The organism is Parasutterella secunda (assembly GCF_016901835.1).
Taxonomy (GTDB): domain Bacteria; phylum Pseudomonadota; class Gammaproteobacteria; order Burkholderiales; family Burkholderiaceae_F; genus Aphodousia; species Aphodousia faecavium.
The window spans coordinates 1-55,913 of sequence record NZ_JACJKX010000007.1; the positions used below are offsets into that span (position 1 = coordinate 1).

General features: G+C 46.3%; 63 protein-coding genes (1 of these 63 running past the window's edge). 19 read left to right on the forward strand and 44 right to left on the reverse strand.

The window, feature by feature from the left end; all coding sequences use genetic code 11:
• The 9 genes from H5985_RS04755 to H5985_RS04795 all read right to left on the reverse strand — a co-directional run.
• Positions 1-1,024, reverse strand: a 1,024-nt coding sequence (locus H5985_RS04755) for a phage tail-collar fiber domain-containing protein (RefSeq protein WP_205050167.1), incomplete at its 3' end; no start/stop codon positions are given.
• Between the two features lie 10 nt (positions 1,025-1,034).
• On the reverse strand, positions 1,035-1,682 hold the full coding sequence (locus H5985_RS04760) for a phage tail protein I (protein ID WP_205050168.1): 648 nt from the start codon (positions 1,680-1,682) through the stop codon (positions 1,035-1,037).
• Positions 1,683-1,690: 8 nt separating this feature from the next.
• A complete protein-coding gene (locus H5985_RS04765) occupies positions 1,691-2,827 on the reverse strand; it encodes a baseplate assembly protein (protein ID WP_205050169.1) in 1,137 nt (378 codons plus the stop codon).
• A 2-nt stretch (positions 2,828-2,829) separates the two neighbouring features.
• Positions 2,830-3,147: a GPW/gp25 family protein gene (locus H5985_RS04770; RefSeq protein ID WP_205050170.1), complete on the reverse strand. Its 318-nt coding sequence runs from the start codon at positions 3,145-3,147 to the stop codon at positions 2,830-2,832.
• Complete coding sequence (locus H5985_RS04775; RefSeq protein WP_205050171.1) at positions 3,144-3,539, reverse strand: phage tail protein; 396 nt, start codon at positions 3,537-3,539, stop codon at positions 3,144-3,146. Before H5985_RS04775 ends, H5985_RS04770 begins: the two co-directional genes overlap by 4 nt.
• Before the next feature lie 9 nt (positions 3,540-3,548).
• Positions 3,549-4,253, reverse strand: a complete 705-nt coding sequence (locus H5985_RS04780) for a phage baseplate assembly protein V (RefSeq protein WP_205050172.1) — start codon at positions 4,251-4,253, stop codon at positions 3,549-3,551.
• 2 nt (positions 4,254-4,255) lie between these two features.
• On the reverse strand, positions 4,256-5,350 hold the full coding sequence (locus H5985_RS04785; RefSeq protein WP_205050173.1) for a phage late control D family protein: 1,095 nt from the start codon (positions 5,348-5,350) through the stop codon (positions 4,256-4,258).
• A complete protein-coding gene (locus tag H5985_RS04790) occupies positions 5,337-5,555 on the reverse strand; it encodes a tail protein X (protein WP_205050174.1) in 219 nt (72 codons plus the stop codon). Before H5985_RS04790 ends, H5985_RS04785 begins: the two co-directional genes overlap by 14 nt.
• Before the next feature lie 11 nt (positions 5,556-5,566).
• Positions 5,567-7,939 (reverse strand): phage tail tape measure protein, encoded by a 2,373-nt coding sequence (locus H5985_RS04795; protein ID WP_205050175.1) that lies wholly within the window; start codon positions 7,937-7,939, stop codon positions 5,567-5,569.
• 45 nt (positions 7,940-7,984) lie between these two features.
• Between H5985_RS04795 and H5985_RS04800 the strand changes: the two genes are divergently transcribed.
• Positions 7,985-8,269, forward strand: coding sequence for a hypothetical protein (locus H5985_RS04800; protein WP_205050176.1), 285 nt, complete (start codon positions 7,985-7,987; stop codon positions 8,267-8,269).
• A gap of 143 nt (positions 8,270-8,412) precedes the next feature.
• Here H5985_RS04800 and H5985_RS04805 read toward each other — a convergent pair whose 3' ends face one another.
• The 12 genes from H5985_RS04805 to H5985_RS04860 all read right to left on the reverse strand — a co-directional run bounded on the left by H5985_RS04805 (position 8,413) and on the right by H5985_RS04860 (position 20,491).
• Positions 8,413-8,784, reverse strand: coding sequence for a hypothetical protein (locus H5985_RS04805; RefSeq protein WP_205050177.1), 372 nt, complete (start codon positions 8,782-8,784; stop codon positions 8,413-8,415).
• Positions 8,785-8,828: 44 nt separating this feature from the next.
• Positions 8,829-9,353 (reverse strand): phage major tail tube protein, encoded by a 525-nt coding sequence (locus H5985_RS04810; RefSeq protein WP_205050178.1) that lies wholly within the window; start codon positions 9,351-9,353, stop codon positions 8,829-8,831.
• 12 nt (positions 9,354-9,365) lie between these two features.
• Positions 9,366-10,847 carry a phage tail sheath family protein gene (locus H5985_RS04815; RefSeq protein ID WP_205050179.1) on the reverse strand — a complete coding sequence of 494 codons (1,482 nt, stop codon included), beginning with the start codon at positions 10,845-10,847 and terminating at the stop codon, positions 9,366-9,368.
• 265 nt (positions 10,848-11,112) lie between these two features.
• A complete protein-coding gene (locus H5985_RS04820; protein WP_205050180.1) occupies positions 11,113-11,562 on the reverse strand; it encodes a hypothetical protein in 450 nt (149 codons plus the stop codon).
• A gap of 39 nt (positions 11,563-11,601) precedes the next feature.
• The gene (locus H5985_RS04825; protein WP_205050181.1) at positions 11,602-12,192 is read right to left on the reverse strand and encodes a hypothetical protein; all 591 of its coding nucleotides are present in this window, start codon (positions 12,190-12,192) and stop codon (positions 11,602-11,604) included.
• Positions 12,189-12,503, reverse strand: coding sequence for a hypothetical protein (locus H5985_RS04830; RefSeq protein ID WP_205050182.1), 315 nt, complete (start codon positions 12,501-12,503; stop codon positions 12,189-12,191). Before H5985_RS04830 ends, H5985_RS04825 begins: the two co-directional genes overlap by 4 nt.
• 35 nt (positions 12,504-12,538) lie before the next feature.
• Positions 12,539-14,467, reverse strand: a complete 1,929-nt coding sequence (locus H5985_RS04835) for a phage major capsid protein (protein WP_205050183.1) — start codon at positions 14,465-14,467, stop codon at positions 12,539-12,541.
• Positions 14,468-14,490: 23 nt separating this feature from the next.
• Positions 14,491-15,996, reverse strand: a complete 1,506-nt coding sequence (locus H5985_RS04840; protein WP_205050184.1) for a phage portal protein — start codon at positions 15,994-15,996, stop codon at positions 14,491-14,493.
• Entirely contained in the window at positions 15,993-16,517 is a 525-nt protein-coding gene (locus H5985_RS04845; protein ID WP_205050185.1) for a hypothetical protein, read from the reverse strand. Before H5985_RS04845 ends, H5985_RS04840 begins: the two co-directional genes overlap by 4 nt.
• The gene (locus tag H5985_RS04850; protein WP_239481614.1) at positions 16,511-18,502 is read right to left on the reverse strand and encodes a phage terminase large subunit family protein; all 1,992 of its coding nucleotides are present in this window, start codon (positions 18,500-18,502) and stop codon (positions 16,511-16,513) included. The genes H5985_RS04845 and H5985_RS04850 overlap by 7 nt, the downstream gene beginning before the upstream one ends.
• Positions 18,423-18,947 carry a MarR family transcriptional regulator gene (locus tag H5985_RS04855; RefSeq protein WP_205050186.1) on the reverse strand — a complete coding sequence of 175 codons (525 nt, stop codon included), beginning with the start codon at positions 18,945-18,947 and terminating at the stop codon, positions 18,423-18,425. Before H5985_RS04855 ends, H5985_RS04850 begins: the two co-directional genes overlap by 80 nt.
• Positions 18,948-19,171: 224 nt before the next feature.
• Positions 19,172-20,491, reverse strand: a complete 1,320-nt coding sequence (locus H5985_RS04860; RefSeq protein ID WP_205050187.1) for a hypothetical protein — start codon at positions 20,489-20,491, stop codon at positions 19,172-19,174.
• 316 nt (positions 20,492-20,807) lie between these two features.
• Here H5985_RS04860 and H5985_RS04865 point away from each other — a divergent pair, with 316 nt between their 5' ends.
• Positions 20,808-21,446, forward strand: a complete 639-nt coding sequence (locus H5985_RS04865) for a hypothetical protein (protein ID WP_205050188.1) — start codon at positions 20,808-20,810, stop codon at positions 21,444-21,446.
• Positions 21,447-21,703: 257 nt separating this feature from the next.
• On the opposite strand, the gene H5985_RS04870 is transcribed toward H5985_RS04865, so the two are convergent.
• The 7 genes from H5985_RS04870 to H5985_RS04900 all read right to left on the reverse strand — a co-directional run bounded on the left by H5985_RS04870 (position 21,704) and on the right by H5985_RS04900 (position 27,728).
• Positions 21,704-22,240 (reverse strand): hypothetical protein, encoded by a 537-nt coding sequence (locus H5985_RS04870; protein WP_205050189.1) that lies wholly within the window; start codon positions 22,238-22,240, stop codon positions 21,704-21,706.
• Positions 22,224-23,108: a hypothetical protein gene (locus H5985_RS04875; RefSeq protein ID WP_205050190.1), complete on the reverse strand. Its 885-nt coding sequence runs from the start codon at positions 23,106-23,108 to the stop codon at positions 22,224-22,226. The genes H5985_RS04870 and H5985_RS04875 overlap by 17 nt, the downstream gene beginning before the upstream one ends.
• A gap of 50 nt (positions 23,109-23,158) precedes the next feature.
• Entirely contained in the window at positions 23,159-23,527 is a 369-nt protein-coding gene (locus H5985_RS04880; protein ID WP_205050191.1) for a hypothetical protein, read from the reverse strand.
• Complete coding sequence (locus H5985_RS04885; RefSeq protein WP_205050192.1) at positions 23,527-23,847, reverse strand: hypothetical protein; 321 nt, start codon at positions 23,845-23,847, stop codon at positions 23,527-23,529. Before H5985_RS04885 ends, H5985_RS04880 begins: the two co-directional genes overlap by 1 nt.
• A 369-nt stretch (positions 23,848-24,216) precedes the next feature.
• On the reverse strand, positions 24,217-26,724 hold the full coding sequence (locus H5985_RS04890) for a DUF5906 domain-containing protein (RefSeq protein ID WP_205050193.1): 2,508 nt from the start codon (positions 26,722-26,724) through the stop codon (positions 24,217-24,219).
• Between the two features lie 271 nt (positions 26,725-26,995).
• A complete protein-coding gene (locus H5985_RS04895) occupies positions 26,996-27,457 on the reverse strand; it encodes a YmfL family putative regulatory protein (protein ID WP_205050194.1) in 462 nt (153 codons plus the stop codon).
• Between the two features lie 13 nt (positions 27,458-27,470).
• On the reverse strand, positions 27,471-27,728 hold the full coding sequence (locus H5985_RS04900; RefSeq protein WP_205050195.1) for a YdaS family helix-turn-helix protein: 258 nt from the start codon (positions 27,726-27,728) through the stop codon (positions 27,471-27,473).
• Between the two features lie 70 nt (positions 27,729-27,798).
• On the opposite strand from H5985_RS04900, the gene H5985_RS04905 reads away from it, so the two are divergent.
• The 5 genes from H5985_RS04905 (at position 27,799) to H5985_RS04925 (ending at position 29,783) form a co-directional block, all read left to right on the forward strand.
• On the forward strand, positions 27,799-28,152 hold the full coding sequence (locus H5985_RS04905) for a helix-turn-helix domain-containing protein (RefSeq protein ID WP_205050196.1): 354 nt from the start codon (positions 27,799-27,801) through the stop codon (positions 28,150-28,152).
• 101 nt (positions 28,153-28,253) lie between these two features.
• Positions 28,254-28,580 carry a hypothetical protein gene (locus H5985_RS04910; protein WP_205050197.1) on the forward strand — a complete coding sequence of 109 codons (327 nt, stop codon included), beginning with the start codon at positions 28,254-28,256 and terminating at the stop codon, positions 28,578-28,580.
• 90 nt (positions 28,581-28,670) lie between these two features.
• On the forward strand, positions 28,671-28,949 hold the full coding sequence (locus tag H5985_RS04915; protein ID WP_205050198.1) for a hypothetical protein: 279 nt from the start codon (positions 28,671-28,673) through the stop codon (positions 28,947-28,949).
• A gap of 95 nt (positions 28,950-29,044) precedes the next feature.
• Positions 29,045-29,449, forward strand: a complete 405-nt coding sequence (locus H5985_RS04920) for a hypothetical protein (RefSeq protein ID WP_205050199.1) — start codon at positions 29,045-29,047, stop codon at positions 29,447-29,449.
• On the forward strand, positions 29,442-29,783 hold the full coding sequence (locus H5985_RS04925) for a hypothetical protein (protein WP_205050200.1): 342 nt from the start codon (positions 29,442-29,444) through the stop codon (positions 29,781-29,783). Before H5985_RS04920 ends, H5985_RS04925 begins: the two co-directional genes overlap by 8 nt.
• A gap of 42 nt (positions 29,784-29,825) precedes the next feature.
• On the opposite strand, the gene H5985_RS04930 is transcribed toward H5985_RS04925, so the two are convergent.
• The gene (locus H5985_RS04930) at positions 29,826-30,290 is read right to left on the reverse strand and encodes a hypothetical protein (RefSeq protein WP_205050201.1); all 465 of its coding nucleotides are present in this window, start codon (positions 30,288-30,290) and stop codon (positions 29,826-29,828) included.
• A 75-nt stretch (positions 30,291-30,365) separates the two neighbouring features.
• Here H5985_RS04930 and H5985_RS04935 point away from each other — a divergent pair, with 75 nt between their 5' ends.
• From H5985_RS04935 to H5985_RS04940, 3 genes are read left to right on the forward strand one after another with little or no spacing between them, the layout of a single operon-like run.
• Positions 30,366-30,692, forward strand: a complete 327-nt coding sequence (locus H5985_RS04935; RefSeq protein ID WP_205050202.1) for a nucleoside triphosphate pyrophosphohydrolase family protein — start codon at positions 30,366-30,368, stop codon at positions 30,690-30,692.
• A complete protein-coding gene (locus H5985_RS09540; protein ID WP_275096327.1) occupies positions 30,689-30,817 on the forward strand; it encodes a hypothetical protein in 129 nt (42 codons plus the stop codon). Before H5985_RS04935 ends, H5985_RS09540 begins: the two co-directional genes overlap by 4 nt.
• Positions 30,818-30,825: 8 nt before the next feature.
• Complete coding sequence (locus tag H5985_RS04940) at positions 30,826-31,062, forward strand: hypothetical protein (RefSeq protein WP_205050203.1); 237 nt, start codon at positions 30,826-30,828, stop codon at positions 31,060-31,062.
• Positions 31,063-31,580: 518 nt separating this feature from the next.
• Here H5985_RS04940 and H5985_RS09645 read toward each other — a convergent pair.
• From H5985_RS09645 to H5985_RS04960, 4 genes are all read right to left on the reverse strand, one after another.
• A complete protein-coding gene (locus H5985_RS09645) occupies positions 31,581-31,772 on the reverse strand; it encodes a type II toxin-antitoxin system HicA family toxin (RefSeq protein ID WP_205050204.1) in 192 nt (63 codons plus the stop codon).
• The gene (locus H5985_RS04950; RefSeq protein ID WP_205050205.1) at positions 31,769-32,059 is read right to left on the reverse strand and encodes a DUF1902 domain-containing protein; all 291 of its coding nucleotides are present in this window, start codon (positions 32,057-32,059) and stop codon (positions 31,769-31,771) included. Before H5985_RS04950 ends, H5985_RS09645 begins: the two co-directional genes overlap by 4 nt.
• A 525-nt stretch (positions 32,060-32,584) precedes the next feature.
• Complete coding sequence (locus H5985_RS04955) at positions 32,585-32,944, reverse strand: hypothetical protein (RefSeq protein ID WP_205050206.1); 360 nt, start codon at positions 32,942-32,944, stop codon at positions 32,585-32,587.
• Positions 32,945-33,029: 85 nt separating this feature from the next.
• On the reverse strand, positions 33,030-33,995 hold the full coding sequence (locus H5985_RS04960; RefSeq protein WP_205050207.1) for a DMT family transporter: 966 nt from the start codon (positions 33,993-33,995) through the stop codon (positions 33,030-33,032).
• Between the two features lie 162 nt (positions 33,996-34,157).
• On the opposite strand from H5985_RS04960, the gene H5985_RS04965 reads away from it, so the two are divergent.
• The 8 genes from H5985_RS04965 to H5985_RS05000 all read left to right on the forward strand — a co-directional run bounded on the left by H5985_RS04965 (position 34,158) and on the right by H5985_RS05000 (position 43,247).
• The gene (locus tag H5985_RS04965; RefSeq protein ID WP_205050208.1) at positions 34,158-35,057 is read left to right on the forward strand and encodes a DMT family transporter; all 900 of its coding nucleotides are present in this window, start codon (positions 34,158-34,160) and stop codon (positions 35,055-35,057) included.
• A gap of 28 nt (positions 35,058-35,085) precedes the next feature.
• On the forward strand, positions 35,086-35,436 hold the full coding sequence (locus H5985_RS04970) for a hypothetical protein (RefSeq protein WP_205050209.1): 351 nt from the start codon (positions 35,086-35,088) through the stop codon (positions 35,434-35,436).
• A 147-nt stretch (positions 35,437-35,583) separates the two neighbouring features.
• Complete coding sequence (locus tag H5985_RS04975; RefSeq protein ID WP_205050210.1) at positions 35,584-36,786, forward strand: amino acid aminotransferase; 1,203 nt, start codon at positions 35,584-35,586, stop codon at positions 36,784-36,786.
• Positions 36,787-36,798: 12 nt separating this feature from the next.
• On the forward strand, positions 36,799-37,305 hold the full coding sequence (locus H5985_RS04980; RefSeq protein WP_205050211.1) for an ATP-binding protein: 507 nt from the start codon (positions 36,799-36,801) through the stop codon (positions 37,303-37,305).
• 141 nt (positions 37,306-37,446) lie between these two features.
• A complete protein-coding gene (gene prmB / locus H5985_RS04985; RefSeq protein ID WP_205050212.1) occupies positions 37,447-38,349 on the forward strand; it encodes a 50S ribosomal protein L3 N(5)-glutamine methyltransferase in 903 nt (300 codons plus the stop codon).
• A complete protein-coding gene (locus H5985_RS04990) occupies positions 38,349-40,247 on the forward strand; it encodes an ABC-F family ATP-binding cassette domain-containing protein (RefSeq protein ID WP_205050213.1) in 1,899 nt (632 codons plus the stop codon). Before prmB ends, H5985_RS04990 begins: the two co-directional genes overlap by 1 nt.
• Before the next feature lie 7 nt (positions 40,248-40,254).
• Positions 40,255-41,103: an LTA synthase family protein gene (locus H5985_RS04995; RefSeq protein ID WP_205050214.1), complete on the forward strand. Its 849-nt coding sequence runs from the start codon at positions 40,255-40,257 to the stop codon at positions 41,101-41,103.
• A 104-nt stretch (positions 41,104-41,207) separates the two neighbouring features.
• Positions 41,208-43,247, forward strand: coding sequence for an LTA synthase family protein (locus tag H5985_RS05000; RefSeq protein WP_205050215.1), 2,040 nt, complete (start codon positions 41,208-41,210; stop codon positions 43,245-43,247).
• A 128-nt stretch (positions 43,248-43,375) separates the two neighbouring features.
• Here the strand turns inward: H5985_RS05000 and H5985_RS05005 are convergent, their stop codons facing one another.
• Complete coding sequence (locus tag H5985_RS05005; protein ID WP_205050216.1) at positions 43,376-43,669, reverse strand: addiction module antidote protein; 294 nt, start codon at positions 43,667-43,669, stop codon at positions 43,376-43,378.
• Positions 43,670-43,812: 143 nt separating this feature from the next.
• Here H5985_RS05005 and H5985_RS05010 point away from each other — a divergent pair, with 143 nt between their 5' ends.
• Positions 43,813-44,019, forward strand: a complete 207-nt coding sequence (locus tag H5985_RS05010; protein ID WP_205050217.1) for an HIT family protein — start codon at positions 43,813-43,815, stop codon at positions 44,017-44,019.
• 65 nt (positions 44,020-44,084) lie between these two features.
• On the opposite strand, the gene H5985_RS09435 is transcribed toward H5985_RS05010, so the two are convergent.
• The 10 genes from H5985_RS09435 to lpxB all read right to left on the reverse strand — a co-directional run.
• A complete protein-coding gene (locus H5985_RS09435) occupies positions 44,085-44,486 on the reverse strand; it encodes a group II intron maturase-specific domain-containing protein (RefSeq protein ID WP_338124955.1) in 402 nt (133 codons plus the stop codon).
• Entirely contained in the window at positions 44,459-45,370 is a 912-nt protein-coding gene (gene ltrA, locus H5985_RS05015) for a group II intron reverse transcriptase/maturase (RefSeq protein WP_239481616.1), read from the reverse strand. The genes H5985_RS09435 and ltrA (H5985_RS05015) overlap by 28 nt, the downstream gene beginning before the upstream one ends.
• Positions 45,371-45,578: 208 nt before the next feature.
• Positions 45,579-46,874 carry a group II intron reverse transcriptase/maturase gene (gene ltrA, locus H5985_RS05020; RefSeq protein WP_205050218.1) on the reverse strand — a complete coding sequence of 432 codons (1,296 nt, stop codon included), beginning with the start codon at positions 46,872-46,874 and terminating at the stop codon, positions 45,579-45,581.
• Between the two features lie 932 nt (positions 46,875-47,806).
• Positions 47,807-52,279 carry an autotransporter family protein gene (locus H5985_RS05025; RefSeq protein ID WP_205050219.1) on the reverse strand — a complete coding sequence of 1,491 codons (4,473 nt, stop codon included), beginning with the start codon at positions 52,277-52,279 and terminating at the stop codon, positions 47,807-47,809.
• Between the two features lie 110 nt (positions 52,280-52,389).
• Positions 52,390-52,608, reverse strand: coding sequence for a hypothetical protein (locus tag H5985_RS05030; RefSeq protein ID WP_205050220.1), 219 nt, complete (start codon positions 52,606-52,608; stop codon positions 52,390-52,392).
• A 3-nt stretch (positions 52,609-52,611) separates the two neighbouring features.
• Complete coding sequence (locus tag H5985_RS05035; RefSeq protein ID WP_205050221.1) at positions 52,612-53,106, reverse strand: hypothetical protein; 495 nt, start codon at positions 53,104-53,106, stop codon at positions 52,612-52,614.
• A gap of 19 nt (positions 53,107-53,125) precedes the next feature.
• The gene (locus tag H5985_RS05040) at positions 53,126-53,554 is read right to left on the reverse strand and encodes a DUF1178 family protein (RefSeq protein WP_205050222.1); all 429 of its coding nucleotides are present in this window, start codon (positions 53,552-53,554) and stop codon (positions 53,126-53,128) included.
• A gap of 28 nt (positions 53,555-53,582) precedes the next feature.
• Positions 53,583-54,392 carry a TrmH family RNA methyltransferase gene (locus H5985_RS05045; protein WP_205050223.1) on the reverse strand — a complete coding sequence of 270 codons (810 nt, stop codon included), beginning with the start codon at positions 54,390-54,392 and terminating at the stop codon, positions 53,583-53,585.
• On the reverse strand, positions 54,367-54,990 hold the full coding sequence (rnhB, locus tag H5985_RS05050; protein WP_205050224.1) for a ribonuclease HII: 624 nt from the start codon (positions 54,988-54,990) through the stop codon (positions 54,367-54,369). Before rnhB ends, H5985_RS05045 begins: the two co-directional genes overlap by 26 nt.
• Before the next feature lie 2 nt (positions 54,991-54,992).
• Positions 54,993-55,913, reverse strand: partial view of a lipid-A-disaccharide synthase gene (lpxB, locus tag H5985_RS05055; protein ID WP_205050225.1) — the 3' portion only. It continues 219 nt past the right edge of the window; 921 of the gene's 1,140 nt are visible here — the last part of the coding sequence; its start codon lies off the right edge, out of view — the gene reads right to left on this strand; its stop codon occupies positions 54,993-54,995.

Below are 55,913 nucleotides of genomic sequence, written 5' to 3' on the forward strand. Positions count from 1 at the left end.
TAATGTTTGGTAACTGCGCCTCCAACGCCTTACAAACATCTGCAACGGTAGTTGTACCCTGAAAAACTCTACCATTCATGTCTGGAAGAACTGCATAAGTGCTGGAGTCACCTTTAGTTAAATCAAATCCCCAAAGTAGTTCAACAAGTTCCGGTGCATCATCATGGTCAATTCGACTCCCATCCATCACCAGCCAACCCTCGGGGGCTTCTTTTCTTAAGAAACACTGACATGATCCACGAGGACATAAAATTTGACTTAAGTCATCAAGTCTTTGCTTTAAAACCGATGCTGAGACAATCTTATTACTGGTGCCAGCCTCCAAATCTTCCTTACTCGCCAGGGCGCTAGACTTGATTTTCGCATATCCCACCGCACCATCGGCCAACTTCGGCTCAGTTACCGCACCATCGGCCAACTTCGGCTCAGTTACCGCACCATCGGCCAACTTCGCAGTCGTTATACTTTTGTCATTAAGTTTGGCTGCAGCCTCTTTCAATGCTTCGTTCAATCCTGCAGGAGTCACTGATTTAGAGGCCTCTGTTCCAGTTTTTGTTTCTGCAGCTGTAGCTAATTTGACAACACCGGCCGTATCAGTTGTTGCCGGAGGATTGGCAAAGGTTGTTCCACCACTAACCGTGATATCCGTTTCTCCAGCGTCAGCCACGACAATGTCAATAGCAAGCAAGGCTTGAGAGCCTGCAGCTTTCGAAATAATCGGTGTATCTTGCGAGTAGACAGCAAAAAGAACGTTGTCTGATGTAAAGACACCAAATTCATAAACGTCGTAATCATCTTCACTAACATCAGAAACGGTAATGTGAATGACATTATCGCCAATGGCTCCACCGGCAATAGTATTCAGTGTCTTAAAAGAACTCTGTAACTGTGTCTGATCGGCAGTTGGTGTGTATTTACCGCTGCCAAATTGAACGCTAGACAAAGTAATAGGCAAAGTTCCGCTTTGTTGCGCATTGACGAGTGCAGCCAAACCGGCATTAGTTACCAGCATTTTTGAAGCCATTTTGGACTCCTTAGTTGTAGATTTGATTAAAAGTGACAGGGCGAGCTACTGAAGCAAAGATCAATCCAGCGATTGTTGGTTGTCTTTCACTTCGTATACGGGCAAATACCGCCGGTCGGTTGACACTACCGAGCTGAACTCCCCCTTTTTGAGCGATAGATAAAGTAAACGTGTAATGACTACGGACGGGTTTGGCATCATCAAGTAATGCAAAACAGTCTTCTTGCATCTCAGATGTCAAAGTTCCTTCAATGTCTGAAAGGGCTACTGTGATTTTGAATGTATGGGCTTCTGCTGGTGGAGATTCTTCCCACCACTCTTTGATAACAACTGCAGCACCAAGACTTTCAAGTGCGAGCCTTACAGCTGATAACGTACCCATTCGAGCTTTTTGAGCAATGATCTGCTTTGCAACACTTCTCTTTAAATCAACAGGCCACGTATCGCGCCAAATTGTGAAATTACGTGATGCTGCCAGATGATCAAGCTGTTCACCAGTCAATTGATCAATTCGAGCGTATATGGATGGAAGATCTATTCCACCAGCAATCAGTTTAAGTTGTTTATCAATTGACTTTGCTGCAGCAGAGACCGAAGGATCTTTTGAGATGCTGTCCGGCATCAAGTCAGAAAGTGCCACATCAGCAAGTGTTTTCATGACACCTCCTATTCATCTTTGTATCCCTTGAAATTGACCTTAACCTCGGTACATTGCGCTACTTGATCGGCAGACAATGCCTGGAATGCCGTTGGCGACAATGTTGTACGGTCAATGCGCGATGCACCGGCATCAATTACGCGAGCAATTAATTCATCTTGTGAAATGTCTCTACCAATCTTTGATTGCTGCCACAGCCGATACGATTCAACGGCTTCTTCAACAGCAGCTTGAATGCTTGCGATTCTTACAGAATCCGACTGATTAACCCAGTAATCAACCTGAATTTTGTAATTGACCGCTGTTGGAGCTTGAGTAACAACATGATCGGTTAAAGGTCGGATAGTTTCATCCGATAGATGAGCAAACAGTCCTTCCAAAAAGCTTTCATTCGGTAATTGCCCACCACTCAGCAATGGGTAGACATAAACCTCTCCAGGATCCGGAGAAGCAATTGCTACGTCAATAATCGAAGCGGAATATGATTCAGCATAGTAGATGTAGGATTTTTCAGGCCCTGCTACCGAAAAACTATCCGGTCGCAATCGAATCCGCTCTGCATATGCTGCGTCGTCTTCAATGTCAGCTCCTCCTATACTTGTGACGGTATTTGCGGCAGACTCAAGGTAGGGCTGTGGACTGACAATAGTTGCGATCTGACCGACAACAAAGCCATTTCCTATTGTTCCGCTTTCTGTGCAAGAAGCGGTAACATTACCCGTTCTTTCTCCAACCGGGATGATCAATTCATGATCAGTTTCGAAAGTAATCGAACCTGCGGAAACTTGGAATCCTTTTGGAATTGAGTACGCATTGCCGAGAGCCTGACTCAACGTAAACTGAATCGTTGTGATTGCTTTTGAAGCCGGTAATCTTGTGACCGCAATGGACTGACCTAGTGCATCCAAGTATTCACCTTTTGCATAAGTTAAAAGGTTTTGCTGTGCTGCAAAATTAATCCCCTGGCGCAACTGAATGACTTCGGCTGCGATGCTTAAAAGAAAAAGCCTGACCGGATCGCCTGCCGCCAGAGTTCTTCCGCTGACTTTCTCATATTCTGTAATCAAATCCGATTCGACTTTTTCAGAATCTGCTTCAATAAAGTCGACTGGCGGCATATTCCAACGAGGAATGACTTCTGCCATTTTTATTCTCCGATACTAACAGTAACAATTGGATTCAAAATCCCTTCCATTGCATTTGTAGTGTTCGAAGGAAACTCAATCTTCACTACTTTTGCTCTTGGCTCATATCGCTCTAATGTGTCAATGATTTCAGTTCGCATAAGTGCTTGAGAAACGGGTAAAGGTTTATCAATGTGCTCCCATGTAAGCCCAAAATCTCGATCGAGAGGAACCGAGCCCAATCGTGTCTTTAAGATCGTTCTGACGTTTTGGAGAATTTCTGCAACTTCATTGACCGGAGAAAACGAAACGTTTGGATCTAAAGTTACTTGGTAATTCATTGATTGCACTCCGTTAATGAGATGGTTGCGACAGCAACGCTGCAAACACCCGCACCCGTGTGGAATTTGCGCTCTTCACCGATAGACTCAATGACGTATTTGCCCATGTATTCCGGTCCAATCAGTAACCGTTTAGAGCTTCCTTCTTTCATCATTTCCCGCAATGCCATTAACCCGATATTGGGAGGGAATCCCAATGACGAGTCAAAGCGAATTTGAAACGAAACACGCGAAAGGTTTTCTCCGATAAATTCAAGAACAGGTTTTTTCCCGATAACTTCGTGCACAGCGTATCGAACACTCTGTTCAGTCTGAAGATTGGAAAAAGTCATCACTTTCTCGTGAGAACAGACAAAAGGCAGGGTTCCAATCATCCCCAAAAATCCGGCCATTTCTTACTCCTAAATATTGCTGCCTGAAATGTGTCCGGTTGCAGTAATGTTGCCGGTCACTGACAAATCACCTTCAATATTCATGTTTCCTTTAAATCTCAAATTTTGAGAAGTTAATTCAGCACTTGAACCGTTAAAAGTCATTGTTGTGCCGGAGATGGTTAAAGTGATTGTTGGTGCAGACAATGCAATTTTTGTATTGGATGAAACATCAACACCTTGAGTCCCTGAAACTGAGACACTTTCACTTCCGGAAACATTGATTTTTTTAGAAGCAGCCGAAATCTCATCCGGAGTTTGAGCGTTAATTTTTTCCCTATCTGCGTGAACAGTAGTGCCCTCAATAGCGATATCCAAATGATGTTGAGCACGGTCATAGCTCACACGAGTACCATCTTTGAAAACAACAGTTCTTTTATCTCCATTGTTTTCAGGAGGTCTTACATCACCGGCATAGATACTGCCCAGAACAAAACCATCTTCAACACCTTCTTTGAAGAACACACAAACAACATCTTCTCCGATATCAGGTAACCAATAATCACGGTTTGCGATAGTGTTGCGTTGCATGACTGGAAGCCAATAACTCGTCATCCCGTCTTCATCGTCAAAAGTCACACGAACTTTGGCATTTGCAAAGTCAATCGATGTGACTTCGCCCAGGCGAATAAAAGAACCGGAGTTGTCTCCGGTTCCTTGATTGAAAATTCTCATGATCAGTAATCGTTATTGACGCGTCTTAGTCTCAGATCGGTTGTGTAACCACTGGTTCCGTATGAGTGATTAGCTTCTTCGATAATGAAATTACCGTCAAACGCACCGATCCCCTTACATTCAATGACAGTTCCAGCTGAAAGCAATGGATCCCCGACAACAGTCATAGAACCGGTCATTCTGTGACTGTTCAGAGACCTTAACTTAGCTTTTGCTAAGCGCATGGCCTCACTTTGAGACGTTGCTCTGCGTTTCATGTAGTATTCCTGATCACTATCCGAAGCATTCGGATCCGTGTAGGTGTAACTCATGACGGCAGGATTGGTCTTTTTCGTTGCCGGATCTTTCAGATCCCAAGAAAAACTTGCTGCGGTATCTTTTGTCTTTCTGTTGGTATCGCGCCATTTAATCGTTACAGACTTATAAGATTCGCTTTGAGCGGTCTCAAAGTCATACCGCAAAATGTTCGATTCTCCTAAAACAAAAGTGGCGACAGGATCTTTACTTTCATACGCCTCTTGATCAAAAATCACCATTTGATTATCGGTAACTTTCAAAGACAAGCCGGAGTCTTCACATAAGCGGTTTATGAAACTCAAATCAGCCTCTTTGTTTTGGTCAATCCGATCAAATGTAGGATTTAACGAAGAGTCAAAAACAAGACTCATACCAGCATCAGTACAAATGCCCGAGGCGATACTTTTAAGATCTTTACTTTCCCACGCCCTGGTACGTTTCAAACGGCGGATTGGTTTCGACAAAGGAATTGACACCGCCCGAATTTCAACGATTTTTGGAGCTCCGGAAAAGCGAACCGTGTCCACATAAAAAGATCCACAGTAAAGCTCACATCCAGGGAAAGTGGCGGTGCCGCTTGACAAGTAGGCGCGGATGACTTCACCGCCATCAGGTTTCCAAGTGCTGGCCCACTTTCCGGTTTTATCCTGAAGGGTGAGGGTTATCTCATCAGCTTGTCCAGTCTCTTTATCACTATATGACCAGGACAGAAGATCTTTGGATAGATCCTCTGTCACATCAGTTTTATTTGAGCTAAACAGAAGTCTGAGCCTGGTCACTTTGGGTTCATTGAGATCCATCACGACCTCGCTTCCATGGTGGCAGAGATGATTCAGTATTGATGTTCTCTGCCACTTCCGGAGTTTGAAGTGTTATCCCTGCCGGAAAAATCACGGTTTTTCGATAATCAGAATTTGCTTCAATGAGTTCATTGATCAGCATCTCTGAACCGTAGTGACGTTTAGCGATGATGTCCCACGTATCACCTTGTTGCGTTGTGTACATACAGCCTCCGATTAATACGCAAGCCGTCTTTCATCAGCCAAAAGACGTTCAAGTTCTCGTTTCAGGTCTTCACTACCTGCACGTAACCCTCTGCGAACATCTTCATAGGCATTTCCGGAAGATCCTCCGTCAATATTGATGACCGGAGCAAAGTTGACAGAAACGCTTGTTGAATTGGATGAAGTGGGTTGTCTGAGCATTGAAGACAGACGAGATAACGGCAAAATGGCTTCCGGCTCACTTCCCTCACCCACCATAGCAAGAGAGGCACCTGTTGCGATGCCTCCGTTTGCTAATTGCGGAACTGGAGAAAGATTAGGACCTCCACCGCCAAGCCATTGCGGCAGTTTAATTTTGTTAATCAGTTCAATTAGCTTATTGATCCACCCGATAACTGTGTTGATTGGACCTTTTGCCATATCAGCAATGTACTGCCAAGCAGCTGCCATCTTTTCCTTAACCACATCCCAATTTTTGTAGAGCCAAGCTCCGGCAGCCACTAACGCGGCGACACCTGTGATTGCGAGGCCTACTGGATTGGTAAAGGCAAATTTGAGAGCTATGCCCAATGCCTTAGCGGCCTTTGTGAAGATATTCATAGTGACTGTAGCACCAGCGCAAACCACTTTCCATGAAGTCATCATGACTTGTGCAAGTTTCCCACTCTGAACCAAAAGAACATACATTCTTTGCATCTTCAGACCTGCAGACCACAAACTTATAAAAGGAAAAATAGTCGCCAAAATAGCAATACGCATTGCGTGATAACCGGCAACCAAACCTAAAACTGCTCCTCCGACTTTTGCAGCCATCACAACCGTTTCTTTATTAGCACGAATCCATTCTCCTGCGGCTTTTGCATACTCAACAAAGTCAATCGCACCTTCTTTAATCGTATCAAGGAAAATCTCTCCAATTGCTCCTGAGACAAAAGTCACCGCATTACCCGCCAACTGCAACGCATTCGAAGTCGTCTTCGAGCGGGCAATAAACTCATTGAGCATAGATCCGGCGTAGTTACTTTCAGCTGCCACTAAAGCGAAATTTTTTTGCAATCCCTCAAGGTTTGCCAACATAGGCCCCATAGAACGAGCGCCTTCATCGCCAAACATTGCCGTAAGGTACTCCATTTGCAACTCTTTAGGTACTCTATCTCGGATAGTTTTAAGTACCTCAATGATTGTTGACGGAGCATCTTTTTGAATATCTTTTTGCAATTGTTTAGGATCAAAACCAATTTTTCCAAATGCAGTAGCTGCCAGAGCTGTCATGGAGCTGCCTCGCGTCAAGGCTCGCATCATGGACTGAATGCCTGTTGCAGCAACTTCGGCCTGAACACCAGAGGCCACTAAAGAAGCACCTAATGCCGCGGTTTGACCTTCAGTTAGGCCCGCTACCTTACCTAAAGCACCATACCGCATGAGCACTTCACCAATTTGAGATCCTGTTGCTGCATTAGCATTACTTAATGCATTCACTGCATCAGCCAATGACACCGTTTGAGATTGCGTCAAAGCCATACCGGAGCGCCACTTTGACATCATTTCACCGGCTTTATCCCCAGTCATATCAAAAGCCACACCCATTCGAGCGGCATCCACAGCAAAATCGCGCAATTCGTTTTCAGCAACTCCAGCCTGCGCCGCAGCTGCAGCAATTTGAGCTAATCCCTCACGAGTAATCGGAATTTCAAGACTGATTTGCTCAAGTTGGTTTTTTAACTGTTGCAACCCACCTGGTTCCTTAAAATCAATGACTTTATTGATGTCAGCCATTGCATCTTCCATACGCATGGCTGAATAAATGGGTGCTGACATTGCATTAATAACCTGACCAGCTAATGCTTGTAATGTAACAACAGAGGTAGCAAGAGAAGTGTTTACCCCCATTTTCACTTTATGACTGTTTTCGATTTTTTCATCAAGTTGTTCTAATTTTTGTTGAGCGGTCTTTGCTTTGGTAATGGACTGCGTTAAAGAGTCATACTTCTCAGATAACGTACTAAGACTACTGCCTTGTAAATTCAATTCGGCTGTGAGTTCCTTCATACTTGATACGCTTTGGTCCATACGAAATTTAACTTGACCCAGACTTTTCTCCGTTTTAGCATAAATAGATAACAGCTCTTTGGACGGATTTTTTGTCTTGGAAAGCGCAATTTGCAATTGTTCAAGCGTAGTTTTCTGCTTGAAATATTCTGTTGATAGTTCCTTTGTTTTAGTTCTTAAAGTTATTAATTCATTGACTTTTGAAGCTTGAGTTTGAAATTCGACAATTTTTCTTTGCAATTCTTTAACTTTTTGACTCCCGTTCTCGAATGACGAAGTGAACTGCTTAGAAACCTCGCCTGCCAACTGGAATAAGATTTCATATTTATTCGGCATTTCAAGCACCTAAACGTGTTAACATAGAGTTATGAGAGGTCTAAAATGAAGCACTATAAGTTCAAAGATCCCCGCCGTGGATATGACTACAAAATTAAAAGTGGACCCATGGCGTACAAAAAAGAAAAAAAGAAAGCCATCGAACTACCTTTATATATTCCAACCAAATATGTCGAAACATATTATGGTGGATTGTTTGGCGGATATTATGCGAAGGTCCCCCTCGGCGATCCCCGTCCACTTTGGATGCAAATAATTGAACTTATTGGATACCTACTCGGAACTATTTTTTGTCTGGGATGTGCTGTCTTTGTGTGGTGCCTTTTTTGATCATAGCTACTAACGCTTTTTGTTTTCCTTATTGAGCTCGCAAATTAAGTCAAGCCAATCAATTAGGTCTACAATTGGTTTATCTAACCATTGATCCACATCACCTCCTGCGCCGTTTTTCACCAATGCCAGTGCACACATCATCAATGTTCGTATGACTCGATCAATTTCTGATCGGCCCGTTCTTTGGCCAACTTCATTTCCTTGACTTCTGCTTTCGAGAAGCCCGAGCTTAAGAAAAAATTGATGGCCATCTGCGTAATAGCAATAAAATCCGTAGCTGGAATATAGTCAAAAACTTCTGGACGGACTCTTGCAGCTCGTGCTGCAATGAACGCAGCAAAGTCCGTATCCATCGCAAGAATCGGCGTGATTCGGCCACCGGGAGCATCAAATAACTTTTTGGCTTCCTTGACATCACGACCAGTCAGACGGTCAAAATCGAAAACAAAGTTATCGTAAGTCTTACCTTCGAATGTGACAGACTGCTTTAACGGATAAACAATTTCACTCATAGAAAACCTTAGAAAGGAAAAGGCCGCCGAGGCGGCCTGTTAAATTAACTCAAGCCCAAAGCCTGCTTAACATCGTCCAAAAGATCTTGACCGTTGACTTTGCAGACATAGTTGAACTTATCGACTTCAAGAACTTCTTGACCATCAATGTAGATCTTGATGTACGTCACTTCGAATTCTTCTTCCGAGTCAGTTGAAGCGCCGAGCTCAAAAGTGCCTAACGCCAAACGTTTCGGAGCACACTTAATCGTGCAGCGAACTGGAACGATTGTGTTGGTGTTACTGGCGGGATCGTAGACCTCCATCGCACCCCGAAGATCAATTTGATGGTAGGTGTGGACGAATTTCTTAACGGCGTCCTGTCCAATTGTTCTGTAGTGCAATGTCATTGCCATACTTTGCAATTGGCCCTTGACCGGCAAGTCAGACTCTCCGAGCATTCCGCCACCCTTAACGGTATCGGTCAGGAAGCTCAACTCAGGAAGATCGACAGTGACTGCACCGATTTGAGAGTCATCTTCGTCATAAGCTCTAAAGTCGTTCAGTCTTTCGGGAATTTTATTAACCATTTTCTATTCTCCTTATGCGAACAAAGCTTCAAGAGCAGACGGGTCATACTCAAGATCAAAGATGATTTCGCGGTTCGGACTGGGCGGAGTCAAATGAACTTTGAATTTCGCGATACCATCCATCAAATCGAGCGTCGTATTGTCTTCCTTGCGGAATTCAATGTACCCACCTAAAAGAGAACCACTGGCAACCAAGCCATTAAGCCAAATATTTCCGGAGTCCACAACAGTATCAATTTGACGTCTGTTCAAAGGTGCGTCAACGCGTTGCCAGAACGTTTGAATCAAGGTGTTGGAAACCCAACCGTACATTCTGCGAATCGGGATGATGTTGTCTTTCACGTCAGTGTTGCCGGGATAGCAGGCTGTTTGACTGCCCCAGAACTTCCACCCCCCGGTGAAGTTGATCGCTGTGGTGACACCTTGACTATTGAGATAAGCGCCATCATCAGGACCAATTGTGACCTCCGTGCCGTCTGCAAGAACTGTCGCAGTCATCTGCAAGTTCTTGTTAGAGGGGCTCACGTACGGGATATCTCCGTTATTGGCATCTGTGTCAGCCATCAAGACAGCCGCTTGCGTGGACAAGTGGTAAACCGTCCCGTCCATCGAAATCAAAGGCCAACAGACAATCTGATTCGGATCCACAATATTGTTTGTGTTCTTCCATTCGGCAACATTTGTGTAAGACTTCACCGATTCAGTCGGTACGTCAACTACACACACTGCCTTGAAAAGTGTATTAATGGAAGTACACTTCGCTGCCATAACTGCGGCCACGGAAGCTGAGTCAGAATATCCCGGTGCCAAAAGAATTCCGGGCGTCAAGCGGAAACGCGGGAAGCACTCATGAACGAGTTCAAAACCGCTCTTTTTGCCGCTCGTATCCACGCCACCGATAATTTCATCGTCAGTGACCTTACTGGGATCAAGCTTTTCTGCTGTGAAGGTTAGAGCTTCAGCTGTTGCACACTTAAATCCGTCATCATCACTCAAAGACGTAATGACAAGGTTGCCGTCACTATCAAACGATGCAACGAAATCCGTATCAGCGGTATAAGTAGTGCCGGAGGATTGCGCAAGTGTAATAGTGGACAAGATAATGCCGGTTTCTGCAATCGTTGCGGAGCCTGTCTTAGCATCCAAAGTCACGGTAGTAGTATCTGCCGTCTTTTTGTGCTTTGAAGGATCCAACACATTTACTGCAATGACCGGCTTGACAGAAAAGAGTGAGAACGCTGCTTGAGCGAATTCACTCAAACTGTATTCAAATTTATTCAGGCCGCTTGCCGAGTCAGTCTTGGCCGGAACATATCCGAAAGCTTCAACGAACTCATCGTAGCTATTGCACATAACCGGTTTATTGACATTGTTCGGATCCGTCATATTGACTGGAGCAACCCCTACAATAAAAGAAACGCCGGCAGAAACTTCCACAGGCGTTACTAACGATGTGGGGGTCTCCTGAGTGGTTACCCCATGGTTATAGGCCATTTTTTACTCCTGTTTGTTTTTCAAGGTTTTCAATTGAGTTAAGTGGTAATTGAGGATGTGACCTTTTTTCGAGAGATTTTTTCGAGCTTCTTGAAGTTCCGAGATCGGGACCATCAGGCCTGTGATATTCGGATACTTCTTGATGAGTTCAGAAACCGGGAACGGAAATTTCTCTTTTTCAAACACCGAATATGAATTGAGCCCTCGAATTGAGGGCCCGATGTAAATCACTTTCGGTTGAGTAGTCTCAACCACAGTTTTCTTTTTAGAAGTCATAAATTTCTCCATTGTTAGGCAGTTCAGGTTTTGGACTTCGGATAATCCATTCGGTTTTCATATCGACTTGCCAAAACGGCCAGGCCGGTGAGTCGTATCCTTCCCATTTAATCGGGAATTCAAGCTGATACTTTTTTTCAAGTTGAAGGTCTGGTAATGTGCACAAGGCTTCACGGATTCGGGTCATCACATTCAACGCATATTCGTGTCCGATGGCTTCTTTTGAGTAAGTCCCAATAATGATTGCCACGGTTACAACAGTTGATTCTCTATCCGTCTCCGCACTTTCCGGTCTCACTAAGACAAACGGATAAAGGTCTTCATCGGATACTTTCTCCTTTGTTGTTTTCGGAGGAAGATAACCGTTGATGATCTGAAGTGGTTTCCCTTGCCCATCAATTTCGCAAGGTAAAAGAAAGTCTTTGAGCTTTTTGGCCAAAAAAGACCGAATAGCCTTTGTCAAAAGATTTTCAACCATTTAACCCCTCTTTTTCTTGATGAACTCGTTGATTGCGTAACCTGCTTCATGGTCAATGCGTTCAGCGAAGGTCTCTTGCATGACATTTCTGACATTGCGAGAAATTTCATCATTTGAAGCAATAAGCGGAATCGCAGGGCCGTAAGCCTCTTTGACCGGTAATGATTTTGTCCCAAGGCGTTGCAAGATCTTTCCTTTGAAGACAAAACTACTGCCCAGTCTCTTTGTCCCACCATTTCGCTTAACTTGCACTCTTACAGGTTTTCTTGCGTTACCTGTCGTGTCGGTTTTAGGGCGAGTCTTGTACTGAACAAGAGGGAGCATGGTCCCTTTTCCGATGACAAGCGCTTCTAAACTTCCAACTGAGGCTCTTTCGATGGTGAAATGTCGCCTAATAGTAGAAGCTTTTAGAGTGTACTCATTCCGGATGGTGGCTACTGCTGCAGCCCGACCTGCTGTTGCAGCACGATTCATTGCACGTGAAACGGCTTTTTCGTACCCCTTAGGGATTCCTCTTAAAGCCTGAGCTACACGATTAAGCTGCAGCGTGCTTTGTCCATCGGAGATGATGACTTCAAAAGGTTTACTCATTGCTTATTTGCATCAGCAACAATAACCAAGACTCCCATTTCTTCGTTGACAGATTGAACAATGTGGTTCGATCCGTCAACTTGGATAAGATCTCCTTCTTCAGGAGTCAAAATGTCGCCTGTTCTCACGTAAATCTTTAGTTGATTCACAAAAACGCCTACATACGAATCTTCGCTGTGGGCCTCATTGATGACTTTGTCCAGTATGCAGCGAACCTTATCACCGTTGATTACATGTTCTTCTGCGAATTCCTCAGAATTCAGAAACACATCCTCAACATCACTTTGAACTAAATCTTTAAACCAACTCATAATAAATCAGGGGACCGAAGTCCCCCTGGTTAAGCTTATTGGCCACCACCTGAAGCTTCTTGAACTGCGTCGGTCAAAATATCGCCGAAGTAGCTGAAGCTTTCTTCATGACGAACAGCAACATCAATGGACTGCATGGCTCGAATTTCTACACCGCCACGACTAAAGGCCGTGTCACTGTACGGATTAGCCAAAATTTCCAAAACACCCCATTCGCCGATGAGAATATCGGACCAATTACCAAAGAAGAGTTCAGAACACTTAGCAGAAGCCGTACCCTTAGTAAGGTTAGAACGACATTGATTGCTGCGAGCCATCGGGTAACCGTTGACTTCACCCGGAATACCATTCTTGAAACCACCGGCAATAGCTTTCCAGACGTAATTGCCATTGCTGTCTTTGAGTTTCTTCAAAGCACCGATCGTCTTAGCATTAGCTAAATACGCCATGCTTCGAACATCAGCATTAGCGTCAGCCACTGCCGTTTCCATATCGATCAAGTGATCGAAGGTAATGGCACCGCCATTTGTACCGCCAACAACCTTGTAAATATTGCTTAAGTTTGCAATACCCTTCGGTTGACCGTCTGCACCGGTACCGGACAAAGCTGATAAGTCAACAGCCAAACCTAAAGAGGTCAACAAGTCCATTCGAACAAAATTTTCTGCGGAAATCGAAGACTGAAGCAAAAGATTTCGCGTAATGTAAGAACGGGCTCCGACAGTTTTTGGCGACATGGCCACCAAATCAAACGTACCGTTAGACTTAGTCACTTCGCCGTCTTCCTTGACCCAATAGGTCGTAGAAGCACCATTTTGACGCGGAATTTCGATGTTACCGCGCAAACCGGTCAAAAGCGTGGCACCCAATTGAAGAACCATGGACTTGGCGCGAAGCATTTCAATGAAAGAACCGGATAAGAGATCCGTTTCTACCAAATTGCCGCCATTAGCAGCCGTTCCGACACTATAGTCACGAGAACCTTGAATAAAGGGAATATCCGTCGGCATGAAAAGACCGGTCGTTTCCTTATTCAAACGGCGAGCAATCGTGCGGGAAATTTCACGTTCAAAACCTGCTCGGCTCCAATCACCGGTAATGGATGCGTTAATGGCACGAAGCAAGCTGTAATTTTGTTTTTCCTTCTCGGTCAAACCCAGTTCTTCACTCATGCCACGACCGGAGTCACCGGCAGGATCCATGCGTCGTGTTTTGAGTTGTTCCATCACCATGGCTCGAGCCTCATCAACTGTTTTACCTTCAGAAATCATTTGATTGCGAAGATTTTCATCCACATTGAAACTACGGCACATGCCATCAATTTCATTGATGCGCTGACGTTCTAAGCTGCGAACTTGTTCTTCATCCACAACTTTAACTTCCGGTTGTTTCGGTTCGTCATTCGTCTTAGTGACGGGTTCTTGATTTACACCTTCCGGCATCTTTTTCTCCTTAGGATTCACATTTAAAGATCTATAAACACCGACAGATGGATCCGCCGGTACTGTAACCAGTGACACTTCATGAATTTCCCAATCCGTCACTGTGCGTTCGTTTTCGCCGGACTCCTCGTATTTATAAACACGATAACCGCACGAAACATTGACTAAAACACGATCGCGAACGAGCTGAAGAGCCTTCTCGCCTTCTTCGGTCTTTGCAAAACGAACGGTCACATAGGTGCGATGTTCATCCTGCTCGATCTTGTCGACAATCCCTAACAGTCGATCCCAATCGTGATTAAATAAAAGCGACAGTGATTGCTGCCGCTTACCCAGTCGTAACGCTCCCTTTCGGTGACTCAGTATCTCGTAATAACCTCGAAAGATCTCTACTCGACTATCCGAGACCACCGGAAAGCGAATACTTCTGTTTTCTTCATCAACTTGACCCTCACCTACTGTCAATGACCGAAAGAGAGTCTGATCCGAAGGACCTTCAGCATTCGGAATGAATTCCGGCATAACCCCTCCTATAAAAAAACCGGTCATTGACCGGTATCGTTTAAATTAGTTTCGTCAACCTTAGTTCCTGGTGACGACTGTTTAATGGTTGGATCAAACTGCAACCCCAATGCCGCAGCACCCTCTCTGTCTCGTTTGATGGCTTTATCCACATCCTCCCGATCTTGACCATTGCCGATAGCGGCAATAACGTCTGATCGAGACATAAATCCGTTGGCCACCGCCAAAGCATAGGCTTGAACTTCTTTTTGAGGATCAACCCAAGACCATCCGCGAGGCTTAAATCGAACGGCTTGATATCGTTTTTTGTTGCTGAAGTAGTCCGGAATATCTAAAACACCGGATAACACCGCTGCATCCAACCATCTTCTGTAAATCGGCGTTAAATAGTTTCGAATAAGCCAACCTTGCAGCACCCGCCAAAGATTTCTGTCATCAAGTAGCGCTAATCGACTGGAAGAGTAGTTGCTTTGACTGTAGTCTCGGCTTAAGGACTCATACGAAACCCCAACACCTGCAGCGACCTCTCTAAGCATGTACCGCATGAAAGGATCCAAATTAGAATTAGGTCGACTGGGAGCAAAACCGGTAAAAGTTTCACCACCATACAAGCGGCGAATCTCTCCTGGTTCTGAAGCGATAGTCTGCTCTCGTTTCCGAGGATCCTCCTGCATTTCATCCGGAGTCATGTCTTGTCGTTCAATGAACCCTAAAACATTGGCTGAAGCTCTCGCTGCAACCAACTCGGACTCTGTATACCCTCCCATATCACGCATTCGGCGCAAAACTGAGTGCATCCATGGCGTGCCTCGCGTTTGAGGCCAACGTTCAATCAGGTACAGGTGTTCAATTTCATCAGCCGGAATCCTTCTTAGTCCCGCTCCGGTAACAGATTGACCGACAAAGCTCATATCACCCGGATGAGCCCGACGCATCCAGTAAGCAACCGGTCGATTCCACTCATCCACTTCGACACCGAGACGAACGGTATGGTTTCGGCTTTGATAGATTGAAACCCCTTGATCAAAAATCAGATCCGGTTCAATGATTTCCAATGCAAGTGGGATTTTCCCACCGCCGAAAGCCATCGGTACCTTACGAATGAACGCCTCTCCATCCTGAAAAACCGCACCGATAACCAAACGGAGAAGGTCCGATAAACAAAGCTGACCAGCAGTGTGACAGGTCTCTTTTTCACTCCATTCTTTCCAGGCCTCTTCAATTTGATTATTCAAACGATCGTCTGACACTCCGTCATTGTTAAGGATCTGACATTGAATCCCAATCCCGGTACCAACAACGTTATCCTGAATAATTCGCCTTAAATTGGCTGCGTGCGGATTATCCCGAATCATTTGACGACTTCGGTTTCTCAAGGTGGTCAAACTACTGTAAAGCTCAGAATCTTGAGAAGTACCCGCTGCCATCCAATCACTCGTTAAACGACCTCCTTGCGCAGCAGCGTATTCACGGCGAATGATTGTTTTCTGAGGCGTTGGCTGCTTTCTTTTAGCTTTTGACTTTCTCATACAAACTTCACCACCTTCTTATAAGGATCTACTCCGTATTTATGGCAACGTTCAAAGTAAACTTGCTTTCGCCAGTAATTCACAAGATCAAATAACTCTTGAGCGTTATTAAACGTCAAAGATCGCGTGCCAATCGTATAGCTCTTAACCTTTGAACGCCCGTTTGTGTAATCAGCTAAAGCCTTTTCAGCTTGCTCTAAGCATTTTTCAGCCTCTGTGCGACAATCAAACTCATCGTCATCAAGAGCGGGAAGAACTGTAAATCGGTCAACGATTTCGCATTTCTGGAAGTCAGTTGCCGTTACTCTGAGCATCAAAACGACTATTCCCGGAAGAAGATCCTTTGATGTTTCGGGATCGAGATTAACTGTTAGCTTTGAGCCCTCTCTTTTGCTTTTCAGAGTCTGAACTTTGCTACCACCGGATCTCAAAAGAGCTTCAAATTTTGCGCCGTCAGGTAAGTTCTTTGGAATACTCAAAAACCAACACTTACTGTCACCGGCATAGATTGCTTCTACCATGTATCTTTCCTTCGTCTAAAGGCATCAAAGAAATTGTCTCTTTGTTTAGGTGGATCCTTCGGTTTTTCTTCAACTACCGGTTTAACTTCAACAGGTTCTTTTTCTGGTTCTGTCAACAGGTCAATCTGCAATTGCTTTTCCCGTTCAAGATCCCAACGTTGAGGAGTCCAAAGATTAAGTTTCAGAGACCTCGCTGCATGCAACGCATAAACTTCACAGTCCAAAGCTTCGTTACGAACCCCAGACTTCTTTTGCCAGACTCGCTTTTGTCGATTTGCGGAAGGAACTTTAACTTCACTGGTAATTTGTTCCCAATAATCCGATCGGACTCCTTTGTACCAGTGAACGCGTCCAGGTCCTCGCCCTGTCAGCTTGATGCGTCCGCCGTTGGCCTCTACACCCAAAATCAGATCTTTTGCTCGACTTGTGCCCACAATGAAGGGCCTTAAACCATATTTGTAAGCCTTTTGTTTGCCATCTAAATCAACAGAAATTTTTGGTGTCGTAAAGATTTCCTTTTCTCCGCTGATCTCAGAAGATCCTTTAATGGCCATGTAGCCTCTTACAAGACGTTTACGAACGAAGGTATAAACCGCATCACTTGTTTGACCATCTGAAGAGTCAATAGACGCTGCTCTAATACGAACTGAGGCACCATTTGAAACTTTGAATGTTCGGTTCAATAGCTTATCCAGATCTAACCAAGCTCCCTTCTCCGGAACAATCGTCTGCCCCTGGATCTCACCCCACCAGACCAGCCATGATTCTTCTCCCGGTCCCCATGCCCGGATAATGACGGCCAAACGATCATGCTGAACGTCAACACCCGCAGTTAATACACAGCCAACCTCAGGTACTGTAAACGCTTCGTAATCTTCAGCACGTTCTTTGAGAACATCCGGCTCCGGTAAACCGCTCTTATAGGCATAGGGCAAACCAAGCTGCGAGTTATAAAAACTGCGCATTTTGGTGTCATCACCTTGATCCATCAAGTGTTTAGCCGAAAGATATTTCTCCAGGATATTCCGGAAGCGAGATCCGGGAAACGGGCTGTAAAGCTCATTGATGTAAAAGCCTGCAGTACCGGTAAAGGTAGCTGTTGCTTTCCAAACCCCTTTTCTTACCGCCCTATTCTTTTTGGTGTCATCCCAAACAGATCCGCAATGCGGACAAACGTAAACGGCCGAGTCAAGATTTACATGACCATACACTTCATGGTTTATATTCTTGTCTTCTTGCCAATGAACGTCTTCCCACTTCAGCACAACTTCCTGACCGCAATCCGGGCATGGAACGAAGAATTGTCTTTTATCGGACTCCTTATAGGCTGTTTCGACAGCAGAAAAACCCTCAACAGTGGGTGTCCCACCATAAAGGACCTTTGGTCTTGCAAAGGTTTTCGTTCTCTCAATAAGCAGCGTAATCGTGTCACCCTGCTCTTTGATGTTATCGTTACAGTCATCCGGCTCTTCAACGCAAACTACAGGTGCCGGAGTTGACTTCACGCTTGAAGGCGAATTTGAACCTACAAGTTTTAAAAAACCGCCGGGATAGCCTTTGTAATTCCAGCGGTTGTTTTTATCTCTCCTGGATCCAATCGGGATCTTTTCCCTCAAATGAGGGGAGGCCTCAATCATGGGCACAAGTTTTTCATCATTGAACTCTTTCGCAGCACCTTCTTTTGCAAACATAACAATGATCGGACAAGGATCTATGTCAATTCTTTTGCCAATGTAGTTGAGCAAAACACCGTCAGTCCATGCCACTTGGGCGCTTTTTTGTGCCACCACACGTGTAATTTTTGGATCATCCAGTGCCTGATGAATACCTTTCACCCAAGGTGTCAACGATGCGTTATATCGCCCGGGTAGAGCCGTGGATTTAGCACTCATTCCCCGAAAAGCTTCAGCCCATGCCGTTGTCCCCATTTTCACCGGCGGCTTCATTATTTCCGCCAAGCGCCGGAAGACTTCCTGCACGCCCATTGAGGTATCGAGATAAGTGGTTGAGGACATCGGTTGTGTGTTCATTCAAAATAGACACGTCAACATCGATTCCGTAAAGCGTGTCCAATTCAGTTTTTAGCTTGTCGTCTCGGGAAAGCAGCTCCTGGCGCATTCCCTGAAAAACGATAGAAAGTTCGGTCATCAAAGTTTCAACGTTGACAAGTTCTTTCTTCTTTTCTGCGAGCTGATACTGTTTGAGTTCGCGATCGACTCGCTCGGTCATGACTCGTTCTTTGTTCAAATCGTACTGACCGTCAATGCTTGCATGTCCGGCAGCGACTTCGCGCAAGCGTTTTATATACGCAAGCCGAATTTGATCGAGAGACAAGAGCTGCCACTCGACAATTCCCATTTTGTCTAACGTTTTTGAAACGGCTTGCTGAGTGATTCCAAGATGTTCAGCAATTTGAAGTTGAGTGGGCATGAATCACCTCGAAATACAACCCCCTTAGGATCCTGATATGTAATGGATTTTTGGGGTTCTGCGCACCCGCATCGTTTTTGTCCAGGAAGGACCCGTGCAGGTGCCGGAATAAAAAACGGGGCATTAAGCCCCAAAAACGCAAGGTGTATGAAAAAGACTTCAAACGACCCTAACGTAGCGAAATTGTTTGTCAATAAAAAACCCGCCGAAGCGGGTCATAGTTATCAATCTTTCTTTGCTGCAGACTCTGCTACATCCTTTGCTGTTTCTACTATTTCCTCAGATTGTTTTAATTTGTCCTTGGCCATACCAATAACTTCTTTACCAAAATCAGGTACACGCTTAAGTGCGTCTCGGAATTCTGCTGATTGAATTAGTTCATGAATTGGGCTCCCCGAAACACGTCCATCAACAAAACGCAAAGGGGCCTCATCATATCGGTCAATAGTTGAAGCCAAAATCCTTTTCTGAAGTTCTGGATCTTGTTGCTCTGCTTCCCTTCTAAAACCTTCATATGAAGCTGAAACAGCGGCTTTAAAACCGTAATCCTCTCCTAATCTGAAATAATAACCAACTTGTTTCGTAGCTAACCACGCTAACCAAATTGGAGCACCAATCAGTGTTATGGAAATTAAAAGATTTACCGAAATCACATAAGGATCACTAAAAAGTCCATCTTTCATTAATTCATACAACTGATCTGCTCTCCAGTACGAGGCTCCGACTGCCACGCTTAGAGATAAAATTAAAATTCCAGTCCAAATCCAACCTATAGTTTGAAGCTCGGTTTTTCTTTTTCCAAATGAACCGGCTAATCCAGTTGTCATTGATGCTGCGAGAGCCGAATCACACTTTCTCAAAATTTCTTCGATCTGTCCCTCGGTTTCCTTAATATATTCTCTATGATTTTCTGACTCTCGAAATATTTCGGAAATCACTTTTTCTTTTTCCGTAGAACTTTCGTGCAGTGTAGTTATGTCTGTATTAGCCTTCTTAAGTGACGAAAGCGTTTCAGGTAATTCTTGAGCTGCAGAGTCAGCTTCTAAAATTCGTTTAACAGATTTATCAAGATCACCTACTTCATTTTCCATGCCATTAAGGCGAAGTTTTAACGCTTCTATTCGGTTTGATTCGGCTTTTGAATCCTTTTGAAGTCGTTTACTCGGAATCCCAATTCGCGATTCATCAAGTAACCAATGAATCTTGTTAAGTGTTATATAAAATGATGTTACAGTAGAATTCCAATAGTTAGTGTCATATAAAAAGCGAACAGATTTTTTTGCCCAGTGATTCAAAGCTTCGGCATATTTTTTAATCTCTTTTTCAAACTCTTCGGTTTCTTCAAATTCGTACTCTCTTATGTAATTAGATAAGGAATCCAGATCAGTAATAAGATCACGCCAATAAAATAAAGGCGCATGCTGGCTCAATACAGAAATTGATCTAACCTCAGATTTAAAAATGTTTTCTATCTGCTTGGATGTTTCAGTAATTGCTTCCTGTAAAACATCTAAGGATCTTACTTCAATTTCATTTGTTTCCATAAACAAACTCCAACACTGGTTGGAGCTTAACGGTTAATAACGATTCCTATACATAAACCTGCAAAGAATCCAAAAAGTGTCCAACCAAGAACTAAAAAATAAATTCCGAGGGGATTCATTTTACAAACCTTTTTGTTATGAAAAAAGCCCTCCGGCATGGCATTCGGAGGGCTAAGAACTTGAGGTACTTCGCATGGCCTCGGGCCTCTCGACCCAACCTCTCACGAAGCACAGCTACAGATCATTTCATTGGTTCCCTAATCCTGATACAGTACGAATGAGCAGAAAAACGTACCAAAAATAAGGAACCAGTGAAATGAACCCGTTTTATGATGCTATTAGAAAGATCAACTCTCCCGAATTTCAGGAAGCGCTAAAAACAGCGCGTTTGGCACAAAGAGCTATCGGACAAATTGATCCAAGGGCACTAAGCACGGCATACAACTTATATCGCAATCAAAAACATAACCTCTCACTAATACAGGAAATCCATAAAGCTGGCGGTTTCAATAATCTTTCGCAAGTTTTTGCTGAGTTGAATCAATATCGACAAATAAGGGAACAAATCTCAAAAAACTTTGATATTGATGATTTCGATAAACTATCTTTAGCTATCAATGATGCAACGCATTCCCCGACCTTTGCCACAATTATTGAAAAACCGGAAACTGTAGAAGTAGAAGATATTATTCAGGATTCCCATTTTGAAAAATTCTTCAGTTTAGCTAAACACTATGGGATTGAACCTAAAGACATGGTGAATTGGCTAATTGAAATTCTTGCGATTATGGTTCCATTGATCTTTAGCCTTCTTAATAACAGCAGCAACACCAACGTCACCATCAATAATCAAATAACTATTTGCCCTTCTTCAAATAGTCAACCTCAGCTAGAGCCTGATGCAACTTTCGAAGAAGCTCAAAGTAATCCTGCTCTAAAGTCCGAAGATGTCTAATCAATTCGGAAAACCTTTGAGTTCTGTCATAGAGTCTAAACAAGATACAGGTCAATGCAATCAAAATCAGGATATTTATAACTGTAACAACCGTGTTCGGACTCATTGATTGACCCCTAAAAAAGCCCTCCGGATCACTCTGGAGGGCTGAGATTGTGTTTGAGGTACTTCGCATGGCCTCAGGCCTCTCGACCCAACTTCTCACGAAGTGTAGTCATAATAGCTCACTTTTGTAACAGTCTACTAATTCACTTTTGTTATTTCCATCCTACATCTTCATCTGCTTCAAGCGAACTCAACTCTGATTTTCTTGCTCTTTCGACATCGTGTAGGGTTGATCTCTGAATGTAAGGTGCTTCATACTTCATCAACTTCACCATCAAATAGAACATCTGAGACAGTTTCGCAAGACTGAATACACAAAAGGCAAAGATTAATGCAGACAAAGCCAAGTCTGACTGTTCCCAAAGATTGTTCAATTTCTCACTTAAAACAACATAGACAATCAATACAACCTCCAAACTAAGACAAGAGCCTGCACAAATTAAAAGGTCTTTACAGAAATCCGACAAAAGAGTTTGCCCCGGACGATTATGCTTAGGCATCTCATGGAGAAATCGAACAACACTACTTCCGAAGAGGAAAGCCAAGGAGGAGACATAAAAACCGAAAAATACAGAGAACATCACCCCTATTAACGAAACGGCATCAGGATTAAGACCAATTTCGAAGTAATACGCCAGTACACCAATAAGCAGTGAAGCACTGACAATTAGCTTATTGTCGCCCAGCATCGTCTAGCTCCAATATGCGTTTGATTAGCTCATTTTTGACAACATTAGGATCAAACAAGCCACGATCGGCACTCTTTTCAACCAAAACTGAAATCCGCTCGTTGAATTGAGTAGGGTTAAAGACCTTTTCAATCGCTTGATCTCCAACACCAGAGCAAATCAAATTGTCCAAGCTGTTTTGAAAATATGCTTCTTCCAGAGACTTCAACCCCTTCAAGAAACCTCTCTTTTTAGGTGAGTCAAAAACAAGTTTGAGCTGGAAGGACTTGAGATCGGCCATCTCATCGACCGCAGAAATCTTAAAAAAGTCAGAGTTAAAAAGAGTAGGTTTAGCAGTAAAGCTTATCTGACCGACCTTTTGGATGATAGACTCAAACTCTTCAGGACTTTTGTATACATTACTCAACTCCCAAGTTATACCATTAGTCTTGGTAGTTTCATTGAAAAGCTCAATGATCGCCCTGCGCTTTTGAAAATCTGATATGTAAAACTCTCTTTTTTTCATATCGTAGAGGCAAAAGACTTGGTTTCGCAACTCAGTCTCATTGGCTGTTCGCGGGTTTTGTTCTTCGAGTACCTCTCCTTCTGGACTTTCGACTGCGATTGTCTCAGCCAAAGGAAAGGTCAGTCCTGCCTTAATAAACCAGAACCAAAACCGATCGCCTGCCTGCGCTTCAATGCTGCAGATCAAATCTTTTCGACCAACTTTATGCAGGTGACCACCGATCTTACTGTTCAATAGTAACAAGTCATCAATATCAGGATCCTTCGGGATTCCGTCTTTATAAATTGAGAGCACATTACGATAAAATCGGAGCATTTGGAAGTTTTCCAGAAAGTTACACTCTCTGTAATTATAAATTCCCATAATTACTATCCTCTACCAACTATGTAACACCACCAACTAACATGGCCCTACTACAGAACATCATCAAAATCGGTACCAATATTCAAATATGCAGCAAGGTACCGATCGGTCAACTCAAGTTTTCTATAAAGTGACACTCTCGACATTTTGAGAAGCTTGGCATTAACTTCCATCGTTCGCCCTTCAGGATCTAAATAAACCACTTTGATAACCGCCTTCAAATCTGATGGAAGTTGAGCCACCGCTCTATCAGTTTCCAAAGCTTCTTCTGTCCCGGCAGCAATCGGAGCCATAGTTACCGGCACACCATCTACTCTTACACTCATTCTTGGACTTTTAACCGTACCGGCTTGAGCAACGGTGAAGTACCACGTTTGCCAACGCTTTAAACGCTCCTCTATTTCTTTGATACGAGCCATCAATCGTTCTCCGCAATGCCGGTAATGGTCTGAATCAAACCTACAGCCCTCTGCATGTCAAAAAGATGAACCTCCGGAGCGGAAACCGTCACTTCCATTCGCAGCGTTTCGTGACATTTGGCTAAGAGCGCATCAACATGCTCAAACGCTTTTTCACACTTAGCCATCTCCTCACAGTCACCATCAAAACGAGCTTCGTTGTAGTGATCGGCCAAAGTGCGACGGTAAATCATCAGTTTTTCATACCAGTAAGCCCTTTGAGACTGATCATTGAGCGTTTCACTCTGAGAATCCATGAAAACGTAACGAATTTCAGCCATAAAAGTCTCCGCTTCAAAGACTGTGCATACCCTGTGCAGGGTTTGTGCAGGGGTTGTGCAGGGTTTTAAAATAAACTTTCTTCCGTTTTTTCAACAAGTTATTTAATACTGTGCAGGGTGTGCAGGCTTTAAGCGAAATTGTCCGCGCATATACACGCGCGTGGACGCACCCGCGCCAGCGCGCACACGCAAGAGACTTTTCCTTTTTAGGGTGCACAGCCTGCACAATGTCATTTTTTCTATTAAAAAACAACAAATTACAAAATTTCACACCCTGCACAAACCCTGCACACGTGTCTGCACACCCTGCACAAATTCTCAGTTGTGCAATGCTCAGAAAAAGGCAAAAAATCGTCAAAATCCCAAACATCAATACTCTCCAATACGGATATTTTTAGTGTTTTTAATGACTTTTAACTGAAATTCACGCACGTAGCATGCAATTTGATCATTTTCAGAATAATTCTTGAATTTATCTCTCGGACACTCCGGAAGGTAAATTGTCAACTGCCTAGAATCGAGCATGTCACCGTATGAGTTCTCTACACTCAACTCATCAATTCGTTGTCCGGGAGCGAAAATTTTCACGCGCTTGCGAGCCGAAGGCATGAAATGACCCAAAGCAATACCAAAGTTTGTCATGTTGGGTAAGAAGCGCTCACCGTTTTGTTTCGCCCACATCTGAAAGGCTTGATACAAGTGGATGATGGCCACCGGCCCCACCGGATACTCCGTATCCCCATTTAACCAGTCCTCAATGAAACGGCGATCTGCGCTCACACCCATTCGGATCAGCTCTTGATGTCCCTGTGTTTCCAATGGTTTTGTTGAAGGTGCAAAATCCTGCAACGGATAGTCCAAAAGATACTGGTAGAAAGCCTCCACGCCACCGCTATTCGCCTCAGCCGCGAGTGCGTCAAAATACGCCTGGGGGTGACTCTGATTGACGATCACACACATATGGCGTCGATCCATCATGTCAAGCAGTAAAGGTTGATCTTCGTTTGATAGAAAAACAAAGTTGGTTAAATTCGGCTCTTTCCACCCGGCAATGTTTTTCTCATTGAGTTGGTGATAAAGACCGGTAATCATGGTCTTTAACTGATTCTTTAAGATGCGGCGGTCAGCACTGGCTACCACTTCATCACCGACACAGTAGAGCTTATGAGACAACCACGCATTAAACGATGACTGCAGCATGGCTTGATTAATCGTGTCGCTGTAAAGCGGTCCATAGATACGCTGCATGATCTGTTCAAAGAACTGGTTCTTGCCCGTTCCTTGTCTGGATCCGTAAAAGAGCAAACACGTGTGCATCTTGGCACCCGGGTGCTGCAGAGGATAAGCCAGCCACTTGGTGACCCAGTCAAAAACCGTGTCATCACGACCACACAGGTTATAGAGGTGCTCCACGATCAGGTGACAGGACTTGCTCGCATCCGGTTTGATGGGCCACCCCTTAAACATATTGATGCAACCCTCTGGCACATTGCCGGAGGGAATAAACACCAGATCCTCATCCGTGGCCGACTTACGCTTAGGCGACTCCAACCATAAGTCAATGGCGTTCTTGCCCCACCAAGGTCGGAGCTTGTCTAATTTGACGAACTTGCACTTCTCATAATCCCAAACGTCATCACGACCATACATGAGCACGTAACGATCGCAGAGATAATCAATCGAAGCGCGACCGGCTTTCTTTGCCTTACCATCACCGATTGGATTCAGTTTGGAAGCATCCAGTTGCTTAGTGCAAACCTCTGTTCCCTCTTCCACTTCCAAATCATTGAAATCGGTACCCTTACTACCTTTAGTCGAAAAGACCGGAAAAACCACACAGCAGTGATGTTTTTTAGCGGCAGCCAGGGCTTTTGTTTTGCCGGCATTGGCAAAATTGAGTTTGTGCTCAATCTGTCTGCCATCCAATGTGTATTTCACATATCCCGTGACGCTCTGAGAGCCGTCAATTCGAGCATAACCTACATCTACTTCAATATCGCCGTATTGTTCGGTGTGAAAATACTGTTTTTTGCCCTTGGAAGTCGCAGAAATTTCAGGCTTTACCCCGAACTTTTCAAAGAACGCTCTGGCACGAATCAAAACATGGCGATCATCATCACCGGCAATGACGATTTTCGCATCCGGCATCTTTGCCCGGATCCCTGCGATCACCGGCTCAAGATTACCGGCATTAAATGCAACGATGACCGGAAGCTTAGTGGCATGGTGCACACTGCAGCCTGTGGCGTACCCTTCAACAACGTAGACTGTCTGTTGCGGATCCTGGCTTAAGCTGCCAATTTTGAAATACGCCCCGACAATGTCAGAACCGGTAAGGAAAATCTTATTGACACCATCCTCATTTTTCTCCGGGAGGATGGTTTGCATACCTACCATCTTTCCCCGATACATAGGAATAATCATGTTCCCATGTATAAATCGGGCGCCATAGGGTTTAATCTTTTTATCAACACAGTATTTGAACGTAACCGGCACTTCATCATGAGCACGGGCCCACATCCATTCAGCGGTTTGTGCGGCTTTCTGTGCGCGCTCGCAAGCATCCTTTTGATTTCTGATTTGAGCTTGCTTTGCGAATTCTTTAGCTTCTTTTCGCTCTTCAGGTGTCCAGTTGTGAGTGGATGCTTTGATGATGTACTTTTCGTCACGTATGCCAAAGGCTCCGGAATAGTAGACTTTCCCGGACTTCGTGAAATTTTCATAAATGATGTACCAAGCGGATTTTTTATTCTTTTTCTGATCCGCCGGTTGAAACCGCTGAAACTTAGCCGTCCCCGCCTTCAGCTCATAGCCCGCCGGCACAAAGATGCCAACGGCAGCCATTTGGTCAACAATGTCCCTTAAATCCGATGCCATGCACCACCCCAAACTCTCTTAATGCCTAAACTGTAACAAAGACGTTAGACAGTCCGAAAATTCATTTTTTCTTGTTTTTAGAAAACGAAAATTGCCTTTTGTTGCTGGTTGCCAATACAAATAGCCTTGGCAAACCAATGCTGAAACAGCTTTGTAAAAGCTTGGCTTCGAAATCCCTAACGCCCGGCGAATCTCAAGCGCCCGCGCGCTGCCATGACTATCCAAAAAATCCACTATGGGCTTGTGCCACACTGAAGGACGGCCTACAGGTCTACTTTTTTGCATCGTCATCCTCCCGGACTTCGTAAATTGCAAAAGAGATCGCAAGGATCTTTTCAAGTTGCTTATGAATTCGGTACGCCTGGCGCTTGAGCTGTGCTTTTTCAGCACCGTCGATCTGACCGTCTCGAACAGAGAGCTCATACTCTTTGGACAGCTCTCCGAGCTCTTGCGTCAGTCGATTGAATTCAGTCAGAAGTTCAGAGCGGTCACGGATCCCTGCAGGAATGACCTCCAGGAACACACCCCCGGACTGGCGGGCGACCTCATTGGCAAAGTGCTTGGTACCGGAGAACTCCTGCATCAAAAGCGCGTCCTCAACCGAAACAGATTGCCCCTTCTTTTCGTAAATCCGGTTTTTCAAAGCGTCAAAGCTGTAACCCAAGGCTGAAGCCATCGCCACCAAGCCACCGGGGAACGCTCTACACATCGCAATGTACGTAGCTCTCATCATGTTGTCTCCCACCCTAAGCCTGGTTCTGGTGTGGTTTACCAGCGTCCGTTTCACCGCTACGCTTGAAGTTAAGCAATTGGGCACGAGTGACCGCGCCCTTAGTCGCTTCTTCAATGCGACTGGCGTAGTCGGTCTCGCCGGTCCAGTCTGTGCGTGGTAAAGAACCCTTTTCTACCCATCGGTAGATGGATTGATGCCTTACACCACAGGCTTGAGCCAGTTTGCACAGACCGACAATTTCAATTGCTTTTGAGATTAAGTTTTCTTTCATAATCTCGTAATGTAGCCGAAAACTACATTATAAGCAAGTTCTAAAATGTATGAAGGTGCATACTTATGCCATGAGTAACAATCTCGAAGATTTCTCAATTCGACTTAACGAGATTTTGGACGACATTGGCGTACCACGAAGAGGTCGTTTAGTTACTCTTGCAAGGCGTTTTAACATCACTCATCCGAGTGCGAAAAAGTGGATGGATGGACAAGGCTATCCTGACACAGATCGCCTGATAGAGCTGGCAAAATGGGGCAATACAAGCCTCGATTGGCTACTCACTGGTAGAGGTCAGAAACGTCCTCAAGACCTCAATGCATCGCAAGAGTTTCAAGATACTGTAGAACTTCTCAGGAAAGCCAATCCACAGCAATTAAAAATGATTAAAGCTGTGGTAGAAACTCTCGTTAAACAGTCTTAAATCGCTACATTCTTTTGATTTATATCAATAATGTAGCTAAAAGTTACTCAGTGTTTTGTTGCTTAAAGTAACATTCTTTCCATCAACAGATGGAGAGAAAAATGTCTGTCAATTCTTACAACCCCAATTCCCCTGCCACGGTCAATGCTCTGACCCAAGCACAACTCTTAAACGCTCGTATTGATACTTTGATTGAAAAGCTGCAGAAGTCCAAAGATGAGTTGGATTCATTCATCAAACTGGCTTCCACCGGCGCGATCATCAGCACTTTGTCCGCTCCGAAAACGGAAACCATTGAAGAAGCTGCTTATGCACTTCGTGGTGCTCAGGCAATCGGCGATGCTGCTTACATGACAAGCACAGCGATCAAGAGCTGCACGGAAACTTACAACAATTTCTGCCGTCTGGATCTCCCCAAGGCTGCGTAACGACTAACGGCCCGGTTGCGGTTGGTCCTCCGAAACCAAATCCTTAACCGCCAAGAGGGAGCCGGGCCACCCATTTCAAGGACAAAAAAAATGCTAAGCAATCAAGAAATCTGGATTGGATTCGTCAAACGAGTCTTTGCAACCAGTAGTGACCTGCAATCTGCAGCTAGGCGTTTACACAAAGGACACGATTTAATCTTTGGCGAAAAAGCAACTAAAGATTCGCAGACCTTGGAAGAAAAAGATCGCGCCAAGAGAGCGATATGGGCGGCATGTTTGAAATGTGCAGAAAACTCTGATGAGTATGTTGATGATGTGGCCGCTCGATTAATAAAAGCGCACAACATTATTTTCAAAAACAACAACTAATTTTACGGCCCAAAGTCGTTACCTTTGAGCAATTTCTGTTCCCTTGAACTACCTGCGATGGCGGGCCACCAGACACCATGAAAAAGAAACCTCAAATGAGCATTCGAGCATACCGAGCCGCACTCTCTGAACTCTTAGAGAGCACCAGCCTAACAATTGCATCTGAAGTGTGCTTCAAGCTTTGGGATGACTATATCTCTAACGGGATCTATTTAAACCCGGAATACGTTAAAGCCGATATCGCCTGCGCAGAAGGTCACTTAACCAACCCACCGGAAGTTCTCCCTGAAGAGGGAATAGAAATCAATCCCGGCAGCCGATGCTTTGCTTTCTACCTCTGTGATGACCAGCAGCGCGGCTGCCTCATGCAGACCGAACTTCGTCTAAGCAATCGTTTGACGACTTCAGAACTGAGACAACACAAAAAGAATGTTCTGAGCTTGATCCGGTTGTTCGGACGATATAACCCCTATTTTGGAAGGAGAGGTGTTCATGCTTGACCTTGAAGATGAAATCGAAAACGCCAAAGAACCTCCCACTGTCAGTCTGCGTGTTAACAACGACACGAAACTCGAACTGTGGATTTGGACCAAAGAGTATGAACCAGAAAAGTTTTTACTGATTGCCAAATTGGTCAAAGACGGCGTCACTTACCGTTCCTGGGCCGATGCAGTCCGGGATTACATAGACATGACGCACCTGCGCAATTGGATCCTGAAAGATTGCGAGGATCTGATGGATTCAAACGGCTTGGATCTCATATTCAAATTTATGAACCGGTACAAGTACGAGCGTCCGGCCAAGGTTAAGCATGTTTATCAAGCATTGCTGTAGGAGAAAAGAAATGACAAATGCACAATTTTTTTGCTTAGGTTTTCAACTTCTCATGTTGATGGGTAGTGTAATTTTGATGAACCAAGGAATCCATAAAAAGCTGCATTCTCTCCAAAACGAAATCTTTGGATTGGAAGTTGATTTATCCAATTTGATTAAAAAACTAAATGGTATCCAATGTTTGGCCTCTGGACGTGGAACATACACGGATGATGATTCAACTATTAACTCCTCTGAGAAAGAAGATACAAAAGAAAAATCATCTATGGGAGAACCTTCTTTATAAAGCTTTGAGCTGATTTGACCTCCGGCAATTTCAATTTTCTTGATGCTAAAAGGCCATTCTTCAGCAAGGATAAGGATGTTTAATACAAAAGTTCTATCTTGAAGGGCAAACGGAGTAACCGAAAGCCTACAAGCAAACCGATTTTCTTTTTGAAGATTGTGAATCATATTTGCAAGCGTCAACAAGACGGTTAAGCCTGTAAACAAGGCAACTAAGTCCATTAAGCCCTCCTTGTGGTTTGTTTATGAATTTGCAACTCACATTCTACAAGGAGGCATCTGAACAAAAGGTTAGAAATGAAAACAGTTAAAAAAGTGATTCATGTCCAAAGAACCGATCGCCGGATCTCAATGATTGCCCGGCACTATGGCGTAACTCATCAGCTCAATAAAACAATGGAAGAACTGTTTGAGCTTTTTATGACGATCCTCAAACTCCGCTTGATGATCTTTCTCGGCCGGGAGAAACAAGCACATTTTGAACACATGTATGAAGAGATGAGCGATGTCCGCATCATGATTGATCAAGTTGAAGTTTTAACCGCATCCACAGCTCGCTGCAGAGAGATCCGAGAGAGCAAGTTAGAACGGCAGTTAACCCGAATTCAAACGGAGGCGAAATGAACCACTTCCAAGACTTTATTTCGTTTTTCTTAATACTCGCAGCCATGATTTGCATATTGTCGATGCTTGCTGGATTTTTCTTAGCAATCGGCATGCACATCGCTGAAGTCTTTATTGGTGCGTAGGAGAAGTCATGTATTGGCAGTCGTTAAAAAAGATCAAACCGGATCCGCAAAAAATTCTTTTCTTACACGTCAACGGGATCTGCTATTTCGCTAAAGCAGCCATTCTCAGAGATGGCCAAATGATTTTTGCTGTGTCTTATACGTTTAAAGCGCTGCTGGACATCAAAAATGAAATGCTCCCGTTCTTTACGTTTGAGCAACTCTGTCGCCGAAATGCTTTTTGGTCACTTTACTCAAAACCGTAGGTAATTCAATGAACTGGCAAATGATTCACAACGTTCCCCCGAGCAAAGGATCCCTTTTCGTTTTTCTTTCAAGAAATAAGGAAGCTCAAGAAATTTTCTTCGGTGTCTTAATCAGTGAGGATCTCGTTTTATGTGGTCAATCTATCCGAGAACTTAAAACACGACCTACATTGACCTTCCTTAAAGAATTGATCAAGCATTCAAAAAATGACAAGCCAATTTGGTGGTCACCATTTATTTTGCCGTGAGGAAAAAATGGCATACGAAGTTAGAAATATCGCAAAGATGGCAGATGACGAACTGGCCAGAAGAAAGGACGTTTTATCCTATTTCAGGATCTCTCAGGCTACGTTGCACGACTGGAGAACCAGGAAAGGTTTCCCTAAACCCGTCAATGGCAATGCTTCAACCCCCTACTGGAGGGCTGGAGATGTTAAAGCGTATCGACCGGGAAGCTGAAACGACAAGGGCCTCAAATGAGGCCCAATGAGTAACTCAATTTATATGGGAACTGTGGGTTAGCGGATGCGTTCAGAAATCCCAGCATCTTTCAATGTTTTGTTAGCTGTAAAACGAGATTTGGTATGACGATCTACTGTCACATTAACCTTACCATTTCCCCAAATCTCATGATCCCCTTTCCCGTGACGAACTAAGTAAAACCCGTACCGTTTTAGGATCTCTACGACTTTATTGTAGAAACCATTCATGATAATTGATGAATAGGACGTAAAACGGGATCAAGTCTAACTTTGTCGTCAGTCTTGCCTAAGCAAATTTCTTCAGCTTCCTCGAGGGCAATTCGAATTTCCTTAAAGATGCCATCCCAAGTATCCGACTCCACTGTAAGTCCAAATTCAGGCAAGAAATCATCGCTCGTGGCGACAAAAACCTTCGCTTCATCGTCATACATAACGAATACACGCACACGAAGGGGCAAACCCAAACGGGCAAAGAACTTCCACCCGATAAAACCGACCGGGTAAGCAAATCTCATAATTACTCCTCCTTGATGTAGGATGAGTATAAATACATAACTAGACGTTATACAACTTTTAACGGCCTAAAATTGCCAAAAAAACCGAATCTAAATCGTACAAACTTTTGTTCAATCAGAGATGTAAAATTTTTAAGTTTTTGATTTTATGATAAATACGATGCCGATCCCGGCACCAAAAACGCTTAAATAATCAAAAACTTTCTTTGGTTATTTAAGCGTTTTTCTTTTCAGACAACCTTCTTTAATCCCCGATTCCTCTCCTCGACTAGTATATCGAAGTTTTTTAACGAGATTGAGAAATTTCAGCGACATCCAGATGACAAAGTCCCCCTGAAAGCGACCTTTTCTATCTCAAAACAGGCGAGACAATCGCTTCCCTTCCGAACTCAAATCCCTCTCGATTTAACATTGATTGATCGGCACGATCTCTCGTTCGGTCATTTAAGTTCAATATTATTTTATATTTATTAAACAATTTAATTAACTGTTTTTTAATATTATAAAAATATTAAACAGCCATTATCATTGTTTAGATTGCATACTGAGAATATCCACGACCTCGTACACACTGGCATAGCCGCGGGCAAAACCCTCTTTAGAAGGTCCACAATCGGTAACAATCATTTTGACCTGAACCGGCGTGCCGTTTTTGATACCTTGAGTGATGGCATCATAGCGCTCATAGAGTTCACCTGTTTTATCAACAACCCAAAATTCGGATGAACTGCCGACAGGCTTAAAAGAGCGCACTTCGTGCGCAATCACAAGTGTGCCTTCCGTTTCAAATGCTTTTGAGTCGGAGTGAACAGAAGGTGTCTGACTCGTGCAAGCGACCAGTATCGGCAAAAGAGCCGACGCAACCATGTAGGCGATCTTTTTCATCCGTCCTTCTCCTGTGTTCATCTGTCTTTCTCTATTTATTTTAGAAATAGACAGGGCGGAAGGGGGAAAAATGTATTGCTAAATGTCACCCCTGTCTTTTTCTCTTTTCCAGTACTTCCAACTGCTTTTCCTGAATGGCGGCCTGCTCCTTGGCGCTTGCCGAATGCGTGACGAGATAGACACCGGCAAAAATCAAAAGAACGGCTAATGCTTTGGTCCACGACAGAGAATCGAGTCCCATGGCCGCTGCTGCCAAACAGCCCACAACCGGTTGCACATAGTTATACATGGCGGCCACCGTGGGCTTTAAGTTGCGCTGCCCGATCACAATGAGCAAATAGGAACAAAAGGTGCCTCCCACGACCACATAGGCGATACTGAGCCACTCATGAAGGCTCAGGGATAGCCATTGAGTGGTTGCTAATGACGTCACGGAAAAAGGCAGCATACAAAGCGTGGCAAAGGTAAACATCCACTTCATGGTCGTAAAGAGACTGTAACGTGTGACCAGGTCTTTGAATTTCACCACGTAAAACGCAAAACTCAACTGAGCGCTTGCGACCAACAGGTCACCCCAGACATTGCTTTCTATCGCGGGATTAGCCGCCACATCGGTTTTAGACAAAATAAGCGTCAATGCCCCGATGGCACCCATGGCAATACCGATGAATTTTTTAAGCGTAATCGGATCTTTTAGCAGAAATGCCGCCAGAACCATTGCCCATAAAGGCATACTGGAAGTCAGAATGGTCGCATTTCCCGGAGTCGTTAATCCGACACCGAAAATATAACTGCCTTGGTTGAGTGTAATGGCAAAAAGAGAAGCAAAAAACAACCGCAGAAGATCCGGTTTGGAAACGGTTTCGTGCGGAGCAAAAAATGACGCAAACCAAAAAAGAACCGCTGCCCCCAGCACGCGTAAATCCGTCAGAATCAAGGGGCTCACCAAGCCTCCCACCATGACCACTTTGGCAATCGGCGCCATCAAACCCCAAATGATATTGGCACCCGCTGCACAGCCGTGCCCCAGTAATGCTGACTGCCTGACCATAACGATCCTTTCCCTTTTGACCGAAAAAACGAAGCCATTATAGTCGTCACATCCGTCCATACCATTGCGACGAAAGGATATTCGGGCAAGTCCTCTATTTCGAATTACCTATGACTGGCTTAGAATGTCACTATTTGCGTTTCTACTAAAAGGCTCTCAATCATGATGAAGCAATCGCTTTGGGCTCTGGCGGCGGCCGCCTGTTTTTCATTCATGGCCGTGTTTGTCAAGCTCTGCAGCGGCCACTTCGGATCGTTGGAACTTGTTTTTTACCGATCCTTAATCGGTATCGTCACGATTTCCATGTTCGTGCATTCTCAGGGTCTTTCACTTCGCACAGAACACTTAGGCGGACACATTAAGCGTGCGGTTTTGGGAACCATTTCGGTCGGCCTGTGGTTTTTCACCATCGGTCAGATGCCGCTTGGCACCAACATGACCCTGATCTACACAACGCCGCTGTTTATGGCCGCGAACTTCATCATCCTCGCCTTTATTAAAAAAGAGAGAGCGCCTTGGGGCGTGATTCTTGCCATCGTTTTCGGTTTTGCTGGCGTCACGACCGTTCTGCAGCCCACCTTTGATGAGGGTTACCTGATTCCGGCACTCATTTGTCTTTTTGTCTCTTTCATTGATTTGATCGTGTACTGGCAGATCAAAGAACTCGGCAATCTCAAGGAACCCTCCTGGCGGATCGTCTTTTACTTCTCCACGTTCGGTGCAGTCTTCGGCATCTTGGGCAGCTACCTTCTTGAAGACGGCATGCATATGCCCACCCTCGAATCCGGTGCGTACCTGATCGGCATGGGTATTTGCGCCACACTCGGTCAGATCTGTACCACGCGCTCCTACGCCTACGGCAATATGCTCTTAAGTTCCTGCCTGGGCTTTTCGGCCATTCCCTTCTCCGCACTCATAAGTTTCATGCTCTTTAGCGAAACGGTTGCCATGATGGGATTAATCGGTATGGCCATGATCATTATTGCAGGCGTTTGCGCTACTATTTACACCAAACGGACGGAGGCAGCTAACAAAGCCGGTGAGGCTGCAGCCTCCTCATAAACATTTCCATTCACTAAGAGGTTTAAAAATGGATAAGAAAGAAACCCAAAAAGAAGTTCAAAAAGAACAGGCCCCCGTTCAACAGGAACCCAACGTTTGGGTGTGCGATGCCGTGGGCGTCACGCACTGCGATGTGAGCGACAAGGGCGTTATCTACACCGTTACGTGGACCGACTTTATGGGTCTGCAACATTCTGCCAAGATCAAACGCGAAGATTGCTACTTTGACTTTGTCAATGTTTTGAAGACCTTGGTCAAGGGCGGTTATCGCTATAACACGATGATTGCTCAGGCCCCTGCCATTATTCAACAACGCCTCACCGCTTTCCGTCCTTCTCAAGAAAGCGTGAAAAAGGCTATTGAATCCATGAAGAAATAATCGTTAAGATTGTTTCTCCCAGGCGAAGCCGCTCGGTTTCGCCTTTTTTTGTGTCCGGTAACGCAATGTGCTTATGTTCCGTGTCACGCAAAAGCGCTTCTTCGTCTATATTGGGATGTGTTGATCTGATTGAATGTAGGAAAGGCCATGACTGACTCCGTTTTTTCTTCCGTAAGCACGCTGCCCGATGATCCGATTTTAAGTTTAACGGGCAAATTTTTAGCCGATCCCCGAGACTGCAAAGTCAATCTGGGCGTCGGCATGTACCTCGATGAAAACGGTGTCACTCCGGTTTTGGATGTGGTCCGCGAAGCCGAAGAAGCCATTGCCCTCTCCCATCGCCCCCATACTTATATTCCGCAGACAGGTCTTCCTCTTTACGATCGTTTGGTTCAAGAGCTCCTATTCGGAAAAGACAGCGAAGTTGTCACGTCCAAGCGAGCCTGCACAGTGCAAAGCTTAGGGGGCACCGGAGCCCTTAAACTGGGTTGCGATCTGATGTATTGGGCCTGCGGCCTGAGAGTGGGAGCAGCCTCTGTTCCGACCTGGGGCAATCACAATGATATTTTGGAGCGCTCAGGCTACACTGTCGCTGCCTACCGCTACTATGACGCGGGTACTCACGGACTCAATTTTGAGGCTATGTGTGAGGATCTGAAAAAATTGCCTGCCAAAACGCTCGTCATTTTGCACGCCTGCTGCCATAACCCCACAGGATACGATCTCGATGCCAATCAGTGGTCGGAAATCATCGATATTTGTAAGCACTGCCAACTTGTCCCTTTCCTTGATTTAGCCTATCAGGGTTTTAAAGCAGGACTTGAGGAAGACTCATTGGCCGTGCGCCTTTTTGCGGATTCCGGCCTTGACTTTTTAGTGGCCTCTTCATTTTCCAAATCGTTTAACCTCTACAGCGAAAGAATCGGCGCGCTCACTGTTGTGACGCATTCTGAGAATGAAGCCTTGCGAGTGGCCTCCCATCTGAAGTGCTGCGCCCGGGCCAATTACTCAAATCCTGCAGCCTTCGGCGGTCGGATTGTCGAACGAGTCTTAAGCGACCCGGACAAATTTGCCCACTGGGAAAAAGAGTTAGCCGGCATGCGAAATCGAATCCTTGCCATGCGTCAGGCTTTAGCCGATGAAATGCGAGCAATCGGTGCCAAGCGCGATTTTTCCTTTGTGACGGAGCAAGCCGGGATGTTCTCTTTTACCGGTTTAACGCCTGAGCAGGTCGATCGTCTCTCTTCGGAATTCGGTATTTACGCTGTTCGCAACGGCCGAATCTGCGTCTGCGGCTTAAATCGGAAAAATGTGGCCTACGTCGCCCGCAGCTTTGCGGCGGTACTGTGATTGATACCGGCTATGGCTCTAGAAGAAAAGCCGCTTTGTGTAGTTTTAATCGGGATTCCGTATTCGGGCAAATCCACTTTTGTGTCCGAACACGCTTGGCTTAGTCAATTGGCGCGAATCTCTTTTGATGAGGAAGTGCTCGAACTCGCCCACGGCGACTACAGCAAATGGGCTGAAGTCGCCCAACAGGCAGGCCTCAATATTGATGAAAAACAAAATGCTTTGATCCAAGCGAAGCGTTCATTTTTGATAGACAAAACAAACGTTTCAACACTTGAGCGCGAAAAACTTATCGCCGAGTTACAGAGCCACGGTTATCAGACCGTTGCCATTGTTTTTGAGCCGCCCGAGGCAAAAGAGCTCAAGCGCCGCATCCAAAAACGCTCGGACAAAATCATTTCGCCTGAGGTCATCACTCAAATGCACCGCAATTTTGAAAGCGGCAAAGCCGATCTATTCAGGCAATTTGATTCGGTTTTGTTCGTTTCTCAAAACAAAACTATCACCGTTAAAAAGTAGTTCCAGTTTTTTTGCCAGATTTTTTAACCTTCAATTTGCCTCTTTTCATTTGAAAAAGCACGTGCCGTCTCTGAACGATCCGAGCTAATCTGGGTTAGAATACAGGTTTGTTTTGATGATTGATTTTTCACGGGATTTTTTATGATTACCGATCACGATGTTTACCAGTGCCGTCTGCAAACCATTCGCGACGTCATCCGCTATGCCATGACGCAATTTGAAATCAACAATATTTTCTGCGGACACGGTTGTGCGGACACCTATGAAGAAGCTTATTTTCTGGTTTTGCGCTCACTGAGACTCAATTTCGAAGACTCCGACCGTTTCTGGGATGCAAGGGTATCAAACGCCGAACTGAAGATGCTCCTTGATCGGATTGAAAAGCGTGCGGTTGAAAAGATCCCGACCCCTTACCTTTTGCAGGAAGCCTGGTTGACCGAGCATCCCTTCTACTGCGATGAACGCGTGATCATTCCCCGCTCGTATATCGCCGAGCTTTTAAAAGACGAATTGGCGCCCTGGGTTTCCAATGCTGATAACGTCACCCGCGTGCTCGATCTTTGCACGGGTTCGGGCTGCCTCGGTATTTTGGCCGCTGAAGTGTTCCCCAACGCCAAGGTCGATTGTGTGGATATCAGCCAGGACGCACTCGATGTGGCCAAAATCAATGTCGAGCGCTACGGCATGCAGGATCGCATCGAACTCATCAAGAGCGATCTCTTCAATGAATTGGGTGACCGTCAATACGATGTCATCATCAGTAATCCTCCCTACGTGACGCAGGAAGCGATGGATAATCTGCCCGCCGAATACCGTCATGAACCGGCTCTGGCTTTAGGCGCAGGCGATGACGGCCTGGATATTGTCCGTCGTTTGATGACCGATGCGAAAGCCCATTTAACCAATAAAGGGGTGATGGTCGTTGAAGTGGGTGACGGTAAAGATGCCTGTGAAGCAGCCTATCCGAAGGTTCCCTTTACGTGGCTTGCTACCGAAAATGAAGATGCCATGGTGTACCTATTGCGAAAGGATGAACTTCCGTAATGCTTAGACTCCAAGACGTCAGTCTCATGCGAGGCGTGCGAGTGCTGTATTCGCACGCCACACTTTTGGCTAATCCCGGCGAACGCATCGGCTTGGTCGGTGAAAACGGCTGCGGAAAATCAAGCCTCTTGGGTGCCATTTTGGGCGAAGTCCCGATTGAAGCAGGCGACATTACTGCGCCGGCCCCTGAAAATATCGGTCACGTCGCCCAAGACATCGATACCGTGGACGAAGTCGCGATTGATTGGGTTTTGTCCGGCCATGCGCCCCTGGTTGCCGCCAAAAAAGCCCTTGCAGAAGCTCATGATGACATGAGCGCAGCGCAGGCTCATGCTACGTTAGCCGAACTCAATGAAGGCGCCATTGTGGCGCAGGCCAAAATTATTCTTCACGGCCTGGGCTTTACCGAAGAGATGACCGGCCATCGGGTCAAGGATTTTTCGGGCGGTTGGCGAAACCGCCTGGCCCTGGCCCGAGCGCTCATGTGTCCGGCTGAACTTCTGCTTTTGGACGAACCGACGAACCACTTGGATTTGGACAGCGTCATTTGGCTTGAAGCGTGGCTTAAGCGCCAGCACGCCACGACACTCATCATCAGCCACGACCGTGAGTTCCTCGATCGTTGTGTGGGCACCATCTGGAGTATTGAAGACGCGACCATCAGACGTTACTCCGGCAACTACAGCGCCTTTGAAGCTTTGCGTATCGAAAGACTTCGGGCACAGGATGCTGCAGCCAAAGCCTACGAACGCGAAAGCGCTCACCTGCAAAGCTATATTGATCGCTTCCGCTACAAGGCCAGTAAAGCACGCCAAGCGCAATCGCGCATCAAAATGCTTGAAAGACTCAAAGCTGTTGAGCCCGTGCGCGCTACGCGCGAGTGGCGTTTTGAGTTTTTAAAGCCTGAAAGACTCCCCGAACATTTGGTTGAGGCTCAGGAAGTCAGTCTCGGCTACACCGATAAACTCATTCTCAGGGATGTGAAATTTTCCATCCGCGCCGGTGAACGTATCGGTGTGCTGGGCGTAAACGGTGCCGGTAAATCAACTCTGATCAAAGGCATTTGCCAAGAGCTCATGCCCATGAAGGGAGAATTCCGGTTCGGTCAAGGTCTTCAAATCGGCTACTTTGCCCAGCACCAGTTGGAACAACTCCGAGAAGATGAAACGCCCCTGCAGCATCTGCGTCATAAAGCACCCGAAGAGCGAGAACAGGTCTTGCGTGACTTTTTAGGCCGTTTTCGATTTAGCGGCGATATGGTCAACGCCCCTGTCAAACCTTTCTCAGGCGGCGAAAAGGCAAGACTTGCGCTGGCGCTTTTAGCTTGGGACAAACCCAATCTTATCGTCCTGGACGAACCGACGAACCATCTGGATATGCAAACGCGTGAGGCGCTCACGATGGCACTTTCCTCCTTTGAGGGATCCGTGCTCCTTGTTTCTCACGATCGGCATTTGCTCGCCGCGACGACCGAACGCTTGATGCTCGTGCACGAAGGAAAGGTGAGCGAATTCGACGGTGACCTCGATGACTATGCCAAGCTGGTTTTGGAAAGCCGCAAGGCTTCTCTTGCCGCCGAAAAAGTTAAAAATGAGGCAGCCGCACCTTCTGTTAATAAAAAGGAAGCCCGCCAACAGGCCGCCCTTGAGCGTCAGCGTATCGCCAATTTGAAGAAACCCCTTCAAAAAGAACTCGCTCAGGTTGAAAAAGAACTCAATCCGTTAAGCGATGAACTCAAAGCGCTTGACGCAAAATTGGCCGATTCCGAGTTTTATACTCAGGGCGATCAGGATGAAGTGGCCGATGCCCTCAAACGCCGCGGAGAAATCAGCGCCAAAGTCGAAGAACTGGAAGCGCGCTGGTTGGAACTCTCCGAAGCCATAGAAGCTGTTGTCTAATGAAATCATGCTGAACTACAAATCTATTCTGAAAAGAAAACCTGCGGGTCCCACCCGAACCATTAAAGCACTGGCTGCGGCTGACTGCCCTGAACACCCCTTTGCCCGGGTGTTGGTGCTGTTGATGAGTGAGGCGATTTTTGCGCTTTTAGTGATTGTGCTCAACTTCGTTTTCCGCGAAGTGTATATGGACGTCTTTATCACTCAGACAAGTCTTGATGCAGTGGTGCCCCGTGAACAATACGTTGATATGTGGGCCGTGGGATTGCGCTTTGATGCCCAGTTTGCCTACTACATGATGCTGCCGGGCGTCTTTGTGGCGATCTTCGGTCTCCTGGGGCCTGCCTTTTTCAAGCTCTGCATGAAGATATTGGGCACGTGGTTTACCCTCTGCGCCTTTTATCTGATTGTGACCACGATTGCCAACATTCACGTACTGGGTGCCACCGGGCTGCCCTTAACAGCTGCACAATTGAGTGCCTTTTTTGATGCACCGTTGAGTCACCTGTGGGCCTACAGTTCGGATTTCCCCATTTTCTTTGATTGTCTGATTACCGTTGTTGTGACCGGGATCTTTCTTGGTCTTTGGCAGCGATTCACGACTATTTTCAGTACCTCTTCGCTTTGGAAAAACGAAAATTGGACCAATTGGCTTTTGTGCCTGACGTGCTTTTTCGGCCTGATGTGGACATCTGTGCAATCTTCGATCACCACGAGCGATCCGCTCACACCGCGCCATGCACTCATCAGCGAATATCCGATGGTCAATTTCATCGTGATGAATGCGCCGATGAGTATTTATTACTCGGATGCGCATGAGATGCTTGCTCATCCGGAGCAAACACAAACCCATTGATTGTATCGGGCGCTTTCACGGCGCCCGTTTCCATTTGTTAAATTGACTTACATGATCGGCCGGCTCTCATTACAATGGCGGCATCAGTAATAAGTATTTGAAAAATGGCCTTCTTTCCTGAAATTACCCGTCCGCAAAATACTTTAGGACGTTTTCTGCTGATTTTTACGCAATGCTTTACATTGGCGGCGATTGCCATTGTCTTCATGGCCGCTATCCGTGAGCTTTACTATTGGCTGATGGTCGTAGCCGAAGTGCCCGCCGAGATGATTCAATCCGACGACGTCTGGCGCATGCGTTTTTTAGGCCTTCGCTTTGATGCCCGAACCGGCACAACGCTTGCGATCGTTCCGCTTCTTCTGTCTTTGTTGCTGTTTTACTTTAAAGCCACCTGGAAACCATTAACCAAAGCACTGACGGTTTGGAGTGCGTTTGCCTTTTTTGCCGTAGCGCTTTTATCCGTTTGCAATTTCCACTACATCCGCACTTTCCACACGGCAATTGACATCTTTGTTTTTAACTTCCTGCATGAAGAACCGCAGGCAGTGATGACGACCGTTTGGCAGGACTATCCGATTATTTCCAATTCGCTGGCCGTTATTGCCCTCACCATTTTCATGACCTGGGTTTGGGCAAAGCTTTTTGCTGCTATGAGCCGATCCACGATCTGGGATCAGCTCTCAGTTCTGAAGGCCTGCGCACTCATTGTGGTCGGTATTGTCGCTTTTGTCTTTCTCGCCCGCGGGTCACTCACCTCTCGTTATCCGCTGCGACGCAATAATGCTCAGGTCTCTGTTGTCAAACAGATCAATGAGTTGGTCTTAAATGCCCCGATGGCTCTTTATTACGCCAATCAGGACAGAAAAAATTCAATGACGTTTGAACCCGTCTCTCTTGAGCGAGGCGAGCGTCTTATGGCCGCTGCTCAAATCGGCTCACTTACTCAAAAAACAGATCACAACGAACAATTAGCGGAGCTTAAACCAAACGTTGTGTTTTTCATCATGGAAAGCATGGGCTTTAACATGATGAGTTACGACGTGCCGGGTAAAGTTGACCTGATGGGATCGTTGCGGGAACACTTCAAGTCCGATTACGTGTTCAAGCGCTTTACCTCCGCTGACCTTCACACTATTCAGTCGGTTGCTCAGCTTCTCTTTTTAAGTCCTGTCTCTCAGGTGAGCACGTCTTCGATTCGCAATGTGAGTTTGCCGGGTACGCCCTTTGAAGTGTACAAAAAGCAGGGTTACCGAACGGTTTTTGTCACCTCCGGCACCACCGCTTGGGAAAACATGAAGGAGTACCTCCCGCGTCAATACGTTGACGAAGTTTATGACCAGACGCACTTAATGGATCACTTCAACCTCACCTCCACCACCGAATGGGGTGTCGATGACCACTATGCGTTTGAGTTTGCTGCCGATCTTGTGAAAAACTCCAAAGAACCGGTATTTGTCGTGGTGTTATCTACCTCCAACCACCCGCCCTATCATGTGCCGGCGGGTTACACTCCGAAGCCCATTGAGGTACCCGAAGTCATCAATCAACACTACTATCACGATGATTACGATGAGTCGCTTCTGACCATCATGCAGACTTATCAGGCCAGTGCCGATGCTTTGGGAAAAACGATTTCCGAGCTTAAGTCTCTGAACAATCGAGCCATGGTGATCGGCGCGACGGCAGACCATCGCATGCTCGGGATGAAGCCACTCCTTGAAGACGGACCTTTTAAAGATGTCGCCATCCCCTTTTACGTCTGGGCTTCCGATAACGTGAAGTCAGCAGTTGATATTCACTTTGATGCCAAACGTGTGGGATCGCACAAAGACATTTTCCCGACACTTTACGCATTGAGCCTGTCGGATGCGACCTATCGGACCGTGGGCGGGCGCAATATGCTCGCGCCTGCTGATGATCCGCAACGCGCATTCGGCTACAACCTGACGCTTTGGGCTGATGAAAAAGGAGTCTATACGCTTAAAGGTCCGATCCTTTTTTATCCGTGGGCCGATAGCGAAAAAGAATTCTTTACGGATTACACCCAAATGCGAGAAGCAACGGCTGAGGAAAAAGCTCGCATTGAAGCGTACCGGGCACTGGATTTCTGGCAGTTAAATGAAAGAGCTTGCGGGACTCGTTAAGATCTTCAAAAAAACTCTAGCAGCATCAACGAACGGAACCAATATTCTTGCCTCCGGTTTTAGGCCACCGAGTAACACAAGCGCAATACCCGAGGCATATTGGGTTTTTGTCTGTTCCGAATAGCATCTCAAGCCGAAACCGGCTTGATATTGATATCGAGTGCTTTAAGAATATGAAGGAAGGTAGAAAGCTTTGGGTCTCCTTCATCGCTCAAAGCCTTATACAGACCTGCACGAGTCATACCGGCTTTTTTGGCAAGTTGACTAATTCCTCGAGCTCGAGCAATATCTCCAAGCGCCTTTTTAATAAGTTTTCCGTCGCCCGAATCTTCCATGAAACACGCTTGAAGATAAAGAAGACTATCTCTTTCATCTTCCAAATAATTTTGAATGTCAAAAGGAAGCAACTTTTCTTTTATCATTTATTCGCACCCAAATTTCTAATAAGGCTCGATCCATCGGCAAGAAACTTCAGTCTTGCGAAATCAAGTTGATTCAGTGAAGCTCTGTACTTTACGGCATTGTAGTTTGTGTATACTACAGTTTACAACAAGGTAAAGTCATTATGAAAGATTGTCAATGCATTTTTTGTAATTTAAGCAAAGACAAAGAGATCATTGCCGAGAATGATCTCGCTGTCGCATTTTATGACGGCTTTCCAGTGAACCCGGGACATTCTCTTATTATCCCTAAGCGTCATGTTGCAAATTATTTTGATTTAACTTCTGAAGAATGCGCCGCCATGCAGGATTTATTAAGAGTCATCGGGTAGGTGACGGGATATAGCCCGTCACCTCCCACAACACCGTACGTGCGGTTCCGCATACGGCGTTTCATTCAAGCAATCCCCTGAAGTTTCAGGGAATACAATCCCAACCGTACGAACAAGGCGTTCGGGATACATATCCGCATGTGTGGGGCTCTGGCGTTCCACCATGGTCCTTTGCCGTTATAGGCCGATTTCCAGGCGTTTTGCTCATCCAACCCTCTTCTGCGCAGCTCCTTTTGCCTTGTTCCAGGCTTTTTCCAGGCTCGCCATATCAAGCATCTCAGGTGAGTTCGGATATTGATGTCCAGCTTTTCAAAGAACTCTTTTCGAGTATCTAAACTGAAGTAGTTCCGCCACCCCCTCAGTAGCTGTGTAAGCTTTTCAATGGCGAAGCTCAATGATGTGCCTCTACTCCGTCTGTAGATAACCTTCAGCTTTTCTTTTAACCGTTTGACTGATTTCGGCGCCACGATAATACGTGCTGGACGTATCGGTGGAATGTGTACCCAAGAAAGACTGACTCGTATGGACGAAAGGTACCGCTCTTATCACGGTTTACCCGTAATTTGAGCCCTCCCTCCAAATATTTCGTCACACTTTCGAGCACTCGCTTTGCCGCCTCTTCGGACTTCACATAGATGTTGCAGTCGTCAGCATATCGGCAGAACTTATGTCCCCGTTTTTCCAATTCACGATCAAGCTCCGTCAGCATAATGTTCGACAAAAGCGGACTTAGGGGGCCACCCTGAGGTACCCCTTCTGATCTGGGCTTGACTAATCCGTTCTCCATGATTCCGGCGTTTAAATACTGACGAATCAGTTTCAGGATCTTCTTATCGTCAACTACCTTAGCGATACGGCTCATTAGAATGTCATGATTGACTCTGTCAAAGAACTTGGACAGATCCAATTCAACCACCCATTTATAGCCTTGTTTGATGTATTCCTGTGCTTTCAGTACAGCCATCTGAGCACTGCGACCCTGACGGAAACCGTAACTGTTGTCACTGAATTGCGGATCAAACATCGGTGTTAGGACGTTGACTAGCGCCTGTTGTATCACTCGGTCAATGATCGAAGGAATGCCGAGCATTCTTGTACCCCCATTGGGTTTGGGAATGTCGACCCGTTTTACAGGAAGCGGAATATAGGTTCCATTGATGATTTTCTGGCGGATTGTTCCTCCGTGTTGTTTCCAGTGGTCTCTTAACTCATCGACAGTCACGTGGTCTACACCCGCGCTTCCGTGATTCGCTATGACTTTCTGGATGGCTTCCTCGATGATCATGCCGTGCATGACTGTTTCGATTCGGCACCATTCAGGATCTGCTTTCGTCCACTCTCGGTTCGTCATAATCAAAACTCCTTTTGGACAGGGGCCAGCGACCGATCACAGATTCCGTCTGCTCTCGGAAGAGTCCTGTTCCGACACTGTGTGCTGGATAATTTATTGATCATGAGAGTCGAGTAGAGGGATAGTCCATACAACCTGAGGGGACTTCCCTCCCTCACAGAACCGTACGTGCAGTTTTCCCGCATACGGCTCTTCAAATCAACATCGGTTAGTATTGCCAAATAGTTTTAGTTATCCGTGGTGGCTTAATGAAGCGATCCCATAACTCAGCAAATCGTTGCTTTGTCATTGGTCTTTTCTGTCCCCTACGTCTGAGCATCAGCAGTGTCATACGGTGTACGCACCACATGAAACCTACTATGGCTTTCATGTTTCCATTGATGCCATAGTAGTTGTAATGTCCTTGTAGCTTCAGATTGATCAACTTCAACGTCTCAACCATTGGCTGATTGATTCGTTTCTTTAGCCACTCTTTCACTGCCAACCGTTTGACCTTTAGCTTCTTCCTACTGCTGATGATAGCTACCCTATAACTGCCTGTTCGAGTTTTCCCATTGACAAAAGTAAAGCCTAGGAAATCGAACTTATCTTTTGTTTTAGAAAAACGCCCAAACGGCAAGATACGTGTTTTATCTTCAGCAAGTTCCAGACCGAATTGATTGAATCGTTCCTTGAGCCATTCCATGATGTTTTCTGCATCGTCTTTTCTCTGAGTCATTAGGAGGAAATCGTCAGCAAAACGACAGTAGTAAACTCGTCCTTTTGTTCTCCTTTTCACTACTTTCTCTACCCAGAGATCCAGTACATAATGCAAGTAAACATTCGAAAGTATTGGCGATATCAGACCGCCTTGCGGTGCCCCTTTATCACTTTCCAGAATCTGCCCTTCATCCATAATGCCTGCTTTCAAGAACCTCTTGATATATCTCAGGAAATTCTTGTCCGAAATATCATGTTGAAGAAACTTCATCAGCCAATCTTGATCCAGGTTATCAAAAAATCCTTTGATATCGGCTTCCAGCACATAATTCACTCCCTGATGCATGACAGTGCTGTCTATATATCTGATTACGTCATGCGCACTTCGCCCTGGTCTGAACCCGTAGGAACAGTCTAGAAAACGCGGCTCGTAGAGCTCAATCAGTATATCGGCCATCACCTTTTGCACCAGTCGGTCTTCATAGCTCGGCAAGCCTAACGGTCTTAACTTGCCGTTGAATTTGGGGATATAGACCCTTTTGACCGGCAGGGGAATGTATTCAAAGCGCTTCATTCGGTCCACGAGGTTTTCAAGGTTACTCATTAGATGCTCTGCATAGAGCTCCTTGGTCACCTTGTCTACTCCCGGAGACTTCCTTTGACTTTGTTCATCATGTGCTTGCCAAAGATGAGCTAGATCCACTCGATTTATCAGTGTCGATAACTTTTCATATTTCAGCGATATTTCCCTTATAGACTTTGGTTTATGGTCCATGTCTTCTGACGGATCTCCAGTATCCAACATGTTCAACCTCCGTCTAATGTTGATTTGCCGTCCCCTTCGCTCCGCCTGCTTTCACAGGTTTCATCACTACTATGAGACGGTCCGACTTCTGTTGTTTCTTCAACCCCTCCTTAGTTTTGTTGACCTTGTCAGGGTTTTACCTTCTTTGAGGAAAACAACAGATCTCCCAGGTACGCAAAATACACCTTATGCACGCTCGCCACGCCCTATGGCCCCGATGGATACTGCCGTCATCTCGCATTAACGATGGGGCATTGCTGCCTACTGTGGCGGAAGATCCACATTGGCATCCATTTTTTGACTTAACGGGACTCGATGGCTTCACGCTTTCGCATTGCGGCTCTCGTACTCCGTTGCCTACGCTTAAACCTCACCTCACGGTCTCGATTCCAAGGCTACGTACTGACTGCTTGCTAGGCTTTGTCAGGTTAGGATTTCCACCTAACTGTGTATTTAACGCCGAACTGGCGCACCCTCCGAAGTCTACTTGCACTTAAATGTTCGGCCCTTCAGGTTACCCCTACTATGGCCTCGGCTGACTTCCATCAAAGCATCCCTTCACCTTACGATGTCGGTTACCTTACGGCACTTTGATGGACCTCCCCGGGTATGACGCACTGCTTTCACACTTATACCTGTCAGATATACATATTGGGTTCCGTACGTGTATTTGGGCTTTGAAGAAGCACGACTTCTCACCCACCCAATATGCCTCATATCTGCTTCTTGTTCATCAGGTCAGTGTTTTGCTATCGGTTTCCTCCAGACCTCTTGTTACCAAGACGCCCTTACCGAGTCGCTACTTCTTACCCCACGTCGGGTGAAACGGTGGACTTGCACCACCAGCAGTGCGCCCTGCCGGGCGCACATGCAAAAAGGGACGTTGCGATGATTCGCAACGTCCCTGGCTTCTAGCCCACTAAGTCAAAGAATCAGAAGGCGTAACGAGCGCGGATTGAGAAGGCATTGTTCATGCGTTCATCACCGCCTACATCCAACTCATAAGAGGCGCCGACCGTCCAATTGCCCGTTTGAGCATTAACACCCAACGTCATTTGAACCGGTGCGTCGTCAATTACTTGAGTCTTGATGGTTTCCGTAGCCGTACTCCAACGAACTTTGCTTGTGGCTTCATCGTCACCGAAGCTCGGTACAACCGAGATATCAGCCATCGGCGCTACGCTCCATGAGCCGACATTGACATTGCCCGAGAAGGCCACACCCAACGGCACCGTAAAGATGTCCATCGTGTCGGATTCCGTCTTCAAAGCACCGGTGTAACCGTCAACATCAAGACGCGTCCAACGAAGCCCCGCATGCGGAACGATATCGATAGAACCGAGTTTGTAGAGGTATTCGCCGCCCAAACCTAAAGTCCATGCATCAGCCTTCACCTCTTCGCCGATGTCCATACCGAAAGCGGTAGCGGACAAATCGGACTTGGTGTGCATATAGCCGATATCGATCTTACTGTTGAAGTTACCCATACGGTGGCTGCCGTAGAGCGACACACCGACGAAATCGACATCATTGTCTACATCAATAGCTGCGTCCTTGGAGCCGCCGTCACCCTTACCGACCGTTACAGCCGCACCGACGATAGCGCCGCACGGAGCCACGGTATCAGCGCCGAGCACAGCCCCGTAGAGATCCATGTCGTAGCCGCCGTTGCCATACAGATCCTTGGCTTGGTTGAAACCACCCAAGACATCGGCCCAAACCGTCACACCATCGGTGCGATCAAAGTTACCGGTGAGCGTCATACGACGATCGAGCGAACGATTCATGAGTTCAGAAGCATCCAAAGCAGCGTTGTAAACGCCTGATGTAGCAGCCAGGGCTGCCGCTTGGTTACTGATTTCAACAGCTTGAGCCTCGGTTTGTACGCCGAACTGAGTATGGTAAGCCAGGCGTGAAAGGAACTTCGTGCCGCGATCGACCGATTCAGTTCCTTCTTCATACGACAGGCCTGCATCCTGCCAGGTGTTCAAAAGATCGGCCAATTCCGTACCGACAAGGGTATCGGCACCGGCTGCCAAACGTTCAGCCGTGTAGGTGATCTGATTGCCGTTTAAGGCCAACGTCACATCCATCAGAGCATTGGCATTAACGATCACATTGTTGATGTTTTCTGCCGTCACACCCTCAACGGCTCCAGCCTTAATCACACCGATACCGGTATCGGTGATTTCAGCATTGACCAAAGAGATCTTCGCCTCTTTATCAATTTCAACCGTTCCGACAGCTTCCAGAGCAAACGTTTTATCGGTCAAACCGGCTACGTTAAACATCGCCAATGTACCGGCAGCAAGCTTAACGCCACCACCTTGCGGCAAGCCTTCATAGCCCTGAGTCGGCATGTTGTCGAGTTTCCCGTTAAGATAAATGGAACCCGTGGTCACTTTCAATGGCGCACCGATGTACATCACGGCTTGAATTGCATCCTTGCCGTATTGCAGTTTCGTTGCATCGAAAGCTTCAACTGCAGCCTGTTTATCAGCCCCGTAGACAAAAGTTGAATTTTGACCGACGATTACATCAGCCTTCAAACCATCACCGGATACCTGTTCAACAGTGAGGAAAGAGCCCTCAGACATCGGCTGACCATCGACCCATGCCGGATCAATAAAGATCATGCCTTTGTGATCAAGCGTGCCGACCGTTAGGTTACCGGCTGCATTTTGATTGCCGACTGCGATCATACCGCTACCGGAAACCGTATTGATTTCAAACGTACCGGCGTCGACCACTAATTGACTGTTTTCAGCCATCTCCACTTCGTGGGAAATCGTCCCTTGTGCGTTTTCAACGGCTGCGCCACCCAACTGCAGATTACCGCTTAATTGAATGGATTTTTCACCCGCATCTTCACCGAAAGTGACGAGTTCCAGGGATTGACCACTCGTACCGAAAAGGGTCAGGGTGTTGTTTTGTGCAACAGAAACGGCCTTACCGGATTCGACAACCAAAGACTTCACGCCAACCGTCTTATCAACAGTCGCCTCTCCACCTTCTTGATCAGCAGGAACCGTCAAATCAACACTCGTGGACGAGAAAGGATTATCACCGATTTCATCAAGTCCGACTTCCGTACGCTCATTGCCTTCATTATCAACAAGCGTACCGGTGAAGGTAACCGTACTAACCGGACTGTTGATGGCTTCGTAAGCCGTATTTGAATAAGCTAAATTCCACTTAGCATCGTTGATCGTAAGAGAACCTTTTATGGCCAAACCGTCCTTCAAACCGCCGACCTTCGCTTCCGTACCATTTTCACCCAAACCCGTCGTAAAGACTTGAGCGGATGACGTGGTCAGCATGGTTCCCTTAGCGATCGTTAACGAAGCACCGTCAGCAAGACTGATTTCTTGGGCTTGCATCGTCCCGGCAGACAAGCTGAATTGACCACCCTGACGACCGACAAACTTTCCGACAGTAAAGTCACCACCTTCGCCGACAGACATCGTGAAGGTTCCGTCAGAGACCAGTTGATCTGCGTGCAGCGTACCACCCGTTACAGAAGCATTACCTTGAGTGGCTTGAAGAACTTGAGTTGAAACACTGCCGCCCGTGACTTGCAAAGCCAGAGTGTTGTTAACGACCGGGCGATCGACAACCACCTTCTTCCAGGAGTAATCACCGGCAGAAACAACAAATTGCGAGGGCACAGACGCTTCGGTCTCACCGGCATCGGGACGAATGATCACACCCGTCATAAAGTCTTCATCGTCGATTGCACCTAAGATGCCGCCTGCCAATTCAAATCGACCTTCAGTAAGCAAAGCATTGCCGTCGGCGTCAAAGACATCATCGTGCAGGCTTTCGAGATACTTAGCACCGGTTTGAACAACCCAATCATCGCTTCCGAAATGACCGTAGTTAATCAAAGTCGTGCCTGCACCTAAAACGACCTTGCCTTCAGCTTCGATATCGCCGTTTTCATCATTGGTCAGCGTCACGTTTTCAAGCGTGATCGAATCGGCCACGTCCATGACAAGAGAGTTCGTGACCGTAGCATTGCTGATAGCCAAACTGCCTGTGCTGAATTGGGCGTGCTCGCCACTTGCAGCGGTTGCAGCATTAAATTTCACTTCCTGTCCGTTACCGTTAATGGCAATGGCACCCATCCCGGTCACGTTGCCGGAAATATCCACCGCACCGTTGATCGTCATTTCGCCGTCAACGGCAATTGCCATCTTGTCATCAACAAAAACAGCACCGTTCAGTGTGCTCTTACTGCCTTTAGCGAAGGTAACACCGAAGTTTTCAGTTGTCGGATAGGCTCCCTGATCGTCGCTTGTTTGTTGACCGTCAGGAGGTGTCAAGGTGTGTTCCACATAAAGGGCGTAAGCATCACCGGCTTCAGATTGTGCAGAGAGAGTAGACTCACCGGTAAAGGTCAAATTCGCATTACCCGTCACATAAACCGCAGTGGCTCGATTCTCTCCGATACCCTGAGCATTGACAGACAATGTACCGTTGGAGACAAAAGTACCGTTATCGGCAAAAATACCCGCAACATCGTCACCTTGGGCATTGATCGTTAATGAAGCGCCTTCGCTAACGCTTACGGTTGCAAAGGTATCCGCATTATCCTTATCGGAGTAATGCATGAAAAGGGCATATGAGGCACGATCTTGAGCGACATTATTGACCGAAATCGTGGCATTACCACGCTCAAACTCCATTTCCGGCGCATCAACTGCGTCGGCTGATAACAAGACGCCGTAGACATCCACACCGTTTGCATGGGTCGACGAGGCAGAAATCAGAGTCTCATCAGCCGAAAAGACGGCTTGACGTTTATGTTGAGCATCAGCGATCGGATTTTCTAAAAGGTAACCGTACACAGCCGATTCGCCATGTTCATCACGCTGCATGTCGGCCGTGGCAGAAATCAACGTCTGACTGCCCGTGAAGTGGAGAACGCCGCCTGCGTGATTAAAGCCCAACACTTCCAGATAGTTCGGTTGGGAAAGACCGGACACACTCACACTGATACTGGCATTATTGGCCGTAATCGTTTGATCCTGATCTATGCTGTGCACGCCGGAAATAAATGTCACATCCTGGTGACTGTCATCTCCATCTGCAAAAAGCACACCGAAATTCTCAAAGCCATTGGTAGCTCGAATTTCATCCAAATCAGATTGGGTGAAGCTTTGATCAATAGAAAGTGTGGGAGAAAGATTATCACCGGTTAGAAGGACTTGATTGGCTAAGACGTCGTGAGAATCGCCCTCGTCGTAAATCTTCACTGCAGTCCAATTGGTTAAATCAACTGCATCACCGGGTCTTTGTTGAGCTAAAGCTGAATGGGAAACTAAGCTAAATGAAGCTAATACCGCTGCCGCAATCAATGATGTGCGAAAGCGTTTGGTTTGGGGAGGGGCAGAAAATGCCATAACATGTACTCCTTGTAAAATCAAAAGAGATATATGTCATTGTAGGCTTTTAATCTGCCCAAAAAAGATTAATTGTCTTCTCTATACAACAAAGAGTTAGAGGCAAAATCTTAGCGGCGGCCGGCTGCCTGATCTTTGGGCGCTTGAGCCGGTGCGGCAGGCGCTTGAGCGGCAGAATCATCCTTTTCTTCTACCCATTCCGGGAACCATGCATCCGGATCATCCACCTCTTTGCCCCAGCCGGCAATAATGGCGGCTACGACAACAATCACGAACAAAATGTTGAGAATCAGACGAATGGTCTTTTTAATTTGGGCCATATCGGGCATGGATTACTCCTCTTCAGACTTATCCACAGGAGGGGTTTCATCGGGAGCAAGGCCTGCAAAATAATGGGCCCAGCCGCTCATGAAAGCATAATATTCTTTTCGCGAAATGGGTTCTTTACCCTGCTGCGGGGCTCGGGCATGCTCAAGAAACGCCTCTAAAAAACGCCCGAGCGCACGAACGATCACGTCGTCTTCCCCTTCGCCCTCATGACGCGCCAAGTGTTCACGCAGGGGGTCACCTGCCCAATGAACTTTCTTATTGATGCGTTTGTCTTTGACCCTACCTTGGAAAATGCCCAATAAGTCTTCGTACACATCCTTAGCCTGATCGTGAATATCGGCTGCCTCCGGATGATACGGTTCATTTTCCTTGATCCATTGACTCGTTGAGACCGTGATGGCCAATTCTTCCAGAAGCTCCATCACGATATCGGGGTTACTCACATCAATCAAAGGCAATTGTTTGACCGGTTTACTCAATTGACCGAATAATGCCATTTTTCATTCACCTGCTAACTTAATTATTCTCATGCACGACGCCTTCGGGCAGAGGCAATACACCGATCCCTTCATCGAGAAGTTCTTCGGCTTCTTCAACGGTACAGCGCCCGTGAATTCGACGTTGCGGCGCTTTACCCTGATGCACGGCGCGAGCCTCTTCTGCAAAACGTTCCCCTACGTTTTCACTGTCCTTTAAAAGGGTACGGGCAGCGCTGTAAACCTTGCTGCGAATTTCAGCCTCAAGTTCCCTGTCGGACATTTCCGTTTTGGCTTTATCGCGCGAAGCCAACACATAAGAGGCGGTCGGCACCCGTTTGACATTGGTCGTATCGCAATAAGGACACGCCACGAGATGAGCCTTGATTTGTTCGTCGAGACTTTCGACCGAATCAAACCAACCCTCAAACCGATGACCGAATTCGCAAACGCAATTGAAAACTTTCAAGAAGAGCACCCAAAGAGTTCAAAGACTGTTATTTTAGCGTTTTCGCCTGAAGTCGGCGCCGTCTTTGCTCGAAAAGACAAACCGCTGCCGCAGCCCCGACGTTAAGCGACTCACAATCTTTGATAATCGGAATATAAAGCCGTTTATCGGCAACCGATAAAGCGGCTTCACTCAAGCCCGGCCCTTCAGCACCCATCATCCAAACGGTGTGATGCGCTTCCCAATTGGGCGTCTCGTAAAGATCTGAGCCCCCGCGGGCGTCGGCGGCCAAGCGTGTTGCATCAAAAGCCCCGGCTAAATCCGTCACGTCCACGTTTTCATAAAGTCGTGCGGCAAAATGCGCCCCCATCCCCGCTCTGAGCGCCTTGGGTGACCAAAGGGAGGCACTGTCGCGGCTTGCTGCAATAACCGTGACGCCTGCGGCGACGGCCGTACGAATCAGCGTGCCGACGTTACCCGGATCCTGCACGCCGTCAAGATAAAGGACGTCACAGTCGGCATTCTGAGGTAACGGTTCTTCTTTAATCCTCACTTCGGCAATGACGCCAGCTCCATGCTCCACGGGTGAAATCTGATCGTAGAGTTTATTGTCCAGAACGTAACAGTCCACACCTTCATCAGACCAACGTCGGACAACGTCGCCAACCTCGTCGCTCACACCGGAGGCCCTGAAAATTAAAGCTGCCGGTTTAATTTTTCTTTCAGAAAGAGTGAGCACCAAATGAGCACCTTCGGCTAAGGTCGCTCCTTCCTTTTTAATAAAACGGGTATTGTCAGCGAGTTTTTTCCAACGCTTGAATTTCGCGTTTGCATCACTTTGAATGGTTTGATAACGCATCAATAACCTCCGTGACGGGGGCAAATGTTTTTCTGTGAATCGGAGTCGGTCCGAAACGATGCAAAGCCTCAATATGCACCTCTGTCCCATAGCCCACATTATGCTCAAAACCGTACTGGGGATAACGCTCAGCCATTTTGATCATATAGGCATCGCGGGTGGTTTTGGCAATGATGGAAGCGGCAGAAATTTCAGGCACCAAATCATCGCCTTTAACAATGGCTTCACTGAGCCACTTCCAACGAGGGAGTTTATTGCCGTCAACACGCACAAAATCGGGTTCAACCGACAATCGCTCAACAGCGAGTTTCATGGCGCGAAGCGTCGCCTGCAGGATATTGATTTCGTCAATCACCTCAGGCCCCATCTCTGCGACCGACCAAGCAAGCGCCTTGGCTTTAATCTCTTCGGCCAACTCTTCTCGCCTGTGGGGAGCAAGCTTTTTACTGTCTCGCAACCCTTCAATGGGATTGGCGGGATCCAAAATCACCGCTGCGGCCACAACGGGTCCTGCAAGGCACCCCCGTCCGACTTCGTCGACACCCGCTACATGCGTAAATTGGTCAATAGAAAAGAGATCAAGACAGGAATTTTGCATGGTTATTGACCGCAAACCTGAGCGATCGCATCGGCCGCTAATTGAGGAGTATCGCGTAAAAGGGACTCATGCATTTGCGTAAAACGATCCATCAGACGCGCGTCGTTTCGGCGTTCATACTCACGCCAAAGGGCATAGGCCAAAGTTTCGGCGCGACAGTAGTACTGAAGCAATTCGGGCACCAGGCGTTCGCCTGCCAAAATATTCGGAAGACTCACGAAATCAATGATGCCTTTTTTCTGCATGAGAATACCGGTGAGTCCCGGCATGGCGTAACCCACCACCATGGGACGCTTAAACAAGGCCGCTTCAAGCGTAGCCGTACCCGATGCTACCAAAACGGCATCACTTGCCTGCATAACCGTGTGACTATCCGAGGCAATGATGCGGGTTACCGCCTGCGCTTTAGGGAAATTTTTGAGAACTTCTTTAATCTGGCTTTCTCTGGCCCGATCAGCCGCCGGCACTAAAAAGAGGCTTCGTTTATCAAATTCGAGAACTTTTTCGCAGGCGCCGAAAAAGTGCGGTCCGCACCAGGCGACTTCTGCCTGACGCGATCCCGGTAAGACCGCGAAAACCGGTCCCGTGGGATCAATCCCCAATTTTTCACGAGCCGCATCCTTATCAGGCTCCATCGGGATTTCCCGAGCCAAGGGGTGTCCGATGTAGGTCGACTCAATTCCGGCCTCATCCATGAGCTTTTTCTCAAAGGGGAAAATAAGCAGCATGTGATCGACTGCCCGCTTGATCTGATGAATACGCTCGGGGCGCCACGCCCAAATTGAAGGGCAGACAAAGTGAATGGTTTTAATCCCTTCGCGTCTCAAATATTCCTCAATGGCGAGATTAAAGTCCGGTGCATCCACGCCGATAAAAGCACGGGGGGCAAGTTGCGCCACACGGCGCTTCATCTCGCTTCTTAA

What these genes read in the sequence shown, in the direction of transcription:
- H5985_RS04970 (WP_205050209.1), top strand. Translation starts at nt 35,086, where the DNA reads ATGGATAAGAAAGAAACCCAAAAAGAAGTTCAAAAAGAACAGGCCCCC.
- H5985_RS05000 (WP_205050215.1), top strand. Translation starts at nt 41,208, where the DNA reads ATGGCCTTCTTTCCTGAAATTACCCGTCCGCAAAATACTTTAGGACGT.
- H5985_RS04865 (WP_205050188.1), top strand. Translation starts at nt 20,808, where the DNA reads ATGAACCCGTTTTATGATGCTATTAGAAAGATCAACTCTCCCGAATTT.
- rnhB (WP_205050224.1), bottom strand. Translation starts at nt 54,990, where the DNA reads ATGCAAAATTCCTGTCTTGATCTCTTTTCTATTGACCAATTTACGCAT.
- H5985_RS04940 (WP_205050203.1), top strand. Translation starts at nt 30,826, where the DNA reads ATGTATTGGCAGTCGTTAAAAAAGATCAAACCGGATCCGCAAAAAATT.
- H5985_RS09540 (WP_275096327.1), top strand. Translation starts at nt 30,689, where the DNA reads ATGAACCACTTCCAAGACTTTATTTCGTTTTTCTTAATACTCGCAGCC.
- H5985_RS04840 (WP_205050184.1), bottom strand. Translation starts at nt 15,996, where the DNA reads ATGAGAAAGTCAAAAGCTAAAAGAAAGCAGCCAACGCCTCAGAAAACA.
- H5985_RS04825 (WP_205050181.1), bottom strand. Translation starts at nt 12,192, where the DNA reads ATGAGTAAACCTTTTGAAGTCATCATCTCCGATGGACAAAGCACGCTG.
- H5985_RS04810 (WP_205050178.1), bottom strand. Translation starts at nt 9,353, where the DNA reads ATGGTTAATAAAATTCCCGAAAGACTGAACGACTTTAGAGCTTATGAC.
- H5985_RS05005 (WP_205050216.1), bottom strand. Translation starts at nt 43,669, where the DNA reads ATGATAAAAGAAAAGTTGCTTCCTTTTGACATTCAAAATTATTTGGAA.
- H5985_RS04930 (WP_205050201.1), bottom strand. Translation starts at nt 30,290, where the DNA reads ATGGACTTAGTTGCCTTGTTTACAGGCTTAACCGTCTTGTTGACGCTT.
- H5985_RS04870 (WP_205050189.1), bottom strand. Translation starts at nt 22,240, where the DNA reads ATGCTGGGCGACAATAAGCTAATTGTCAGTGCTTCACTGCTTATTGGT.
- H5985_RS04915 (WP_205050198.1), top strand. Translation starts at nt 28,671, where the DNA reads ATGCTAAGCAATCAAGAAATCTGGATTGGATTCGTCAAACGAGTCTTT.
- H5985_RS04885 (WP_205050192.1), bottom strand. Translation starts at nt 23,847, where the DNA reads ATGGCTGAAATTCGTTACGTTTTCATGGATTCTCAGAGTGAAACGCTC.
- H5985_RS04925 (WP_205050200.1), top strand. Translation starts at nt 29,442, where the DNA reads ATGCTTGACCTTGAAGATGAAATCGAAAACGCCAAAGAACCTCCCACT.
- H5985_RS04890 (WP_205050193.1), bottom strand. Translation starts at nt 26,724, where the DNA reads ATGGCATCGGATTTAAGGGACATTGTTGACCAAATGGCTGCCGTTGGC.
- H5985_RS04960 (WP_205050207.1), bottom strand. Translation starts at nt 33,995, where the DNA reads ATGGTCAGGCAGTCAGCATTACTGGGGCACGGCTGTGCAGCGGGTGCC.
- H5985_RS04815 (WP_205050179.1), bottom strand. Translation starts at nt 10,847, where the DNA reads ATGGCCTATAACCATGGGGTAACCACTCAGGAGACCCCCACATCGTTA.
- H5985_RS04975 (WP_205050210.1), top strand. Translation starts at nt 35,584, where the DNA reads ATGACTGACTCCGTTTTTTCTTCCGTAAGCACGCTGCCCGATGATCCG.
- H5985_RS05045 (WP_205050223.1), bottom strand. Translation starts at nt 54,392, where the DNA reads ATGCGTTATCAAACCATTCAAAGTGATGCAAACGCGAAATTCAAGCGT.
- H5985_RS04950 (WP_205050205.1), bottom strand. Translation starts at nt 32,059, where the DNA reads ATGAGATTTGCTTACCCGGTCGGTTTTATCGGGTGGAAGTTCTTTGCC.
- H5985_RS04830 (WP_205050182.1), bottom strand. Translation starts at nt 12,503, where the DNA reads ATGAGTTGGTTTAAAGATTTAGTTCAAAGTGATGTTGAGGATGTGTTT.
- H5985_RS04760 (WP_205050168.1), bottom strand. Translation starts at nt 1,682, where the DNA reads ATGAAAACACTTGCTGATGTGGCACTTTCTGACTTGATGCCGGACAGC.
- H5985_RS04875 (WP_205050190.1), bottom strand. Translation starts at nt 23,108, where the DNA reads ATGGGAATTTATAATTACAGAGAGTGTAACTTTCTGGAAAACTTCCAA.
- H5985_RS09645 (WP_205050204.1), bottom strand. Translation starts at nt 31,772, where the DNA reads ATGAATGGTTTCTACAATAAAGTCGTAGAGATCCTAAAACGGTACGGG.
- H5985_RS04980 (WP_205050211.1), top strand. Translation starts at nt 36,799, where the DNA reads ATGGCTCTAGAAGAAAAGCCGCTTTGTGTAGTTTTAATCGGGATTCCG.
- H5985_RS05030 (WP_205050220.1), bottom strand. Translation starts at nt 52,608, where the DNA reads ATGCCCGATATGGCCCAAATTAAAAAGACCATTCGTCTGATTCTCAAC.
- H5985_RS05010 (WP_205050217.1), top strand. Translation starts at nt 43,813, where the DNA reads ATGAAAGATTGTCAATGCATTTTTTGTAATTTAAGCAAAGACAAAGAG.
- H5985_RS04895 (WP_205050194.1), bottom strand. Translation starts at nt 27,457, where the DNA reads ATGATGAGAGCTACGTACATTGCGATGTGTAGAGCGTTCCCCGGTGGC.
- ltrA (WP_239481616.1), bottom strand. Translation starts at nt 45,370, where the DNA reads ATGACGAACCGAGAGTGGACGAAAGCAGATCCTGAATGGTGCCGAATC.
- prmB (WP_205050212.1), top strand. Translation starts at nt 37,447, where the DNA reads ATGATTACCGATCACGATGTTTACCAGTGCCGTCTGCAAACCATTCGC.
- H5985_RS04880 (WP_205050191.1), bottom strand. Translation starts at nt 23,527, where the DNA reads ATGGCTCGTATCAAAGAAATAGAGGAGCGTTTAAAGCGTTGGCAAACG.
- H5985_RS04850 (WP_239481614.1), bottom strand. Translation starts at nt 18,502, where the DNA reads ATGGGCGTGCAGGAAGTCTTCCGGCGCTTGGCGGAAATAATGAAGCCG.
- H5985_RS04800 (WP_205050176.1), top strand. Translation starts at nt 7,985, where the DNA reads ATGAAGCACTATAAGTTCAAAGATCCCCGCCGTGGATATGACTACAAA.
- H5985_RS04845 (WP_205050185.1), bottom strand. Translation starts at nt 16,517, where the DNA reads ATGGTAGAAGCAATCTATGCCGGTGACAGTAAGTGTTGGTTTTTGAGT.
- H5985_RS04785 (WP_205050173.1), bottom strand. Translation starts at nt 5,350, where the DNA reads ATGGATCTCAATGAACCCAAAGTGACCAGGCTCAGACTTCTGTTTAGC.
- H5985_RS04790 (WP_205050174.1), bottom strand. Translation starts at nt 5,555, where the DNA reads ATGTACACAACGCAACAAGGTGATACGTGGGACATCATCGCTAAACGT.
- H5985_RS05025 (WP_205050219.1), bottom strand. Translation starts at nt 52,279, where the DNA reads ATGGCATTTTCTGCCCCTCCCCAAACCAAACGCTTTCGCACATCATTG.
- H5985_RS04910 (WP_205050197.1), top strand. Translation starts at nt 28,254, where the DNA reads ATGTCTGTCAATTCTTACAACCCCAATTCCCCTGCCACGGTCAATGCT.
- H5985_RS04835 (WP_205050183.1), bottom strand. Translation starts at nt 14,467, where the DNA reads ATGCCGGAATTCATTCCGAATGCTGAAGGTCCTTCGGATCAGACTCTC.
- H5985_RS04965 (WP_205050208.1), top strand. Translation starts at nt 34,158, where the DNA reads ATGATGAAGCAATCGCTTTGGGCTCTGGCGGCGGCCGCCTGTTTTTCA.
- H5985_RS04860 (WP_205050187.1), bottom strand. Translation starts at nt 20,491, where the DNA reads ATGGAAACAAATGAAATTGAAGTAAGATCCTTAGATGTTTTACAGGAA.
- H5985_RS04920 (WP_205050199.1), top strand. Translation starts at nt 29,045, where the DNA reads ATGAGCATTCGAGCATACCGAGCCGCACTCTCTGAACTCTTAGAGAGC.
- H5985_RS04855 (WP_205050186.1), bottom strand. Translation starts at nt 18,947, where the DNA reads ATGCCCACTCAACTTCAAATTGCTGAACATCTTGGAATCACTCAGCAA.
- H5985_RS04955 (WP_205050206.1), bottom strand. Translation starts at nt 32,944, where the DNA reads ATGAAAAAGATCGCCTACATGGTTGCGTCGGCTCTTTTGCCGATACTG.
- H5985_RS04775 (WP_205050171.1), bottom strand. Translation starts at nt 3,539, where the DNA reads ATGGCCGGATTTTTGGGGATGATTGGAACCCTGCCTTTTGTCTGTTCT.
- H5985_RS04900 (WP_205050195.1), bottom strand. Translation starts at nt 27,728, where the DNA reads ATGAAAGAAAACTTAATCTCAAAAGCAATTGAAATTGTCGGTCTGTGC.
- H5985_RS04780 (WP_205050172.1), bottom strand. Translation starts at nt 4,253, where the DNA reads ATGAGAATTTTCAATCAAGGAACCGGAGACAACTCCGGTTCTTTTATT.
- H5985_RS04795 (WP_205050175.1), bottom strand. Translation starts at nt 7,939, where the DNA reads ATGCCGAATAAATATGAAATCTTATTCCAGTTGGCAGGCGAGGTTTCT.
- H5985_RS05035 (WP_205050221.1), bottom strand. Translation starts at nt 53,106, where the DNA reads ATGGCATTATTCGGTCAATTGAGTAAACCGGTCAAACAATTGCCTTTG.
- H5985_RS04935 (WP_205050202.1), top strand. Translation starts at nt 30,366, where the DNA reads ATGAAAACAGTTAAAAAAGTGATTCATGTCCAAAGAACCGATCGCCGG.
- H5985_RS04905 (WP_205050196.1), top strand. Translation starts at nt 27,799, where the DNA reads ATGAGTAACAATCTCGAAGATTTCTCAATTCGACTTAACGAGATTTTG.
- H5985_RS04805 (WP_205050177.1), bottom strand. Translation starts at nt 8,784, where the DNA reads ATGAGTGAAATTGTTTATCCGTTAAAGCAGTCTGTCACATTCGAAGGT.
- H5985_RS04990 (WP_205050213.1), top strand. Translation starts at nt 38,349, where the DNA reads ATGCTTAGACTCCAAGACGTCAGTCTCATGCGAGGCGTGCGAGTGCTG.
- H5985_RS04770 (WP_205050170.1), bottom strand. Translation starts at nt 3,147, where the DNA reads ATGAATTACCAAGTAACTTTAGATCCAAACGTTTCGTTTTCTCCGGTC.
- H5985_RS04995 (WP_205050214.1), top strand. Translation starts at nt 40,255, where the DNA reads ATGCTGAACTACAAATCTATTCTGAAAAGAAAACCTGCGGGTCCCACC.
- ltrA (WP_205050218.1), bottom strand. Translation starts at nt 46,874, where the DNA reads ATGTTGGATACTGGAGATCCGTCAGAAGACATGGACCATAAACCAAAG.
- H5985_RS04765 (WP_205050169.1), bottom strand. Translation starts at nt 2,827, where the DNA reads ATGGCAGAAGTCATTCCTCGTTGGAATATGCCGCCAGTCGACTTTATT.